The 57,671-nt window shown below is 39.3% G+C and carries 64 protein-coding genes and 4 pseudogenes (1 of these 68 only partly in view); 61 read left to right on the forward strand and 7 right to left on the reverse strand.

The genetic code is table 11. The annotated features are described in order from the left end of the window. The 16 genes and pseudogenes from JCM10519_RS27360 to JCM10519_RS27385 all read left to right on the forward strand — a co-directional run. Window positions 1-15 carry the final stretch of a hypothetical protein gene (locus tag JCM10519_RS27360; protein WP_347843416.1) on the forward strand. It extends 468 nt beyond the left edge of the window, so the window shows 15 of its 483 coding nt (coding positions 469-483); its start codon lies beyond the left edge, outside the window; its stop codon occupies window positions 13-15. Beyond that, window positions 12-1,202: a glycosyltransferase family 2 protein gene (locus JCM10519_RS27365; RefSeq protein WP_347843417.1), complete on the forward strand. Its 1,191-nt coding sequence runs from the start codon at window positions 12-14 to the stop codon at window positions 1,200-1,202. Before JCM10519_RS27360 ends, JCM10519_RS27365 begins: the two co-directional genes overlap by 4 nt. A gap of 779 nt (window positions 1,203-1,981) precedes the next feature. Then, window positions 1,982-2,644 carry a glycosyltransferase family 4 protein gene (locus JCM10519_RS27370; protein ID WP_347843487.1) on the forward strand — a complete coding sequence of 221 codons (663 nt, stop codon included), beginning with the start codon at window positions 1,982-1,984 and terminating at the stop codon, window positions 2,642-2,644. A gap of 112 nt (window positions 2,645-2,756) precedes the next feature. Next, window positions 2,757-3,845 carry an acyltransferase family protein gene (locus JCM10519_RS07145; protein WP_054738395.1) on the forward strand — a complete coding sequence of 363 codons (1,089 nt, stop codon included), beginning with the start codon at window positions 2,757-2,759 and terminating at the stop codon, window positions 3,843-3,845. Window positions 3,846-4,074: 229 nt separating this feature from the next. Next, the gene (locus JCM10519_RS07150; RefSeq protein WP_054738396.1) at window positions 4,075-4,785 is read left to right on the forward strand and encodes a sugar phosphate nucleotidyltransferase; all 711 of its coding nucleotides are present in this window, start codon (window positions 4,075-4,077) and stop codon (window positions 4,783-4,785) included. Further along, window positions 4,779-5,850, forward strand: a pseudogene (locus tag JCM10519_RS07155) (GHMP kinase). Before JCM10519_RS07150 ends, JCM10519_RS07155 begins: the two are co-directional and overlap by 7 nt. Before the next feature lie 157 nt (window positions 5,851-6,007). Further along, window positions 6,008-6,586 (forward strand): D-glycero-beta-D-manno-heptose 1,7-bisphosphate 7-phosphatase, encoded by a 579-nt coding sequence (locus tag JCM10519_RS07160; protein ID WP_054738397.1) that lies wholly within the window; start codon window positions 6,008-6,010, stop codon window positions 6,584-6,586. Window positions 6,587-6,591: 5 nt separating this feature from the next. Next, window positions 6,592-7,260 (forward strand): SIS domain-containing protein, encoded by a 669-nt coding sequence (locus JCM10519_RS07165; protein ID WP_054738398.1) that lies wholly within the window; start codon window positions 6,592-6,594, stop codon window positions 7,258-7,260. A gap of 14 nt (window positions 7,261-7,274) precedes the next feature. Continuing rightward, entirely contained in the window at window positions 7,275-8,591 is a 1,317-nt protein-coding gene (locus tag JCM10519_RS07170; protein WP_347843418.1) for a hypothetical protein, read from the forward strand. Further along, the gene (locus JCM10519_RS27375; protein ID WP_347843419.1) at window positions 8,588-8,845 is read left to right on the forward strand and encodes a hypothetical protein; all 258 of its coding nucleotides are present in this window, start codon (window positions 8,588-8,590) and stop codon (window positions 8,843-8,845) included. The genes JCM10519_RS07170 and JCM10519_RS27375 overlap by 4 nt, the downstream gene beginning before the upstream one ends. After that, entirely contained in the window at window positions 8,839-9,099 is a 261-nt protein-coding gene (locus JCM10519_RS27380; protein WP_347843420.1) for a hypothetical protein, read from the forward strand. The genes JCM10519_RS27375 and JCM10519_RS27380 overlap by 7 nt, the downstream gene beginning before the upstream one ends. A 17-nt stretch (window positions 9,100-9,116) precedes the next feature. Beyond that, a complete protein-coding gene (locus JCM10519_RS07175; protein WP_347843421.1) occupies window positions 9,117-10,322 on the forward strand; it encodes a hypothetical protein in 1,206 nt (401 codons plus the stop codon). 394 nt (window positions 10,323-10,716) lie between these two features. Beyond that, complete coding sequence (locus JCM10519_RS07180) at window positions 10,717-12,111, forward strand: hypothetical protein (RefSeq protein ID WP_347843422.1); 1,395 nt, start codon at window positions 10,717-10,719, stop codon at window positions 12,109-12,111. Continuing rightward, on the forward strand, window positions 12,104-12,865 hold the full coding sequence (locus tag JCM10519_RS07185; protein WP_054738400.1) for a hypothetical protein: 762 nt from the start codon (window positions 12,104-12,106) through the stop codon (window positions 12,863-12,865). The genes JCM10519_RS07180 and JCM10519_RS07185 overlap by 8 nt, the downstream gene beginning before the upstream one ends. Before the next feature lie 100 nt (window positions 12,866-12,965). Then, window positions 12,966-13,736 carry a glycosyltransferase family 2 protein gene (locus tag JCM10519_RS07190; protein WP_347843423.1) on the forward strand — a complete coding sequence of 257 codons (771 nt, stop codon included), beginning with the start codon at window positions 12,966-12,968 and terminating at the stop codon, window positions 13,734-13,736. Continuing rightward, window positions 13,718-13,900 (forward strand): hypothetical protein, encoded by a 183-nt coding sequence (locus JCM10519_RS27385; protein WP_347843424.1) that lies wholly within the window; start codon window positions 13,718-13,720, stop codon window positions 13,898-13,900. Before JCM10519_RS07190 ends, JCM10519_RS27385 begins: the two co-directional genes overlap by 19 nt. A gap of 158 nt (window positions 13,901-14,058) precedes the next feature. Here JCM10519_RS27385 and JCM10519_RS07195 read toward each other — a convergent pair whose 3' ends face one another. The 4 genes from JCM10519_RS07195 to JCM10519_RS27390 all read right to left on the reverse strand — a co-directional run bounded on the left by JCM10519_RS07195 (window position 14,059) and on the right by JCM10519_RS27390 (window position 19,292). Next, the gene (locus tag JCM10519_RS07195; protein ID WP_054738401.1) at window positions 14,059-15,849 is read right to left on the reverse strand and encodes a GH25 family lysozyme; all 1,791 of its coding nucleotides are present in this window, start codon (window positions 15,847-15,849) and stop codon (window positions 14,059-14,061) included. Between the two features lie 229 nt (window positions 15,850-16,078). After that, window positions 16,079-17,176 carry a cell wall-binding protein gene (locus JCM10519_RS07200; RefSeq protein ID WP_054738402.1) on the reverse strand — a complete coding sequence of 366 codons (1,098 nt, stop codon included), beginning with the start codon at window positions 17,174-17,176 and terminating at the stop codon, window positions 16,079-16,081. 290 nt (window positions 17,177-17,466) lie between these two features. Further along, the gene (locus JCM10519_RS07205; protein WP_347843488.1) at window positions 17,467-19,071 is read right to left on the reverse strand and encodes a phosphotransferase; all 1,605 of its coding nucleotides are present in this window, start codon (window positions 19,069-19,071) and stop codon (window positions 17,467-17,469) included. Continuing rightward, window positions 19,032-19,292 (reverse strand): winged helix-turn-helix transcriptional regulator, encoded by a 261-nt coding sequence (locus JCM10519_RS27390; protein WP_347843425.1) that lies wholly within the window; start codon window positions 19,290-19,292, stop codon window positions 19,032-19,034. The genes JCM10519_RS07205 and JCM10519_RS27390 overlap by 40 nt, the downstream gene beginning before the upstream one ends. Window positions 19,293-19,984: 692 nt before the next feature. On the opposite strand from JCM10519_RS27390, the gene JCM10519_RS27395 reads away from it, so the two are divergent. From JCM10519_RS27395 to JCM10519_RS27480, 45 genes and pseudogenes are all read left to right on the forward strand, one after another. Continuing rightward, entirely contained in the window at window positions 19,985-20,317 is a 333-nt protein-coding gene (locus tag JCM10519_RS27395) for a hypothetical protein (RefSeq protein ID WP_347843426.1), read from the forward strand. A gap of 116 nt (window positions 20,318-20,433) precedes the next feature. After that, window positions 20,434-20,691: a hypothetical protein gene (locus JCM10519_RS27400; RefSeq protein WP_347843427.1), complete on the forward strand. Its 258-nt coding sequence runs from the start codon at window positions 20,434-20,436 to the stop codon at window positions 20,689-20,691. A gap of 43 nt (window positions 20,692-20,734) precedes the next feature. After that, window positions 20,735-21,724, forward strand: coding sequence for a hypothetical protein (locus JCM10519_RS27405; protein WP_347843428.1), 990 nt, complete (start codon window positions 20,735-20,737; stop codon window positions 21,722-21,724). 811 nt (window positions 21,725-22,535) lie between these two features. After that, window positions 22,536-23,219 (forward strand): hypothetical protein, encoded by a 684-nt coding sequence (locus JCM10519_RS27410; RefSeq protein ID WP_347843429.1) that lies wholly within the window; start codon window positions 22,536-22,538, stop codon window positions 23,217-23,219. Further along, window positions 23,209-24,057 (forward strand): hypothetical protein, encoded by an 849-nt coding sequence (locus JCM10519_RS27415; protein ID WP_347843430.1) that lies wholly within the window; start codon window positions 23,209-23,211, stop codon window positions 24,055-24,057. The genes JCM10519_RS27410 and JCM10519_RS27415 overlap by 11 nt, the downstream gene beginning before the upstream one ends. 297 nt (window positions 24,058-24,354) lie before the next feature. After that, window positions 24,355-25,131 (forward strand): hypothetical protein, encoded by a 777-nt coding sequence (locus tag JCM10519_RS27420; protein WP_347843431.1) that lies wholly within the window; start codon window positions 24,355-24,357, stop codon window positions 25,129-25,131. Continuing rightward, window positions 25,128-25,625, forward strand: coding sequence for a sugar transferase (locus JCM10519_RS27425; RefSeq protein WP_347843489.1), 498 nt, complete (start codon window positions 25,128-25,130; stop codon window positions 25,623-25,625). Before JCM10519_RS27420 ends, JCM10519_RS27425 begins: the two co-directional genes overlap by 4 nt. 81 nt (window positions 25,626-25,706) lie before the next feature. Next, window positions 25,707-26,198 (forward strand): glycosyltransferase, encoded by a 492-nt coding sequence (locus JCM10519_RS07225; RefSeq protein ID WP_054738403.1) that lies wholly within the window; start codon window positions 25,707-25,709, stop codon window positions 26,196-26,198. Between the two features lie 138 nt (window positions 26,199-26,336). Beyond that, window positions 26,337-26,669 (forward strand): glycosyltransferase, encoded by a 333-nt coding sequence (locus tag JCM10519_RS07230; RefSeq protein ID WP_347843490.1) that lies wholly within the window; start codon window positions 26,337-26,339, stop codon window positions 26,667-26,669. 98 nt (window positions 26,670-26,767) lie between these two features. Beyond that, window positions 26,768-27,700, forward strand: a pseudogene (locus JCM10519_RS27430) (glycosyltransferase). Between the two features lie 71 nt (window positions 27,701-27,771). Next, complete coding sequence (locus JCM10519_RS07245; RefSeq protein ID WP_054738407.1) at window positions 27,772-29,001, forward strand: glycosyltransferase; 1,230 nt, start codon at window positions 27,772-27,774, stop codon at window positions 28,999-29,001. 44 nt (window positions 29,002-29,045) lie between these two features. After that, the gene (locus JCM10519_RS07250; RefSeq protein WP_054738408.1) at window positions 29,046-29,681 is read left to right on the forward strand and encodes a hypothetical protein; all 636 of its coding nucleotides are present in this window, start codon (window positions 29,046-29,048) and stop codon (window positions 29,679-29,681) included. 847 nt (window positions 29,682-30,528) lie between these two features. After that, entirely contained in the window at window positions 30,529-31,182 is a 654-nt protein-coding gene (locus JCM10519_RS07260; RefSeq protein WP_347843432.1) for an ABC transporter ATP-binding protein, read from the forward strand. A 98-nt stretch (window positions 31,183-31,280) separates the two neighbouring features. Continuing rightward, a complete protein-coding gene (locus JCM10519_RS27435; protein ID WP_347843433.1) occupies window positions 31,281-31,442 on the forward strand; it encodes an NAD-dependent epimerase/dehydratase family protein in 162 nt (53 codons plus the stop codon). Then, on the forward strand, window positions 31,396-31,872 hold the full coding sequence (locus JCM10519_RS27440) for an NAD-dependent epimerase/dehydratase family protein (RefSeq protein WP_347843434.1): 477 nt from the start codon (window positions 31,396-31,398) through the stop codon (window positions 31,870-31,872). The genes JCM10519_RS27435 and JCM10519_RS27440 overlap by 47 nt, the downstream gene beginning before the upstream one ends. 10 nt (window positions 31,873-31,882) lie before the next feature. Further along, complete coding sequence (locus JCM10519_RS27445) at window positions 31,883-32,125, forward strand: hypothetical protein (protein WP_347843435.1); 243 nt, start codon at window positions 31,883-31,885, stop codon at window positions 32,123-32,125. Between the two features lie 71 nt (window positions 32,126-32,196). After that, window positions 32,197-33,102, forward strand: a complete 906-nt coding sequence (locus JCM10519_RS07270) for a rhamnan synthesis F family protein (protein WP_054738410.1) — start codon at window positions 32,197-32,199, stop codon at window positions 33,100-33,102. After that, window positions 33,086-33,994 (forward strand): rhamnan synthesis F family protein, encoded by a 909-nt coding sequence (locus JCM10519_RS07275; RefSeq protein WP_054738411.1) that lies wholly within the window; start codon window positions 33,086-33,088, stop codon window positions 33,992-33,994. Before JCM10519_RS07270 ends, JCM10519_RS07275 begins: the two co-directional genes overlap by 17 nt. Window positions 33,995-34,122: 128 nt before the next feature. After that, entirely contained in the window at window positions 34,123-34,722 is a 600-nt protein-coding gene (locus JCM10519_RS07280; RefSeq protein ID WP_347843436.1) for a rhamnan synthesis F family protein, read from the forward strand. Next, complete coding sequence (locus tag JCM10519_RS07285; protein ID WP_054738413.1) at window positions 34,712-35,539, forward strand: rhamnan synthesis F family protein; 828 nt, start codon at window positions 34,712-34,714, stop codon at window positions 35,537-35,539. The genes JCM10519_RS07280 and JCM10519_RS07285 overlap by 11 nt, the downstream gene beginning before the upstream one ends. Window positions 35,540-35,579: 40 nt before the next feature. Beyond that, a complete protein-coding gene (locus JCM10519_RS07290) occupies window positions 35,580-36,227 on the forward strand; it encodes a hypothetical protein (protein ID WP_054738414.1) in 648 nt (215 codons plus the stop codon). 1,360 nt (window positions 36,228-37,587) lie between these two features. After that, entirely contained in the window at window positions 37,588-37,941 is a 354-nt protein-coding gene (locus JCM10519_RS07300; protein ID WP_347843437.1) for a hypothetical protein, read from the forward strand. Between the two features lie 88 nt (window positions 37,942-38,029). After that, window positions 38,030-38,359: a hypothetical protein gene (locus tag JCM10519_RS07305; protein WP_054738417.1), complete on the forward strand. Its 330-nt coding sequence runs from the start codon at window positions 38,030-38,032 to the stop codon at window positions 38,357-38,359. After that, window positions 38,319-38,681, forward strand: coding sequence for a hypothetical protein (locus JCM10519_RS07310; protein ID WP_054738418.1), 363 nt, complete (start codon window positions 38,319-38,321; stop codon window positions 38,679-38,681). Before JCM10519_RS07305 ends, JCM10519_RS07310 begins: the two co-directional genes overlap by 41 nt. Window positions 38,682-39,106: 425 nt before the next feature. Then, window positions 39,107-39,751 carry a hypothetical protein gene (locus tag JCM10519_RS07315; RefSeq protein ID WP_054738419.1) on the forward strand — a complete coding sequence of 215 codons (645 nt, stop codon included), beginning with the start codon at window positions 39,107-39,109 and terminating at the stop codon, window positions 39,749-39,751. Window positions 39,752-40,025: 274 nt separating this feature from the next. Continuing rightward, complete coding sequence (locus tag JCM10519_RS07320) at window positions 40,026-40,877, forward strand: glycosyltransferase 87 family protein (RefSeq protein ID WP_054738420.1); 852 nt, start codon at window positions 40,026-40,028, stop codon at window positions 40,875-40,877. 415 nt (window positions 40,878-41,292) lie between these two features. Further along, window positions 41,293-41,790, forward strand: coding sequence for an acyltransferase family protein (locus JCM10519_RS07330; protein WP_054738422.1), 498 nt, complete (start codon window positions 41,293-41,295; stop codon window positions 41,788-41,790). Between the two features lie 780 nt (window positions 41,791-42,570). Beyond that, entirely contained in the window at window positions 42,571-42,855 is a 285-nt protein-coding gene (locus tag JCM10519_RS27450; RefSeq protein ID WP_347843438.1) for a hypothetical protein, read from the forward strand. After that, entirely contained in the window at window positions 42,824-43,276 is a 453-nt protein-coding gene (locus JCM10519_RS27455) for a hypothetical protein (RefSeq protein WP_347843439.1), read from the forward strand. Before JCM10519_RS27450 ends, JCM10519_RS27455 begins: the two co-directional genes overlap by 32 nt. A 471-nt stretch (window positions 43,277-43,747) precedes the next feature. Continuing rightward, a pseudogene (locus tag JCM10519_RS27460) lies at window positions 43,748-43,909 on the forward strand (glycosyltransferase); the annotation flags it as partial. A gap of 6 nt (window positions 43,910-43,915) precedes the next feature. After that, window positions 43,916-44,092 (forward strand): hypothetical protein, encoded by a 177-nt coding sequence (locus JCM10519_RS27465; RefSeq protein ID WP_347843440.1) that lies wholly within the window; start codon window positions 43,916-43,918, stop codon window positions 44,090-44,092. Between the two features lie 536 nt (window positions 44,093-44,628). After that, on the forward strand, window positions 44,629-44,967 hold the full coding sequence (locus JCM10519_RS07350) for a glycosyltransferase (protein ID WP_054738425.1): 339 nt from the start codon (window positions 44,629-44,631) through the stop codon (window positions 44,965-44,967). Window positions 44,968-45,197: 230 nt separating this feature from the next. After that, window positions 45,198-45,575, forward strand: a complete 378-nt coding sequence (locus JCM10519_RS07355) for a hypothetical protein (RefSeq protein WP_054738426.1) — start codon at window positions 45,198-45,200, stop codon at window positions 45,573-45,575. After that, on the forward strand, window positions 45,575-46,525 hold the full coding sequence (locus tag JCM10519_RS07360) for an aldo/keto reductase (RefSeq protein ID WP_054738427.1): 951 nt from the start codon (window positions 45,575-45,577) through the stop codon (window positions 46,523-46,525). Before JCM10519_RS07355 ends, JCM10519_RS07360 begins: the two co-directional genes overlap by 1 nt. A 63-nt stretch (window positions 46,526-46,588) precedes the next feature. Beyond that, a complete protein-coding gene (locus JCM10519_RS07365; RefSeq protein ID WP_054738428.1) occupies window positions 46,589-46,918 on the forward strand; it encodes a hypothetical protein in 330 nt (109 codons plus the stop codon). 80 nt (window positions 46,919-46,998) lie between these two features. Then, on the forward strand, window positions 46,999-47,316 hold the full coding sequence (locus tag JCM10519_RS07370; protein WP_054738429.1) for a hypothetical protein: 318 nt from the start codon (window positions 46,999-47,001) through the stop codon (window positions 47,314-47,316). A gap of 953 nt (window positions 47,317-48,269) precedes the next feature. Further along, complete coding sequence (locus tag JCM10519_RS07375; protein WP_054738430.1) at window positions 48,270-49,436, forward strand: glycosyltransferase; 1,167 nt, start codon at window positions 48,270-48,272, stop codon at window positions 49,434-49,436. A gap of 270 nt (window positions 49,437-49,706) precedes the next feature. Continuing rightward, window positions 49,707-50,081 (forward strand): hypothetical protein, encoded by a 375-nt coding sequence (locus JCM10519_RS07380; protein WP_054738431.1) that lies wholly within the window; start codon window positions 49,707-49,709, stop codon window positions 50,079-50,081. After that, window positions 50,075-50,284, forward strand: a complete 210-nt coding sequence (gene tnpB, locus JCM10519_RS07385) for an IS66 family insertion sequence element accessory protein TnpB (RefSeq protein ID WP_347843441.1) — start codon at window positions 50,075-50,077, stop codon at window positions 50,282-50,284. Before JCM10519_RS07380 ends, tnpB begins: the two co-directional genes overlap by 7 nt. Window positions 50,285-50,486: 202 nt before the next feature. Continuing rightward, window positions 50,487-52,057, forward strand: a pseudogene (locus JCM10519_RS07390) (IS66 family transposase). A gap of 198 nt (window positions 52,058-52,255) precedes the next feature. Beyond that, window positions 52,256-52,516 (forward strand): MarR family transcriptional regulator, encoded by a 261-nt coding sequence (locus JCM10519_RS27470; RefSeq protein ID WP_347843442.1) that lies wholly within the window; start codon window positions 52,256-52,258, stop codon window positions 52,514-52,516. Window positions 52,517-52,556: 40 nt separating this feature from the next. Then, on the forward strand, window positions 52,557-52,691 hold the full coding sequence (locus tag JCM10519_RS27475; protein WP_347843443.1) for a hypothetical protein: 135 nt from the start codon (window positions 52,557-52,559) through the stop codon (window positions 52,689-52,691). Beyond that, on the forward strand, window positions 52,675-53,523 hold the full coding sequence (locus tag JCM10519_RS07400) for a pirin family protein (RefSeq protein ID WP_054738432.1): 849 nt from the start codon (window positions 52,675-52,677) through the stop codon (window positions 53,521-53,523). The genes JCM10519_RS27475 and JCM10519_RS07400 overlap by 17 nt, the downstream gene beginning before the upstream one ends. A gap of 30 nt (window positions 53,524-53,553) precedes the next feature. After that, window positions 53,554-54,126, forward strand: coding sequence for a nitroreductase family protein (locus JCM10519_RS07405; RefSeq protein ID WP_054738433.1), 573 nt, complete (start codon window positions 53,554-53,556; stop codon window positions 54,124-54,126). An 897-nt stretch (window positions 54,127-55,023) separates the two neighbouring features. After that, window positions 55,024-55,173: a hypothetical protein gene (locus JCM10519_RS27480; protein ID WP_347843444.1), complete on the forward strand. Its 150-nt coding sequence runs from the start codon at window positions 55,024-55,026 to the stop codon at window positions 55,171-55,173. A 46-nt stretch (window positions 55,174-55,219) separates the two neighbouring features. Here JCM10519_RS27480 and JCM10519_RS07410 read toward each other — a convergent pair whose 3' ends face one another. The 3 genes from JCM10519_RS07410 to JCM10519_RS27485 form a co-directional block, all read right to left on the reverse strand. Next, window positions 55,220-55,627 (reverse strand): hypothetical protein, encoded by a 408-nt coding sequence (locus JCM10519_RS07410; RefSeq protein WP_054738434.1) that lies wholly within the window; start codon window positions 55,625-55,627, stop codon window positions 55,220-55,222. Between the two features lie 234 nt (window positions 55,628-55,861). Continuing rightward, a complete protein-coding gene (locus JCM10519_RS07415) occupies window positions 55,862-56,800 on the reverse strand; it encodes a hypothetical protein (protein ID WP_347843491.1) in 939 nt (312 codons plus the stop codon). Then, on the reverse strand, window positions 56,716-57,201 hold the full coding sequence (locus JCM10519_RS27485; RefSeq protein ID WP_347843445.1) for a hypothetical protein: 486 nt from the start codon (window positions 57,199-57,201) through the stop codon (window positions 56,716-56,718). Before JCM10519_RS27485 ends, JCM10519_RS07415 begins: the two co-directional genes overlap by 85 nt. Between the last annotated feature and the right edge of the window lie 470 nt (window positions 57,202-57,671).

A 57,671-nucleotide genomic window follows, 5' to 3' on the forward strand; every position in this document is an offset into this window, starting at 1 on the left:
TTGAGAACATTATGATGACACAGGACGGTCCTTATCTCCTGGATTATGAATGGGTATTTTCCTTCCCGGTTCCGGTCACTTTTATAAAATTCAGGGTTCTTTATTACTTTTACGAGCAATATAAAAGCCTTTTATCCTATGATTCTATGGAAACCTTTATGGAAGAATTCGGTGTTGAGGCAGACCGCATCCCAACATATGCGGAAATGGAACGCTGCTTCCAGGAATATGTCCATGGAGAGAACCAGCAGATCTATCTGGTCAATTACATGCAGGAAACCCATGCCTTGCCTGAGGATATGTATGATTTATCCCAGGTGATCGATGAGACAAAGGAACGCCTTTCCCAGATGGAAATGGAGATACGGGAAAAGGATGTGCTCATCACCAGGCAGCAGGAGGAGAAGCGCCTGACCGACAATCATGTGACCAACCAGGAGATGATCATTCAGACTCTCCGGACGGATTGTGACGATATGAGGGAAATGATCTCCTGGCTTCAGGGGCACGAGGCATTGACCTTCCGCGCCAGAAGAAAGCTGGGAAGAATCTTTAACGAAAGGTTTCCAAAGGGAACCAGAAAGCGGAAGCTGCTATTCTACGCCAAGGATACGGTATTTCATCCGCTTAAATCTTTCCGCCTCTATACAACAGAGGAAGGGAGGAACCTGATCGAAGGGGATATGAAGATTGGAGATGCCTACCGGACCCACGGAAAGCTCCGTTTTATAAAAGAGGGTCACCCAATGGTATCCATTATCATCCCGGTCTACAATCAGATCCATTATACCTATGCCTGCCTTGCGTCTATTCTGGAGCATACCAGGGACGTGGTGTATGAGGTCATTATAGCGGACGATGTTTCCACGGATGCAACGGCCGAGCTTTCAAAATTCACGGAAAACGTGGTCATATGCCGCAATGAGACCAACCAGGGGTTTTTGCGGAACTGCAACCAGGCAGCAAAAGCTGCCAGAGGAAAATATGTCATGTTCTTAAATAATGACACCCAGGTGACAGAAGGGTGGCTGAGCAGCCTGGTGAACTTAATCGAATCAGACCCAACCATCGGCATGGTGGCTCCAAGCTGGTCTATCCTGACGGACGCCTGCAGGAAGCAGGAGGGATCATATTCCGTGACGGCTCCGGCTGGAATTACGGACGCCTTGACGATCCGGATAAGCCGGAATACAACTATGTAAAAGATGTGGACTATATATCCGGGGCCGCCATCCTTCTTTCCAATGACTTATGGAAACGGATCGGCGGATTTGACGACCGTTTTGCCCCGGCCTACTGTGAGGATTCTGACCTTGCCTTTGAGGTACGTAAGGCGGGCCTTCGGGTGGTTTACCAGCCTCTGTCCAAGGTCATTCATTTTGAGGGCATTTCCAACGGAACGGATGTCAATGGCTCAGGTCTTAAGCGGTATCAGGTAGAAAATGGCCTTAAGTTAAGGGAAAAGTGGGCGGCAGAATTTAAACTACAGAGTGAAAACGACGGAAATCCCGACGTATTCCGGGCAAGGGAGAGAAGCCAGGGCAAGGATATTATCCTGGTAGTGGACCATTATGTTCCCACTTATGACCGGGATGCAGGCTCCAAGACCACCTTCCAGTATTTGAAGATGTTCCTGGAAAAGGGTTATGTGGTAAAATTCCTGGGGGATAATTTCCTTCATGAAGAACCTTATTCCACCGCGTTACAGGAGATGGGAATTGAGATCCTTTACGGCAGGGAATACCAGGTAAAGATATGGGACTGGTTAAAGGAGCATGGAAATGATATTAAGGTAGCTTATTTGAACCGTCCTCATATAGCCACCAAGTATGTGGATTTTATCAAGGATAAAACAAATATTAAGATGATTTATTATGGGCATGATCTGCATTTCTTAAGGGAAGGCAGAGAGTATGAGCTGACCGGAGATCCTAAGAAGAGGGAGTCCTCCGAGTACTGGAAATCCTTGGAGCTTCGCCTTATGAGAAAGGCTGCGGTATCCTATTATCCCTCCTATGTGGAACGGGAGGCCATTCATGAGATAGAGCCTTCTATCCATGTGAAAGCCATTGTAGCCTATGTTTACGAAAAGTTCTTAAACCACATCCCTGATGATTTTGAGAAGAGGGAAGGACTCTTGTTTGTTGGAGGATTTGCCCATCCGCCTAACGCAGATGCAGTTTTGTGGTTTGCACAGGAAATATTCCCTTTAATCCGGAAACAGCTTCCCATCAATTTCTACATCGTGGGTTCTAAGGTGACAGATGAGATTAAGGCTCTGGAGCAGCCGGGCAGCGGAATCATTGTCAAGGGATTTGTATCAGAAGAAGAACTGGCAATGCTTTATTTAAGCTGCCGGGTTGTGGTGGTGCCTCTGCGTTACGGCGCAGGTGTTAAGGGAAAAGTCATCGAAGCCTTATATAACGGTGCTCCGGTGGTCACCACATCCATTGGTGCAGAAGGAATCCCTGAGGCAGAGAAGGTCATGGTGGTGAGAGATGAGCCGGCGGCCTTTGCAGGAGAGGTGGTTTCCCTGTATCAGGATGCTGGGCGGTGTAAGCAGATGTGTCTGGAAACCCAGAATTATATCCGCAAATACCACAGCATAGAAGCAGCCTGGAATGTAATAGGAGAAGATTTTTAAACAGCAAAGCTTTAAGCATCCTCGTCCCGGCCTGACCGGGCGAGGTGCCGTGCCGCACTTGAATCGATAGAAAGGAACTAAGGGGAAGGCAGGAAGAAAGGAAGAGAATCACATGGAAGAGAAAAAAAGAGACCGGCTTCTGTTCTGGGATATTTTAAAAGGGATCGGAATCGTCTCCATAGTGTTCGGACATTCCCAAAATCTGGGGATTGCCATTCGGACGGTGTATTATTACCATCTGGCCATATTCTTTTTCATTTCGGGATACCTGTATAATGAAGAGCGTTACGGGGATGCCCCCTTTGGCTTTTTTGCACGGAGGTTAAAGAATATGTGGGTGCCCTATTTCTGCTATGGGGGCCTGTTCGTTTTACTACATAACCTGTTTTCAAAGTATCTTCTTTTTCTGTCCGATTCTTACGGCAAAAAGGAGATGATCCTTGCCATGACAAATACCCTGCTCCTGCGCTGTCCGGAAGTCCCGTCAGGAGCCATGTGGTTCGTGCCTCTCATGCTGGCGGCTGGAACAGGCTTTTCGGTCATCCTCTGGTTCTGCCGGAACTATCTTCCGCCAGCTTTCCGGCCATGGGCTGCAGCGTTTCTCTGTATCGGAGCCGGGCTTTTTGGCGCAGTTCTTACCCAGAGGGAGATATTCTTAAATTACCACCTTCAGACAGCCTTACTTGTGATCCCGGTCTACTACGGCGGATATGCTGTGCGGACATGGAAGATCTCCATAGAAAAATATGTGACATGGTATGGTGCAGCCCTGTGTGCAGGACTTTTCTATTATTTCCTGTTGTTTACAGAGGAAAGTGTGGAGTTGTCCGCCAATCAGATACCGGGAGGAATCAATTTTTATATCATTTCCGCAGCAGGTATTTATCTTTGCTGCTACGCAGCTAAATGTTTGCAGAAGGTTCCAATGGCAGGGAAGGCTGCGGCCCTGCTTGGAAAATATTCCTTTGATATCATGGCTCTCCATTTCCTGGCGTTTAAGATTTGTGACCGGATTTACGCCCAGATAATATTGGAGCCTGCAGAAAATCAGGGGGCATTTCCTCATTCCTATCCGGAACTTCATGTCCTGTACCTTGTTCTGGGGATTGTCCTTCCGGTCCTTTTTGCAATAGGAGGAAGGAAGGCCATTCATGGCCTGGGAGGCATGCTGCGGGCCAGGGCAGGGAATTTGCAGAAATGATCTTTATGGATTGTTGAAGAAGATGTATGCTATACTATCCACGAAAGCAATGAGCAGTGCGAAATAAGGCAGGGAAAGATTTTCGTTGTGCTTGCACATAAGAAAGTCTTTTCATGACTTATTTCATAGGGCGAATGCCCGTGAGCTCATAAAACCGCAGGTTTTATGAGCCTGCACTGCGGACTTGTGCTATAATAACCATTAGAAAAGATGTCAGGAGGATACAGTTATGCAGGCAGTTTTACTGGCAGGCGGCCTTGGCACACGGCTCCGTTCCGTGGTAAGCGACAGGCCAAAGCCCATGGCGCTGATCGGAGACAAGCCGTTTATGGAATATGTGGTATTAGAGCTGGTCCGCCACGGAGTAAACTCGATCATTTTTGCCGTAGGCTATAAAGGTTCTATGGTGGAAGAATACTTCAAAGACGGGTCCAGATGGGGAATCCAGGTTTCTTATGCATATGAAGAAGAGCTGCTAGGAACTGCAGGAGCCATTAAAAATGCAGGATCCCAAATACAGTCAGACAGATTCCTTGTATTGAATGCGGATACCTTTTACCGGATTGACTACAGCAGCCTTATGGAGCTTGGCAGAGAACGGGACCTGGACATGGCTCTGGTACTCCGGGAGGTACCTGATGTATCCCGTTACGGACAGGCTGTTTTAAAAGACGGCTGGCTTACGTCCTTTAATGAAAAAACTGAGGAAAAGCGCAGGGGAACCATTAACGGCGGCATTTACTTACTCAGACGTGATCTGCTTGACGAGATTCCTGAAGGAAAGGTATCTCTGGAACAGGAAATGATTCCAAAGTGGCTTTCAGAGAGAAAAAAGCTGGGCGGTCTTGTAAGCGATGGGTATTTCATTGATATCGGAATTCCGGAAGATTATTACCGGTTTGCAGAAGATGTGAGGAAAGGAGAAGTGAACTTATGGTAATCAGAGGACGTGCTCCCCTGCGGGTGAGCTTTGGCGGAGGAGGAACCGATGTAGCTCCCTTCTGTGTGGAGCAGGGAGGAGCCATCATCGGCAGCACCATCAATAAGTACGCATATTGCTCCATCGTACCAAGAGAGGATGACCAGATCATCGTACATTCCCTGGACTTTGATATGACGGTCAAGTACAATACAAAAGAAAACTATGTATATGACGGACGTCTGGATCTGGTAACAGCAGCATTAAAGGCAATGAATATCAAGCAGGGCTGTGAGGTGTACTTACAGTGCGATGCCCCTCCGGGATCAGGCCTTGGAACCTCATCCACCGTTATGGTGGCCTTATTAACGGCCATGGCCAAATGGAAAGGCGTGGAAATGGACAGCTATGCCATGGCAGACTTAGCCTATCAGGTGGAGAGAGAGGACTTGAAGATCGACGGCGGATATCAGGACCAGTATGCCGCTGCCTTCGGAGGCTTTAACTTCATTGAATTCCATGGCCGCAATAATGTGGTGGTCAACCCTCTCCGCATAAAAAAAGAAATCATACATGAGCTTCAATACAATCTGCTCCTATGCTATACAGGAAACATCCATGTATCCGCCAACATCATAAAGGACCAGGTAAAGAATTATGAAAAAAAAGGATCCCTTTGATGCTATGTGCGAGGTAAAAGCTCTTGCTTACGCCATGAAGGATGAGCTGTTAAAAGGAAATCTCTACAGCTTTGGAAAACTTCTGGATTACGGCTGGAAGAGTAAGAAGCGAATGAGCAGCAAGATATCCACTCCCCATATTGACGAGCTTTATGAGGAAGCGTTAAAGGCAGGGGCTTTGGGAGGAAAGCTTTTAGGAGCCGGCGGAGGCGGGTTCCTTCTGGTGTACTGTCCTTATAATGTCCGCCATAAGGTGGCTGCACGGATGGAAGCAGCCGGAGGACAGCTTACGGACTGGAACTTTGAACTGCGTGGCGCCCAGGCGTGGATCACTGATGAAAAACGCTGGGATTACCAGGAGGTCCGGGTAGCCATCCCAGGAGGCGAATATCATTTTAACGTGTAGGCTTAAAGAGTCTGCTTTGCAGACTCTTGCACCGGAGCTCAGCCGTTTCGGCAGCCATATTATATTTGTGCGGCATGCGCATCCATATCAGAGCGTTTTTAATCTTCAGGATGTAATTCCTGTGAAATAAAAAGTGCAGTAAAAGGAGATAACAACCATGGACAGAATCATATTTTTAGACCGGGACGGAACCATCAACGAAGAAGTGGAATACTTACACCGGCCTGAGGATCTGGTGATTCTTCCAGGGGTTCCGGAAGCCCTAAGACGGCTTAAGGAGCAGGGATTTAAGCTTGTGGTGGTAACCAACCAGGCCGGAATGGCAAGGGGATATTATGAGGAAGAGGATGTAAAAGCTCTCCATGAATATTTAAACCGCCTTCTTTCAAAAGAAGGAGCCCAAATAGACCGCTTTTATTACTGCCCCCACCATCCGGTTCATGGGATCGGAAAATACCGGATGGAATGTCACTGCCGGAAGCCGGAAACAGGAATGTTTGAAATGGCGGAGACAAGCTTTCAGGTGGACAAGTCCCATTCTTATATGATCGGCGATAAGCTTCTGGATACGGAAGCCGGAAGAAGATACGGAGTGGGCACAGTTTTGGTAGGAACCGGATATGGAAAAGAATTATACGGCAATCTGACCCAGTCAGAGAAAAAGAATTCTTTTGACTTCTATGCCCCTGCCATGAAAGAAGCTGCGGACTGGATACTGAACAGAGAAGGAGTGTGAGAAACATGGAACCCATGAACTATTTAGAACAGCTGATAGAACGTTACCCTGTGCTGGCCTGTGTAAAGCCTCAAATCAGGGAAGCTTACGAGATTCTTGTAACCTGCTATGAAAACGGCGGAAAGCTGCTGATCGCCGGAAACGGCGGAAGCTGTGCGGATGCAGAGCATATCGTGGGAGAATTGATGAAGGGCTTTGTAAAACGCCGTGCTGTTTCAGAAGATTTTGCCAGAAAGCTTTTAGAGGCAGACCCAAAGCTTGGAAAAGAATTGGGAGAAAAGCTTCAGGGAGGTCTTCCTGCCATTGCCTTAACCGGTCATCCCGGCCTTTCTACAGCATATTTAAATGATGTGGACGGGGAACTGACCTATGCCCAGCAGACTTATGGATATGGAAAGAAGGGGGATGTGTTTTTGGGGATATCCACCTCCGGCAATGCGAAAAATGTCATGTATGCCGTAACAGCAGCAAAAGCCATTGGCATGAAAACCATTGGCCTTTCAGGAAAAGACGGAGGCCTTTTAAAGATGGCAGCGGATGTGACTGTGGTGGTTCCGGAAACTGAGACCTTTAAAATACAGGAACTCCACCTTCCGGTATACCATGCCCTCTGCCTGATGCTGGAGGAACGGTTCTTTAGCAGCTCTGATGCAGAGGTGCGAAGATTAAGATAAGAAAGGGGCTAGAGATGAAAGATAAACAATGGATATCTGGGTGGAAGGATGAGGTCATCGCAGCCGCACTTTTGCTGGGATTTGCTTTTTTCATAAACAGGGGAATTGAGATAAAAGGGCTTTATATGGATGATTTATATCTTTGGTCCTGTTACGGAGAACAGTCTTTCCGCGAATTTGTATTCCCTCTGGGAAGCACCCGGTTCCGTTTTGTTTATTATCTGGCTGCCTGGCTGGAGCTGATGGTTTTCGGGAACCACATCGGTTGGTTTGTTCCCTTTAATATCCTTTTAAACACCTGCATTGCCTATACGGTTTACCGGTTTGGAAAGCGTTTGTCAGGCAGGAGGCTGATTGGTTTTATTTGCGGGATTTTATACCTGCTATCACGGATGTCCTATTACCAGATCAGCCAGGTATACGGCCTGATGGAAAGCATGGCGCTGTGGGCCGCAATCGGCATTTTCTACTGTCTCTACCGCTATCTGACTGATGAAGCGGAGAGAAAGTGGTTTGTACCGGCTGCAACCGTAATGTATTTTTCCGTCTGCTTCATCCATGAACGTTACATGGTACTATTGCCCTTGTTTTATGTTACGTTTCTCATGAAAAAGGAAAAAGGTCCAAAGCCATGGCTCAGCATAACCGGGGCGTTCCTGGCGGTTCAGGCGATCCGTTTTCTTACCATCGGAAGCATTTCTCCGGCAGGGACAGGGGGAACGGATGTGGCGGATACCTTCCGCCTTTCGGATACCTTCCGGTATGCTTTAAGCCAGGTGCTTTATGTATTCGGGATCAATGCAGGCCCTGATCATTTAAATGGACTTAGCTGGGGAAGATCGCCTTACTGGGTTCATGTTTTTGTCGTGTTTGCAGACTTTCTTCTCCTTATTATGACCGTGATTTTTCTTATAACCGTTATACGGGAGCGGGAACAGCTGAAAAAAACGTCTCCCTGTGATCTGCCTGTTTCTTTTATTCATCGCCCTGTGTATCGGCTCTTCCAGCGTCACAATCCGGGTGGAGACCCGGTGGATTTATGTTTCCATGACGGCAGCATGGCTGTTTGCCGCTTACATGTGTGGTGTGGCGGTACCGAAGGGGGAGGTAAAAACAAAGCTTGCCAAGCCTCTTTTATACTGTGGCCTGTTCCTTTTTTTACGGTGTTCTCATGCTTCCGGTTGAAAGCTTTTACCGGGGGAAATACGAGAATCTTTATTACTGGCCTTCCCAGCTGCGGTACAACTCCCTGGCAGAAGAGACTTTCGGGAAATATGAGAATGAGATATTCGGAAAGAAAATTTACATCATCGGCAATTCCTATGAGATGAGCGATTTTACTGCCAGGACCTTTTTCAAAACCTTTGATAAAGAACGGCTGGCAGAGGGGACCGAGGTTACTTTTATTCAGTCCATCCACGATATCGGACTGGTGACTCCAAACATGCTCATATTGAGGGAAGACCCGGCCCATAATGCATTTCAGGATGTGACGGATTTTGTCCGGAACTTAAAATTTGAACTGGTCTATGGCTGCTATGAGACGGCTGGCTGGATGAAAGCGCCAAAGTCAGGATCATGGTAGGGAAAGAAGGAAAGATCGGTTTTAAATTCTATTATCCCGGCGTTATTACCGGCCTTGAGCAGATCACTGTGACTGTAAATGGGGGGGCAAGCCAGGTCATTCCTATCACTTCCAATACGGTTACAGCTGAAATTGACGCGCCGGCCCTTCAGGTCACGGAGCTGGCCTTTGAATGTAACTTTTTCTATGAGGATGCAGCGGAGCAAAGAGGAGAAAAGCATCTCTCCGTTGTTGCTTCCATAACAGCAAATTAAGGGCAGAGGTGAAATGCATGAAGCGAAAGTATCTGTATGGCCTGCTTCCTCTTTTGGGGACTGTTTTTGGCCTCTGGTATATTTTTACGGCCACCTGTGACGGAATTTATTCCGATTACGTCCGCCTTGTGAACAGTTATCTGCCTGACGTATGGAATCCGGCCAAGTTCTTTGTGCCGGATATCCTGACCAGAATTCCGGTCAATTATCTGGGAAGGATCCTTAATGTCTCGTTTTTTGGATACAACATTATGTTTGACCGGGTATTAGGCGTTCTGGCCCTGGGGCTTTCCGGGCTGGCTCTGGGAAGCTACTGCAGCCGCAGAAAGATTTCTCCTGGCTGGTATGGGGCTTTAATGATAGTACTTTTCAGCCTTAACAAGTGGGAAATGCTGGTCAATGGAAGCGGCTGGGCCCATTTCCTGTCCTTTGCCTGCTTTTATTACCATTTTGAGGTGATGGACCGGGTATGGAGCGGACAGGAAAAGAAATATGACAGGACAAAACTCCTGCTCCTTCCGTTTTTAACAACATTGCTGGTGGCAGGTCCTTACTGCGCAATCTATTCGGTGACAGTAATTTTGGCCTGCGGCCTGATGTTCCTGTTAAAAAAGGGTGATTCAAGAAATAGATGGGGGTTAAACGGCCTTTGCGCCCTGATCCCCCTCCTGCTTTATTTATGGAGCAATGCCTATGCAGTGGAAGACCACGCGGCTTCGGCAACCGTTCCTCTGGCTGTCCAGTTACGGGATACTCCCGGTTTTTTCCTCCGCTTTTTCGTGAAATCTTTTTCTTCCATGGTGGTAGGAGGAGAACAGGCTGAGGAAATGTTTCGGACCAATGCGCCCTATCTGATCCTTGGTTTTCTGGTTATCCTTTTGTATCTGCTTGCACTGTGGGTAAATTTAAGGTACCGTCTGTATGAGAAAACAGTCCTTCCTGTCATTCTCATCCTATCGGGAGGACTGAACCACGTGCTCATCCTTTTGTCCAGGTGGATATTTCTTAATGAAAATTACGGCTTAAGCTCCAGATATGCCCTTCAGTTCCAGTCCGGTATCCTTGGAATCTTACTGACCTTTGCCTTATTATCCAGGCAGTGGAAGAAGAAGGGGAAGCCTTTCCTTCAGATCGCCGCCTGGGGGGCCTGTGTGCTGTTTCTGGCAGGGAACTGCTATACCACTTACACAGAGATAAAAAAAGGCCCCTTACCGCAGGAATAACTATGAAATAAGGGCAGAGCTGGCCCTGAACTTTGAAACAGCCAGTGATGACCAGCTGCGGAAGGAATTTGAGTACAGGCGAGGCCTGGCAGACAGCGGGGCCAAGGTACGAAGTGCGCTGACGATTTTACAGGAAAACGGGTACAGCGTATTTCGAAATGACTTTAAACGGTAAGGTTGAGAGAAAGACATCTTTCAACTCCTTGTTTATGAATTAATTGGATATGCAGGTATATCCGATTGGTTCATTCGTATACAAAATGACAGTCGGGGGTTTTTATGGGCCGATCACAGAAACGTGGAATTGGGGTCCTGCTGTTTATGGTTTTTTTCAGCGGCAGGAATCCTGTATTCCTTGAATCAGATCTTAAACCAGGAAGTTTTTCAGTGGATCATGAACCAGAGTGAATATAAGACCATGATGGCAGAGACGGCGGAGCTGTTTGCTGCCTTCTGTTTGTGTGGATTTTTATTCCCTAAGAACAGGCAGAAGCTTATAGCGGCGGTCCTTATTACGGCCTTCTTTTTGTGGGCGCACGTAGCCTTTCTTCCGGTGCTGGCCTCCGGCCTTTATCTGGCATATATCCTGTTCTTCGGACGTTTCCTCCGGGTAGACCTATGGAGGCTTCCAAAGGCTGACGGGCTGGCTTCCGACTTTCTCACAGGCGCGGCCTTTCTCATTGTCACGTTTTGCCTTATGTCGGCTGTTGGCATTGGCTCCATCACTCACCTGACCGTGTTTGTTATTGTCAGCGGCGGGATCCTGCTTCTTTTCGGAAGGTCCTGTCTGGGCGATGAAGGGGAAGAGAATGGTATAGTTTTCAGCGGAAAAGAGATTTTTTTACTGGCATTTATCCTGTCAATGGTGTGCCTTCAGGCGGGGCGGTTAAATATTGCCGTGGATTATGACAGCCTGTGGTATGGAGTCAGATCCCGGTATATCCTGGACAATGGCCATGGAATTTATGAAAATCTGGGCACCATAGGGATCGTCTACACCTATTCCAAAGGCTTTGAGGTCTTGACCCTGCCCCTGTCCCAGCTCCCTTCCTATAGCTTCGTAACTTCGGTCAACCTGTGGCTGTCTTTGGGAGTCCTTTTTATGGGCTATAAAATCGGCCGTTTTTATATGAAACGGGAGCAGGCGGTCTTTTTGGCGGCCCTGCTGTCAGGAGTTCCAGGCATCATGAATATGGCGGTCACAGCCAAAAGCGATATTATCACACTGCTTGTCCAGGAGATCATGGTGTATTACCTGCTGTGTTATATAAAAGCAGGGCGAAAGTCCTGGCGTTACCTGGGATATGGGACGTCAGCTTTTTTTCTCAGCCTGACCTTAAAACCAACGGCCCTGGTCTTCTCCACCGCTGTTTTTGGAATGGGATTTTTATATCTGTTAGGCAAGTTCATGTTTCCCAAATTTGGGGCGGAGGCAGGAAATGGCGGTGGCCTGGCAGTTGTGGCAGGCTCGCTTCTGGCCTTAGGGGGAATCTGGGCAAGGACTTTGGTATTAACAGGCATTCCCCTTACCTCGGTATTCTCCTCCTTGCTTACAAAGATAGGATTTCACCTGAAATACCCATTCATGGTCAACAGCATACCTAATTACGGCGCAGGAATGAGCGTAAAAGAAAGAGCAGTGCACTTAGTAAACCGGCTTCATGGATTTTTCTTTTGTCCTGTGGGAGAGGATATGGATCATGTGATTCTTGCCTGGGGTGGATTTCTGCTGTTTTTTTCTTCTCTTATTGTGGATTGTAAGCCGTTTTTACGGCAAGAATGTGGATAGAGGAAGGAATTATCAGCTTTCTGTTTTTCTAAAGGTCATCTATGTGCCGTTTTTGGTGGTCAATCTTATCAGCTTAGGTCTGCTGACCCAGGTTGACGGGAACTATTTCATGCTTTTTTATGTACTTACAACGGTCTATGTCCTGAAGGCGGCGGCGGAAGCCAGGGAAAAGGCTGTGTGGCGGGGAGGCATAGGAGCCGGAGTCTGGGTGCTTATGTTTTCCGTATTTTTTACGGCCATGACCAGCTGGAATTGGTGCCTTGGCTTTACACCTGTGTCATTCCATCATAAAGGTTATTATGACCATCAGGAGGCCGCCAGACAGGATATGATATCAAAGGGGAACGGTGAGATATGGGATATTCTTGCCTCCGACCCGGAAACCCGGCTCATAGCCATTGGAGATCACCCGGATGTGCTGGCATTCCCATGCAACGTCCAATCTTATGACGACATTACAGGGGTATGGGGAAATGTGACCCTGGTAAAGAAAATGGATTATTTCGTGGAATTTATGGATTATGCAGAATCAGATTATGTCTATGTTCAGGCCGGCTATACGGGAGAAGAGAACCGTTCCTACACCCTGGTCAGGGATTTGATCGAGGAGGGAAAGCTGATACCCATATGCTATGACAACGGAAACCTTTTGGCTGCGGTGGATGTGAACGGGGATTACAGCGAAAAATCGGCCCAGGCATTGACAGAATTTGAACAATGTTATATAAAAAAGGAAACAAATGAAGAGCAATAGTATGAGGAGCATAAGGCTGAAAGAAAAACGCCTTTCAGCTTTGAGATTATGAATTAACGGGAAATGAAAGCATATCCCCTTGATTCATTAGGAGGCAAATATGGGAAAAACATTATCGGTCGTGGTATCATGCTACAATGAAGAGTTGGCTCTAAACCAGTTCTATCAGGAAACGGCCAGAATTTTAAATAAACTGATCTGGGATTACGAACTGATTTTCGTCAATGACGGAAGCCAGGATGGCACCATGAAGATTCTTGACGACTTGTCCAGGCTGGATAAAAAGGTAAAGGTCATCAGCTTTTCCAGAAACTTCGGCCATGAGGCTGCCATGATTGCCGGTTTGGATTACAGCAGTGGGGACGGGGTCGTCTGCATGGATGCGGATTTACAGCATCCTCCCCAATATTTGCCGGAAATCGTCGGGAAGTTTGAGGACGGCTATGATGTTATCAATATGGTGCGTACAAAAAATGAGTCCGCAGGGTGGTTTAAGAATTTTGCCTCTTCTGCCTTTTACCATTTGATTAACGTACTTTCTGATGTGAAATTTGAGCCAAATGCTTCTGACTTTTTTGCAATATCCGGACGGGCCGGCAAGGTGCTAAAGGATAATTACAGGGAAAAGGTCCGCTTCCTCCGCGGGTATGTGCAAAACATCGGTTTTAACCGGACAACCATTGAATATGAGGCAGGAGTCAGGGTAGCAGGAGAAAGCAAATACAGCATTAAAAAGCTGATGGTCTTTTCCTTAAATACCATCATGTGCTTTTCCAATCTGCCTCTGAAGCTTGGTATCTATGCCGGGTGCGGCGCAGGCGTTCTGGGGATTATCATGATGATTTACACCATATGGAGCTGGGCAAGGTAGGAACGCCAAACGGGTATGCCACCACCATTGTGCTGATCTGCTTTATGTTTGCGGTGCTGTTCCTGATCGTTGGGATTATTGGCAATTATATTGCTATCCTGTTTGCGGAGTTAAAGGACAGGCCTATTTATATTGTTGGGGAGACGAAGAACTTTTCGGAGTAGATGATATTTGTGGATGGAAAAGGCTTTGAATTAAGAAATGCGCTTTGAATCGGGCTTAAAAAAACCGTTTTCAAAGCGCATTTCCCTGTTTATAGAGCTATTTCTTTGAATGAGTTATCATTGCAAATCTGTTTTGCAGCAGATCTTCCTGCCACTCATTAATGTATTCCAGGGCCGATTTCTTTTGTCTGATTGGCGGCGGAATCAGTAGGAGCAGCGTCCGTCTGGCCAGCCTGGTTTTCTGCCGTTGTTTCTCCTTCTGTCTGCCCTGAGGCTGTCTGCGGAGTCACAGTGCATGCACCGTTTGCATCAGCGGTATAGGAGACGCCATCCAGTACAAAGGTAGTAGAGGCAGCCATTTTTCCGTCAGCCGGATTTAAGTAATACTGCAGGCCGCCTACCTGTGTCATACCGGTTGCCATGGCGCCGTTTCCGCCAAAGTAATACCAATTTCCATCGACCTGTCTCCAGCCTACGGTCATCTTACCGGAAGAAGTGCTTAAATAATACCTGGTTCCCCGTTCCTCAAGCCATCCGGACTGCATCTTTCCATCGTTAGCAAGATAGTACCAGCTTCCGTCAGGATTGATCCAGCCTGTAGCCATGGCTCCGCTCTGGTTAAAGAAATACCAGCTGTTATCGATGAACTGCCATCCTGTAGAAACTGCGCCGTTTCCTGCCAGATAATACTTTGAAGAGCCTTCCGTATACCAGCCCGTAGCCATGGAACCGTCATTATTTAAGTAATACCGGGCACCATTGTTATCAAGCCAGCCTGTGGCCATCACACCGCTTTCCTGTAAGAAATACCACTTGCCGTTTAAGTTCTTCCATCCGGCAGCCATTTGGCCGGAAGATGGATCCAGATAGTAATACTGGCCGTTTAATTCCTGCCAGCCGGTAGCCATGACACCATCTGAACCAAGATAATAGCGTGACCCGTTGTCAGTCAGCCATCCGGTATTCATGGAGCCGCTTGGATTAAAGAAATACCATTTGTTAGAAAGCTGTTTCCAGCCGGTGTTCATCCGTCCGGAGGTTTCGTCAAGATAATAACGCAGCCCATCCTTATCAAACCATCCGGTGGCAGCCAGTCCCTCTTCGTTCATAAAGAACCAACCGGAGCCGTCGTTGATCCAGGCATTTTTCTGGATAGAATAATTCTGGTAGTAATAGGTCTTTCCACCAATGGTCCTCCACATATTTCCCGGAAGCTTTGGAGTTAAGTCCTTATAGAGGAAGTCAATGTCAACGTTTCCGTTGATGCCGTTAATTGAACCGGTGCTGGTGACCTGCCACATGATCGGATTGGAATAAACATGTTTTGCCTCATAACGGGCAACCCATACGTCATAATGCATATTGGATAAATCGATTTTATTTGATAACCAGTAATCATTGGCATAAACGATAGGGTAATATCCGGCATCTGCAATGCGCTGGCAGAATGCATTGATTACTTCACTTACCTGTGCAGGAGGGAGAGTACCAAGGGTGGCGCTGTCTTCCGCGTCAAACGCGATGGGAAAGGAGATGGGATAATCCTTTACCAGATTGAGGACAAAATCCGCTTCCTCCCTGGCCATATCCGGAGTGGTAGCCAGAGAATATATGTAAGCGCCCACTTTCAGCCCTGCTGCGGATGCACCCTGTACATTGGTATGGAAATATGGATCCACAACACCCTTGGATCTGGTGCCCAGCATGACAAAGCTGACATCATCTGACGCCACAGAGGTCCAGTTTACATTCCCCTGCCATCTGGAGACATCGATTCCTCTGGCAATTACCTCTTCAATTACCGTACCGTTTGCAAGCTGATAATGTCCATTGACCTTTTCATAGCCTGCTGCCCAGGAATTCATGGCCGGGCCAAACCCCGCAGATATTCCTATAAAGGCGCATAATGCTGCTGCGGCAAACTGCATGCCTATTTTCTTGTGTCTCAATGTGATACCTCCTTATCATTCGAGTACTATGAAATGCTGTGTGCTTTCATGCTGACGGAATAAAAACACAGGCGCACAAAATCAGAAGAAACCTGCTTTACAAGTTCCCCCGGTTATCGCGGCAGCACCAAGCAAACTGATTCTTATCTGTCCGGTCCGTTATCCGCGTAAATAAAAGGGTATCCGCGCCGAGGTGCAGATACCCACACAGATACTAATTCATATGAGATCAGCCGGGGCCATTGGTAAGCCCTGGTGACAACTGATATCCGTTATTGCCTGATGGATTTGAGGACCCGCCAGGAGTATCGTTTGAAGAGCTTCCCGGGGCTCCGCTTAAAGTATTACCGTCAGAAGAGGAGCCTCCTGGCCCATTAAAGCCTGAGGGAGTCGAATTGGACCCGCCCGGTGCATTGGAGGAGTTGTTTGATGAACCTCCGGGGCTGTTTCCATTGGTTGAACCGGATGGAGAACCAGAAGCATTGTTCTGGTAAGCTCCGTTGGAGCCAAAGGTATAGCTTTTTCCGTCAATGGTAAGGGTAGTATTTACTGCCATCTTACCGGTAGATGGATCAAGATAATAATAAACGCCGGAGAGTTGTACCCAACCGGTCATCATATGTCCGGAATCATTAAAATAATACCAGGAGCCGTCAATCTGTTTCCAGCCATGGGCCATCTTTCCGTTGCTGTCCATGTAATACTTGTTGGTTCCGTCACTGAGCCAGCCGGTCATCATCCGGCCTAACACGGACTTGGAATCCACATTTAAGTAATAGTAAGCGTTATCGATCTGCTTCCATCCGGTGACCATCTTGCCGTCAGAGCCGAAATAAAACCAGTCACTTCCAATCTGTCCCCATCCAATGGTGCATTTACCATTTTCTTTAAAATAATACCAGCCGCCGTCCATTTCCCGCCATCCGGTGGACATGGAACCGTCGCCTTTCATGTAATAATAGTCATTGCCTATTTTTAGCCAGCCTTTTACAAGGACACCTGTGTCATCCATGAGGTAATAATATTTTCCGCCGTCTTGTATCCACTTGGTAGCCATGGCGCCGTTGGAATGAAAATAGTACCAGTTTCCGTTGATCTGTTTCCAGCCGGTAGCCATAAAGCCTGTGGAGAGATCAAGAAAATAAAAGGTTCCGTCGGATGTCTTTACCCAGCCTTTATGAGCGGAACCATCCTGGTCTATATACTTCCACTGGGAACCTTCCGCAACCCAGCCGGTGGCCCCCCAGGCTGTACCTGCCGGTATCAGGGCAGCGGTTCCTACAAGCCCTGCTATGAGCAGCGCCGTCATCTTCTTTCGGTATTGCATACCGTCCTTCCTCCTGTTCTAGCTATTTTATTCACATAGTATAGTCCGCAGTGCAGCAAGTAAAGCCTGCGGTTTTACTTGCTCACGGGCATTCGCCTTATTTCGCACTGCTCATCACTTTCGTGTACATTATAACACAGTACCAACAGGAATACCTAAACATTTTATTACGATTTGCGGACATTTTCCAAAATTCTCATATTATGGGAGGTAAAAAGCACTTCCAATAGTTGGATGGACGGGCTGAAAACAGCCCTTTTGTCGAAACTTGCGCTGCAAGTTCCGATAAGCTATATTTTGGAGATTTCGGAGCACTTTTTGTAATAGTGTTTCGCATAACGATACATGATTATGGTATATTCACCAAATTCCTCCCCTAAGGCTGCCTTGTATACTGCCCAAAGGCTCCACAGGAAGCCGCCAAGAGCCATATAAGCGTAAATGGTGAACCGCTCTTCCTCAGAAGGCTCCCGTTCCAGGTAGATCCTTATGAGGTCATCTGTTTCTTCCTCATTTAAATAGGAGTAAATTGCGCTCATGCCGATGTCTATAAGGGGATCGCACATTCCGGAATATTCCCAGTCAATTAAACGCACGCCACCGTCAGGCATCATTAAAAAGTTGTCGACCACTGTATCAATATGGGAAAGGACTTTCTTATGTCCCAGGCTGTCCAGCCGGTTCATAAGCTCAGTCATCTGTGTGCGGACCAGGTTGTAATCGTCAAACAGGATATCCCCGTGGGCTTTACATAGCTTTTCGTAGAAATCGATCCGTTCACGAATGTCAAAGGAATGGTCAACCTTAAGCCCGGATTTGTGGAGCTTTCGTACGACTGCCATGCAGCGTTCCATTTCTTCCCGGCAGTAAGGATTGGCATTGTGGGTGTCTTCATAAAATTCTGCAATCTTATATCCGGTTTCTCCATTAAAATAAATAACCTTTTCTGTGATATCCAGTCCGCTCAGGACGTCATAAACCGCTTTTTCCTGCTGCCGGTTGATCAGGAGATCCGTACCGGGTCCCGGGATGCGGCAGATATAATGGCGGTCCTTGATCTTAAACAGGAAGGATTTGTTGGTCATGCCCGATTTTAAGCACCGTATTTCTGTGATTTCTGATTCCGGCACATGGAATACTGTAGATACTAATTCCATGGCTTCATTATCGGAATGGCGCTGGTATTTTAGGTCAAAGCGGCGAAGCTCTTCCAGGTTTTCGAATTCATATACCTCGTCAGCCGGTCTTCGGTTGATGAATAAATCAATGTCCTGTTTTGTTTCGGGGATATGAGGCAGCCTTTTTGCTGCTTCCCCGGATAACATTTCCATGTAGACATTTTCCCAGTAGAATTGCTCTGTCCCGGGAAGCTGGTAATAATTCTCTAATACGGTCAGGAACTGCTCTGAGAATGATTTTGAGAAGAAAACAGGCCCGTACATCACCCATTTGTCCTGGCCGCCTACGGATACATTTAAAATGCGTCCCTTCTTATTATAATCAAGGCACCATTCGGAGGTTTCCCCTTCCATGAATGACGCAGAGTACCATGCACCGCTTTCGTAGGCATGATACATGTTGTGGCGCATCCAGTTGTCAGAAGAGAGGACATACATATTTCTTCCGCGGAGAAGTTCACGGGCGTGATAAATGGTGGTCAGGGTGTTTTTCTGGGAATATTCGGGATTATATAAAAGCTTAACCTGATATTTGTCTATAAGGTACTCAAATTTTTCTTTTAAGTATCCGACCACAATGGTAATGTCCCTGATTCCTGCTTCGTGAAGCTGGCGGATCTGCCGCTCGATCATGCGCTCTCCGAATACTTCCAGCAGACCTTTGGGGGTTTCGAAGGTTAAGGGGACGAAACGGGAGCCAAAGCCTGCAGCGATGATGACGCGCCGTCTACTTCATTATTATTTAGAAGGGCCTGCCCTGCTGGGAGAAGCTCGTATAAATCATTGCCGTTTCCAAGATTAATATATTTTTTTTCTATGCATTCCTTTATTAGGTTATTAACGGTTCCCAGGGAAACGCTAAGCTCTTTCGATAAATCTCTCTGTGTGACTGCCGGGTTTTCCAGAATGGAACGGCAGATGATGACATTACGATCCATAGTCGTTTGACCTCCATGTAGTTTATAATTGGTAAATTAGCGTAGGGTGTTCAGAATTTGTTATTATTATAGATATATGAACATTATACCATTGAAATGGTAAATTGCAATAGGAGATTATGATGGGATTGTATATAGAAGATTGTGATAGAAGGTTGAAGTGAAGGACTGTAATAAAATTGTCGGTGAGGCTTGGTTATAGAGACTTGAAGATTGATTATAATAGGCTGTTTAATCTCTTATATTATTTAGTTCTATTATTAACAAGGATTATTATATATAGAAGTGAAAGTGGCGGGAATCGATTGAAAGGGATCATTGTTTTCTGCTGCTAGGACTCCTCTTTTAATAGTGTTTATGAAGGAAAAACTGATGAATAAGTCTTAAAATGCAGGATTGTACTTATATAAATACAATTTTCTTGAGAAAAATCATTTTCGTAATGATTATGTAAGAAAATGCACAGAGAAATGTTATAGCATTTTTCCACAATTTGTATTATACTATACCATGTGATGGAGGAATTGATAGCTTCTGGCGGAAATGTAAATATTTTTTTTGTTTTGCAAATAATGCAAAAAAAGTAAAAAAAGGTATTGATAATTTCCATTATAGGAAGTATAATTACCTCGTAATGCAATTAGGAATTTCGAAGAGTATTTCAAAAAGAAAAAAAGGAGAGTGCATTAATTATGAGAAAGCAGACAAAGTTAGTTGCTGTATTATCTACAGCAGCACTGCTGGCATTAGGCGCTTCCATGTCCTCTTTCGCAGCAACTGGCTGGCAGGAAGAAAATGGTACATGGGTGTACTATGACAAGAACGGCGACACAGTAACAGAGAAATGGGCAAAATCCGGTGATAACTGGTTTTGGCTGAATGATGATGGCGAGATGGGTACCGATGCTCTTGTTGAATACAACGACAACTACTACTATGTAGATGAGAACGGTGCTATGGTAACCAATAAGTGGGTTTCCATTGAAAATGATAACTATGATGCGACGGCGAGGATGAGCCAGTAAATCATTGGTATTATTTCGGTTCTAATGGTAAGGCTTTCAAGACCTCTAACACCAGCAATACAGCTTCTTTCAAGACTGTTAATGGCAAGAAGTACATCTTTGATAGCGAAGGCAAGATGTTATATGGCTGGATTGATGAGAATGGTGAAAGAAAAACTGATGATAATGCTTGGCGTGATGGCCTGTACTACTGTGGCGATGAGAATGACGGAGCACAGAGCAATGGTTGGGCATTCCTTCATATTAAAGATGATCAGTGGGATAATGATGATAAGATAGGTTATTCTGATGCCAATACTTTTGATGATGAAGAACAGGATCGTTGGTTCTACTTCAAAGACAACGGCAAGAAGCTGGTTAAGAAAAAAAGGTGAGACCATCAATGGCAAAAAGTACAGCTTTGACGAAGAAGGCCGTATGAATGCTGAATGGGTTAACTGGGATTCCACACCTGCAACAGCTTCTCAGGGATCAACAGATAGAGCAGACTACAGCAAGGGATTCAGATATTTTGGAAATCCTGAAGATGGTGCCAGAGTAACAAAAGGCTGGTTCCAGGTAGTTCCAGGTTCCTATTTAGATGAAGGTGATTATAATGATGACTCTGAGAACTGGTATTATGCCGATAAAGATGGCAAACTGGTTGCTGGAGAAATGAAAACCATCAATGGCAAAAAGTATGCTTTCAAAGAGAGCGGCGCTATGGTTGATGGATACAAATTCATCAAATTAGCTTCTGACAAGAAGACAATTGTTGATATCGTAGATAACGATGTAGATGACAAAACTCCTACTATCACTGGCGTTCCAGAAGCTTGGGAAAACACCATTATCGGAGAACAGGATAGCTGGAAGTTTGATACAACTGATGGTTTCAAGAAGCATGCTTTTGCTTGGGAACTTTCCGGTTATGAACTTTACTATTTCGGTTCCGGCGATGATGGCGCTATGAAGACTAATAAGGCGAATATGACAATTGATGGTGATTCTCATTCCTTCTTATTTAACAAATCCGGAAGCTATAAGGGCGCTGGTAAGACTGGTATTGATAACAAGAAGTACTATCAGTCAGGTATGTTGCTGACAGCAGAAAAAGAAGATAAATATGCTGTAGTTGCAACTCTGTCCAAGAGCGGAAAGATCGTTGCAGCCGTGACCTTGACAACAGATGAATTCTTAAACGATGTAATGAAGGTAGGAAATACTGCATCTGCAGATGGTAAATTCACAGAACTCTATGATGTAGCAAGCAAAGTTGATGAATTTAAAGCCGATGGTATAGAATTCAACTTAGTTAATACTTCTGGTACAGTACAGAAGAATAAAGAAAAAGCCAAAGATGGCAATGATCGTTGCTACAAAGTAAATGCTAGTGGTAAAATTACAAGCGTTTTCGTTGAAAAATAAAAAATGGCTTTGTGCTGATATTTGGAGCGGGATTATTATAAATCCCGCTCCATTATTGTATCGAAAACTAAAAGTCTATTACCTGAAGTTTAATATTTACCATTATATTACACCTCTTGAATATTATAAATAATACGGTTATAATAGTACAATATTGTGGATTGATATTGTTTAAAGAATATGAGTCATGTTATTACATATATAATCTTCTGGAAGTACAAAGGTAGATATTGATGGAAAGACTTATATATTTTACTATCCCCAACACAAGGTGGCAGAGAGTGTATTATTTTTACACCTGGAGATAGAAAATCATATCAGGTATAACAATGGTCATTGTGAGGTTTTTACAATTACATTTGTATGATTTTTAAATGATGTTGATATGGCCTATGCCGAACTGATATAAGTGTTTACATGTGATTCTAATTAAGGACCAATAAAAGCTGCCTAGAGATACCTCATTAGATTGTAGAAATTGTATCTTCTTCAATTAAGCATCTGGATTAATATACGAGCTATCCTTATATTGAACTGCTGGAGTTTGAGAATATTGGATTGTGGATTCGTCATAGTAAGCTATTTTGCTATATGGCATGAAACATGATGATAGGCTTGTTCTCTATTTGTTTGATAGTTTCATCAAAGTTAACATGGCAATTTGCAAATTGGCTTTTCCAATTTGCATTTGTCATATTGCTTTGACAGAAAATCAGGGGTGCTAAAAAGAAGATTTTTGAGCCAGATGCATTGATGCTTGTGATGGTCTCGTTTACGAAGAAAGGAATGCATATGTTGGGAAATACCCATTATGATTCAGAAAAAAAGAGTTTTTTTATCTATAATTCTCGGAATATATGTGGTTTTAGTAGGAGTTGGACTTCCTCTTATTGTTAGAAATCGTTATTTTGATATTCTTATAGTTAAATATTACTATTATTGTACTTGTACAATTTTGATGGTTATATTAATTACAGGATATTTTATTGTAACAGGGGTAAAGCAACTATCTCTAAAGAATTTTCTGAAAAGCTGTACTGTGGCAGATTATGCTGTATTGATATATTTACTGGTTGCTATTATATCTACTATCACATCAGATTACCTATTTGAATCGTTTTGGGGTAACGAGGGGAGATTTACAGGCCTTTTTTTAATCATCTGGTATGTGGCCAGTTATTTTTGTGTAAGTAGACTTTGGAAGTTTAAGAATTGGTATATTGATATTATTCTAGCTGCAGGAATGCTTGTCTGTCTTTTTGGGATTACTGATTATTTTAAATTAGATATTTTTCATTTTAAAGTTGCCATGGTTCCAGAGCAAAGGGCAATGTTTACATCAACAATAGGAAATATAAATACCTATACTGCATATGTAGGTATTTTGACAGCCATTGCGACAGTTTTATTTGCGACAGATAGAAAATTCAAGAATATGTTATGGCACTATTTCTGCATGGTGATCAGCTTTTTTTGCCATTGTTATGGGGGTTAGTGACAACGCATATCTTTCTTTAGGAGCATTATTTGGCTTTTTGCCATTGTATTTGTTTAAAAACGAAAACGGAATTCAAAGATATGTCATTGTATTGGCGACATTTTTTTCTGTTATTCAATGTATTGACTGGATTAATGGTTACTTTGGTAATGGCGTTCTGGGAATAGAAAGCGCTTTCGATGTAATAATAAAATTTCAAGGATTGCCTTTTTTGGTAATAGGTTTGTGGGGAATTGTAATACTCTGGTATTTTACCACCTATAAAAGACAACATGAAGTTAAGGAATTTGGAAATTTGTTAAGATATCTATGGATGGCATTTCTTTTCCTAATTATTTTAACTGTATTGTATGCTCTTTATGACTGTAACGTAGCTGGCAATGTAAGTAGATATGGTAGTTTGAACTCGTATCTTCTCTTTAATGATGATTGGGGAACGCATAGGGGATATATCTGGAGAAAGGCTATGGAATGCTATCAGAATTTATCTATATGGAAAAAAATCGTGGGATTTGGACCTGAAACCTTTGGCATTTTAGTAGTACGGAAGACTATAAATAATCCTTATAATCAATTATTTGATAGTGCACACAATGAATATCTGCATATGTTAACTACGGTTGGACTTGCGGGATTGGCAGCTTATTTGTTTTTTTTATTTGAATATGTAAGGAAATGCATTTATGATAAAGATAAGGCACCATATATAATGGCAATAATGTTTGGTGTTATATGCTATTGTATACAGGCCTTTGTAAACCTTAACCTTCCTATTGTTACACCTGTGTTCTGGCTTTTGTTGGGAATGGGGGCTGCAAAGTCAATAAAAAAGTAATTATAAGGCGTCAATTATACACTTCAAATGTTGGTGAATCTTATTTCTTTTCACAGCATTTGAAGTTTTTTAATGGAAAGGTAAAATATTCATAAAATATTAAAAAAATAACAGCTCTTTTTGTCTTGCAGAAGATTGTACTTAGTATGAGAAATATGTTATACTAAAAAGGCTTTAAGAATTGGAATAGAATAATGACGAATAAAGGTGTATTTTAGATGAAGGTAAATCAGAAATATAAAAGACTCATAAGGGTGTTCTTCACTTTTGGGATTACATCAATGTTGATTGGATTGTATGGTTGGACTTGGATTGGCCATTATAACAGAATTATTGAATTTCCTTTTTTTTCGCCGAGGAAATTGGATGATGATTTTCCTTTATGGAGTTCTACTTATTCTTTTTATGAGCATATATGGAGGATTTAAAGTTGGATATTTAAAAAAGGGGAATTTGATATATTCGCAAATTTTGGCTGTCATTTTTACAAACGTTTTTACATACTTGCAGATTGCGGTTTTGGATAAGCATTTTCTAAGTCCGTTACAATTAATAAACATGACTGGGCTAGATTTTTTGGCTATTATAAGTTGGACTCTGGCATATCAATGGTTTTACGGAAAGATATTTCCGCCTAGGAAAATGCTTTTGATTTCTGGGAGGAGATCAGACTATCATCTTGCAGAAAAGATTAATTCAAGAGAAGATAAATATGAGATATGTCGAACGATTAATATTCAACAGGGAATTTTTTTTCTGCAGCAGGAAATACTGAAGTATGATGGAGTTATCATTGGTGACATTCCATCACACGAACGAAATTTGATTTTAAAATATTGCTTCGCAAATTCCATTCGCACTTATAATGTTCCAAAGATATCAGATATTTTGTTGAAGAGTTCGGTGGAATTGAATTTATTTGATTCACCACTCTTTCTATCAAGAAATGAAGGGATGACCATTGAACAGCTATTTATCAAGCGGTTAGTGGATATCGCAGGGTCTTTGATAGGAATAGTGGTAGCCACTCCTCTTTTTTTTAATTATAAGCTTTTTGATCAGGCTTACAGATAAAGGACCAGCTTTTTTTCAAACAGGCAAGACTGACAATAAACGGCAAAATATTTTATATTTATAAATTCCGAACCATGATCCAAGAGGCAGAAGAAGATGGGGTAGCTCGTTTGGCAGAAGAAGGAGATTCTAGGATATTGCCTATTGGGCATTTCCTGAGGAGGACGAGGCTGGACGAGTTGCCCCAGCTTTTTAATATATTAAGGGGAGATATGTCCTTAGTAGGTCCTAGGCCAGAGCGGCCGGAATTGGTTGAAGAAATACTTAAGGATATACCGGAATTTACATATAGGACGAAGGTGAAGGCTGGACTCACGGGGTATGCACAGATTTATGGGAAGTATAATACGACAGCATATGATAAACTAAAACTCGATCTGACCTATATTCGGAATTATTCATTACTTTTGGATTTAAAATTGATATTTATGACTCCTAAGATTATGTTTATGAAAGAGGCCACAGAGGGGGTGCACTCAAATATTGAAAAGTAAATTCATGAAGCATAGTGTTTTTTTGACCTGGATTGCTTAGGAGGAGTTAGTGAATGAAAGGTATAATGAAAAGGGTACAAAATGAGTAGAAGAATTAGAGTGTTACATGTCTTGAAATCTTCTTCGTATTCGGGGGCAGAAAATGTTGCTATTACTATCATTAAGCACCTTAATGATGATTTTGAAACGGCGTATTTGGCTACGAGAGGAGAAATAGAAGTTGTTTTAAGAAAAGAAGGCATCTGTTATTTTTTATTAGATAGATTTACTAGGGAAAATATTAAAAAAATAATTGAAGAATATCAGCCGGATATAGTACATGCTCATGATTTTACTGCAACGGTCCTCTGCGCAATGGTTTTGCAACGTTTTCGCTTGATTTCTCATCTTCATTATGATCCACCATGGGTTTGCAATTGGAATTTGCGCACTATAGCTTATTTGTGTTGTGAAAAGAGGATAAGTAAAGTGCTAACCGTATCAACAGATATGTTTCAAAATATGGTGTTTGCTAGTAAGTTTAATGAAAAGGTCAGAGTTGTAAAAAAATCCTTTGGATGCAGAATGTATTAAGCAAAAGGCAAACGATGTACTGTATGATAATCTTTTGCCTAACGATATTATATTTGTTGGTCGCTTTGTAGAGCAAAAAAAATCCGCAGCGTTTTATTCACTTAGTAGAAATGCTGAAAAAAAGCAGGTTTGATTAAATTGCGCTGCATGATGTTGGGTGATGGTGAACTATTAGAGGAATGCCGAAAGATGGTAAAAGACATTGGGCTAGAAGAGAATGTTCAGCTATTAGGATTTCAAAGCAATTCATACGCTTATATGAATAAATCTTCGTTACTGTGCGTTACCTCAAGGTGGGAGGGGTTTGGACTGGTGATTGCTGAAGCTAATATTTTAGGCGTACCGGTATTATCGACTAAAACATCAGGAGCCTGTGAAGTTTTGGGGGAAGAGGCATGGGGAATTTGTGAAACTGATGAGGAATTTGTAGAAAAGGCCAAAAAAACTCTTGACAGATCCCATTCAATATAAAAGCAAAAGTTTAGAGGCAGTAAAAAGGGTGAAGCGTTTTAGTGATATGAAAGCCTATATGTCTCATATAGTTTCTATTTATAAAGACGAGGTGTAGAGTGGTTGTAGTATATTCTTGTAATGATAGGTATGTTTACCAAACGATTATATCAATGGTATCATTAATAAAGCATAATTTAGATGTGAAAATTTATCTTATTTCTGACAATATAAATTTAGATAATATAAAAGTTATAGAATGTGTATTAGAGAGGTATAATCAAATAGTAAATGTCATTTACGCAGATGATATTTTAAATGATATATTTTTAAATCAAAAGGACAGACACCCTAGGACTATTTACACCAAACTGTTTTTAAATAACATTGTTGAAGAACCAAAGCTGCTGTATTTGGATAGTGATATCATTGTTACTGGTTCTCTGGAAGAGTTGTTTCAGAGAAATATGAACAATGAGATTATAGCAGGAGTTTTAATGCCTTACTCAAAAAAAGATAAAGAATAATACAAATTAAATTTTGATAACAAATATATTTGCGATGGTGTAGTTCTGTTTAATATGAGAAGGTGGAAGGAAGAAAATATAAGTGAAGCATGTAGAAATTATATAAATAAATATAATGGAAATCCTCCAATGCAAAGTGAGGGGACGCTTAATTATGTGTGTCGCCATGGCATAGGAATATTAAAACCGGAATTTAATGTCATGCCTTCTATGCTCATGTATTCTGGAAATCAAATAAGACGTTTATTTAGAGCAACGGTTTATTATGGGAATGATGAGATAGAAGCGGCCAAAGCTAAGTATAAGATTATTCATTTTATGAATGAACTCTATGAACGTCCTTGGTTTAAACCGAGCAGACATCCCTTGAAGGAGGAGTATTTAAAAATAGAAAAAGAAATTTTTGGAGGAAAGACCATAAAGCCATCTGTTATTTCTAAGCATACTTTAATGACTGCATGGTTGGCAGAACATTTGCCTTTTTGGATATTTTTGCGGTTGTATCATTTGAAAAATAGAATGTAATTATAGTATGAAAAATAAAGCATAATCGAGTAAAATCCATCCTAATAAACATAAAATAAGGAAAATCAACTATGAAACTATGGAGATTAATTGAGAAATTTAGACGAGTATGGCGTGAAGGCGGATTATTGATAGCGATAAAGCGTGTCTTTCATTTTATAGGTAATTTAAAGGGAAGAAAAATTAGAAGGGAAGATATTCGAAATGTCAAAAAGAATAAAGGTACTATATTATTTATTAATGGTTGTTGTGTAGAAAATCCAATTAGGTATCGAGTTCTCCACCAAATGGAGCAGTTAAAAGAGGCAGGGATTTCCTGCGCAAAGATTTATTCAGAGGACATCGAACTAGAGATGGAGAAGAATTACCAACTATTTATTTTTTATCGTTGTGAATATACAGAGAATATAGCTGAATTTATAGGACGGGCAAAGAGTCATCAAAAACGAGTGTGCTTTGATATTGACGATTTAATTACTGATACAAAATATACGAATCAGTTACCTTTTGTCCAAGAATTTTCTTTAGCTTATAAAAAGGTTTTTGACACTAGCGTTATGCTCATTGGAAAAACTCTAAGTCTTTGCGATATCGCTATTGTGACAACAGAAGCTTTAGCGGAAGAACTGGGGAAGGTGGTGCAAGAGACTTATATTAATCGAAATACTGCATCGAAAGAAATGGTTATATATGCAGAAGAGGCATTAAAATCTCCAAAATATGATTCAAAATATATATGGCTAGGATATTTTAGTGGGAGCTTGACACATAATAAGGACTTTGAGATAATTAGGCCAGTATTAATGCGAATTCTAGAGGAGTATACACAAATTGGCTTGATTTTAGTAGGAGAATTAGAAACTTCAGATGAGATAAATAGATTTGGTGAGAGAATTATGAAAATGGGAATGACAAGTTGGCAGGAATTACCCAAGTTGATTGTTCGTGCAGATGTTAACCTCGCTCCTTTGGAGGATACGATATTTAACCGTTCAAAATCAGAAATTAAATGGATAGAAGCCGCACTCGTCAAGGTGCCAACAGTTGCGAGTAACATAGGTGCATTCAAGACTATGATTGAAGATGGAATGACAGGAATCTTATGTGAAAATATAGAAGATTCTTGGTATAAAGGCATATGCAGAATTATTGATGACAAAACGGAAAGATTGAGAATAGCAGAGAATGCGTATAAGTATGTAATGAGTAATTGTACGACTATTGGAAAGTGTCAGGAATATGCTGACTTTATTCAGAGTCAAATGCTGAGAAGTAATAATCGAATTGATGAGATGTTATGAAATATTTAAGCTACAAATAGAAACTTTGGATATAGGAGTAACAAATGGACACAAGTACTATATTTAGATATATAAGAATAATAGTTTTAGTGGGAATTTTTGCAGTTGTTTTTAAATTTGTTGGAGGGGAACAGTTGCAATATTCTGTAGTAACGGGAAAAATGCCTGAACAAGAAAATTTACTTTCAGAGCCGAAGAATGGTACGGTTGTGGAACAGCGATTCCGAGCGAATGTGGACTATATTCAAACAATTAGTTTCCGGCCTTTTACTTATGGAAGAGAGAATCAGGGTATGATTGATTTCCAATTATTAGATAGTAAGGGTAGAACCGTTGTGTCTACAGTTGCGGAAGCAGCAGCTTGTATGAACGATGTTCAATATATTATGAGTTTTGGGAAAAATATTCCAGTTAACAGAAACCAAATGTATACTTTACGCATGATTTTTCATGGTGTAGAAGGGTCAAACCCAACGTTATATTATTCTACCATGGAAAGCAATTTGTTAAAGACAGAGGATACACTGACGGTTGATGGAAATAAGATTGAAGGATTTTTATGTATCAGTGTGGACGGACTTAAAAAAAGAAATATTTGGCACATATTATTGGGGGTTTGTTCTTGGTTTTATTGTCTTGCTAGTTGCATATGCGGCGTGGTCCGGATATCAAGGGCGTAGAGGGAAATTTACGATTGCGACTTTGTTCATTGCGATATGGATAAAATATAAATTCTTGATTCAGCAGTTGGTTTCTAGGGATTTTAAGGTAAAATATAAACGTTCAGTTTTAGGATACTGCTGGAGTTTTTTTGAATCCTTTACTAACAATGCTGGTGCAATACATCGTGTTTTCTACATTATTTAAGACGGGTATTGAGAATTATCCGGTTTACTTGTTATCCGGAAACATTATTTTTAGTTTTTTTACAGAAGCAGTAGGACAAGGGCTAATGTCGATTATAGGAAATGCATCATTGATCACCAAGGTCTATGTTCCAAAGTATATTTATCCAGCTACGAAAGTAATATCCTGTTCTATTAATTTATTTATTTCAATTATCCCGTTGTTAATTGTCACATTACTGACGGGAGGTAAGATTAATTTAACATTGTTGTTGTTGCCGTATGCACTGGCCTGTTTGTTAGTATTCTGCATGGGAATGGTTTTGTTACTTTCCGCAGCAAATGTTTTTTTTCAGAGATGTCCAATATTTATGGGGGATTGCCAGCCTGGTTTGGATGTATGCTACACCGTTATTTTATCCGGCAGAAATCATTCCGGAAAACTTGCGTTTTATTCAGACAATAAATCCCATGTTTCATATTATAAGTTTTGTTCGCTCTATATTAATCTATGGAGTGTCGCCAAGTCCGGAGCTTTACCTTTCCTGTTTCATGGGAGCGATAGTTACATTTGCAATAGGCGCGATTGTATTTAAAAAGACTCAAGGTAAATTCGTATTATATATATAATAACAGGTTAGTATAAAATGAAATGTTATTTTAGAAAGGATATCAAGAAACGATGATTGAAGTCGACAACGTATCAATGCGCTTTCGTATGACAAATGACAGGATAAATAGTTTAAAAGAGTACTTTGTTTCATTAATGGAACGACGTTTGAAATACGAAGAGTTTCAGGTACTTGATAGTATCAGCTTCCGAGTAAAAAAAGGAGAAGTTGTAGGGATTATAGGGAAGAATGGAGCCGGAAAGAGTACCTTGTTAAAAATCATTGCAGGAGTATTAAAGCCTACTGAAGGGAAAGTCACCGTACATGGAAATGTTGTGCCGATGCTAGAACTTGGAGCGGGATTTGACGGAGAGTTATCCGGAAGAGAGAATGTCTTTCTAAATGGTGCGATATTAGGGTATGGGAAAGAATTTCTGGAAAACAAATATAAAGAAATACTTGATTTTTCTGAATTGGGTGAATTTATAAATATGCCCATTCGCAATTATTCTTCAGGAATGATGATGAGATTGGCGTTTTCAGTGGCGACGGTGGTGGAACCGGAAATATTAATAGCAGATGAAATTTTGGCAGTGGGTGATGAAGGGTTTCAGAATAAAAGCAAGGCTAGGATGTTGGAATTAATGGGGGAGGAACCACAGTGCTGTTTGTTTCACACAGTATTAAGCAAATTGAGGAAATGTGTGATAGAGTTATTTGGCTAGAAAATCACAAGATAAAAATGGATGATACAGCGCAAATAGTATGCTCCGAGTATAGAAAATACTGGGGCGAATAAAGACGATAAAGGAGTAATGGAAAGATGAAAAAAGTGCTAGTGACAGGTGCAAATGGATATATTGGACAGCATATAGTGGACAAACTTTTGAAAAGAAACTATCAGGTAATTGCTTGCGATGTAAGGAATACGGGTATTAATGAAAAAGCAATTTTTTTCAGATGTTTCTATATTTTCAGGAGATAAAAGTATTTATGATCAATTAGGAAAACCAGATATATGTATTCATATGGCATGGCAAGATGGTTTTGCTCATAATGCTCCAAGCCATATGCTTAATCTTTCGAAACATTATGAATTTATAACGAATTTAGTGGAAGGTGGTTGCAGACAAATCGCTGTTATGGGTAGTATGCATGAAGTGGGGTATTGGGAAGGTAAAATTGATGAAGGTACTCCATGCAATCCTCTATCTATGTATGGAATTGCAAAAAATGCATTACGACAGTCCCTGATGCTACAGGCTAAAACAAAGGATTGGCAGCTAAATTGGCTGCGAGCTTATTACATATTGGGGGATGATGATAGGAACCACTCTATTTTTACCAAACTTCTAGCAGCAGCAAGAGAAGGAAAAAAAGGAGTTTCCATTCACTTCAGGGAAAAATCAATATGATTTTATTGATGTGGCAGAATTGGCGGAAATGATTGTTGAAGCCTCAACCCAGAAAGAACATACTGGAATTATCAATGTATGCAGTGGACAGCCTATTTCATTAGGAGAAAAAGTCGAGCAATTCATTAAAGAACACAATTTGGATATTTCCTTGCAGTATGGGGTCTTTCCAGATCGTGCCTATGACAGCCCGATAATCTATGGTGATAACACAATTATACGAAAGATTTGTAAAAAAATAGGAAGAGAATAAGATCATGAAATTAATGAAAGACAAAGTGACACGTTTGGGCATATATTTCTTTTTTTGATAAAGACGGTATTGTGGATGATTTTATTACATACTTTATTGGCGATTTGATGAATTCTTTGGATCGCCTGGTTATTGTATGCAATGGGAAGCTTACATCAGAAGGAAAGAATAAATTAAAAGAGTATACCTCTGATATCATTGTTCGTGATAATGAGGGGCTTGATGTATGGGCGTATAAGACCGGTCTAGAATATGTTGGTTGGGAAGAATGTGGAACCTATGACGAGGTCATTTTATGCAATAGTACTTCTATGGGACCAGTTTATCCTTTTGCGGAGATGTTTCAAGAAATGAGAAATCATGACGTGGATTTCTGGGGAATCACCAAAACCCACAAGGTAGAGGACTATGATTTTGGATACAATCCATATGGATACTTGCCTGAGCATGTACAGTCTTATTTTATTGTATACAGAAAAAGTCTCGTACAATCGGTTGAGTTACAGGACTATTGGAATGATATGCCGAAAATCACTTCTTATGAACAATCAGTGGGTCTATATGAATCTGTATTTACAAAGTTATTTGCGGATAAGGGATTTAAGTGGGAAGTATATGTAAATACAGATGATTTTGAAGGAGTAACAGATCAGCCGCTTATGTTTTATCCGGAGAAATTGATTCGAGAACGAAAATGTCCGGTATTTAAGCGTCGTTCGTTTTTTCATATGTATCATGATATGCTGTATCATACAGCGGGGCAATCCACATTGCTTTTATATAATCACTTGGTTTCAGAAAAACTCTATGATGTGAATCTGATATGGGACAATATCTTACGGTGCTATAATTTGGTGGATATAGTTAGACAATTACACTTGAATTATACGCTATCAACGAAACATTCTGATTCTAAAAAAAATAAGAGAAATTTTAAAAAAGCAAAAGATAGCACTTATTATGCATCTATATTTTGAAGATTTATTTATGGAATCATTTACTCTTGCTTCATCAATGCCTGTGGAAGCTGATGTTTACATTACGACAAATACAGAAGAAAAGAAACGGAAGATTGAAGAAATATTTGGAAGTTTAAATTGCAATAAGGTTAGTGTTAAAGTGGTCTCTAACCGTGGACGTGATGTTAGTGCTTTACTAGTTGGAATGAGCGAAATGGTTACTCAATATGACCTCATATGCTTTTCCCATGATAAAAAATCCATACAGAATAGTCGTGGATCTGTGGGAGAAAGTTTTGCTTATAAATGTTATGCTAATATTTTATATAACAATATTTATGTAGAAAACGTGATCGAGTTATTTGCAGAGAACCCTCGAATGGGAATGGCAGTGCCACCAGCTCCTTTACATGGGGAATACAGAGATTTATATGGAAAGAATTGGGGTATTAATTTTAATAACACTCAAAATCTATGTAAGGAACTTGATATACATGTACCTATGAGAGAGACGGAAAGCCCTATTGCACCCTATGGAAGTGTGTTTTGGTTTCGACCGACAGCTATGAAAAAGTTATTTCATAAGCAATGGAAATATGGTGATTTTCCAGAAGAACCATTACCGGTTGATGGAACTGTCTCACATGCTATTGAACGGTGCTATAGTTTTGTGGCTCAATCAGAAGGCTATTACTCCACAATTATTATGAGTGATATCTTTGAGAGGATAGAATATACAAATCTTGATTATTTTGTTGGTAATAATTATGTAAGTGAAGAATTAAGAAAACGCTTAGACGATATGTATAATTCTACTTCATGGAAGGTATCAAAACCTGTTAGGATTTTAGGTGAGTCCTTAAAGTTAATCGTACGTAAGAATGTTAATGATAGGAATGGGGAGCAGTGATATGGTGCTAAAAAAATGACACTAATCGTTTGGGCATTTTCTTTTTTTATGATCAAGATGGAATTGTAGATGATTATATTATATTTTATCTGCAAAATATGCTACCGCATTTCTCGGAAATTCTAGTTGTGTGTAATGGAAAGCTAACATCTGAAGGAAGAGAACGATTTGACAGATTAAAAAAAATAAAAGTTTTGGTACGTTCTAATATAGGATTCGATGTGTGGGCATATAAAACTGGTTTGGAATTTTATGGTTGGGATAAACTCATAAATAAATTTGATGAATTAATTATGTTCAACTTTACTATAATGGGACCGGTGACTTCCGTTAAGCAGATGTTTGATGAAATGAATCAAGAGGACATAGATTTTTGGGGATTAACGGTTCATAATGGCGCAAATTTTGACCCTTGGGGACTTATGGAAGATGGTAAAATTCCTGTGCATATACAATCGCATTTTATCGCTGTGAGGAAAAAGATGTTATCATCTTATGAATTCCAGCGATATTGGGAAGATATGCCTATGATTAATAGGTATGAAGAAGCGGTAGGACTTCACGAAGCTATTTTCACTAAACGATTTGAAGAATATGGATTTAGATGGAAAGTATATACAAATACGGAAGACTTACTTGATGAAACTTTTTATCCAATGTTCAATATGCCTGTAGAATTGATACGAGATAGAAAGTGTCCTTTTTTTCAAGCGAAAATTGTTTATTAATGACTGGGAATCTAGTATTAATGAAAATGCATTTCATGCAGCAGCAGAACTTTATGACTTTTTAGAAAATGAAACAGATTATGACATTAACTTAGTGATAAAGCACATTTTACGAACGGGGAATTTGACTGATTTCATCAATTCTATTAATTCTAGATATATTGCAAAAGACGTGCCCATGGGAAGATATGCGGATAAGAAGATTGCGGTAATTGTTGACGCGACAATTGCGAGTAAACAATATTATTTTTCTAAGTACTTATGCAATATACCAAATGGAGTTGTGTGTATGGTTTTGGCTGAAGATGGAGAATTCGAAAGGATTGTGAAATTCCTGCCTAAGCATATTGAAACTTATCACATAAAAGTAAGTGGGGATGAAAATTGGCTGAGTTTGCTTAAAGAAATATCTAGAAATTATGACTATGTATGCAAAATCAGTAATATTACGGGCGACTATATGGGGATACGCACAAATATAAGATCGTATGCCAATTTATCTTATGATTGTATGTTATCTAATCAGAATTATGTTTATGGAATCATAGATATATTTGAAAATGATGATAATCTAGGGATGCTAATACCAATGAATCCAATCCATGCCGATTATTTTGGAGCCATTGGTCGCGAGTGGGGAGATAGGGAAAATTATGAGGCAGTAAAAACAATGCTTGATGAAATTAAATGTAAGGTTCCAATTTCCTTTTCTAAAAGACCGGTGGTTAGTTTGTCTGATTGTATGTGGATTAGAACTTCTGCTTTGACTGATTTTTTTGATGAAAATACTATTAAAAAAAATTTCGTCTTGGGATAAAAGACTGAGAAGTGATTTACAAAAAGGAACGCTCCGTAATATGGAAGAGGTTAGGGTTATAAGAGAAAACTTTAATGGGTTAAAGTACTTGTATAGCTATATTTTGCAGCACAAAGGATATTACACGACGTATGTTATGTCAGAGAAAGTTATGTCTAATCATCTTACAAATTTTGAGAATTCAGTAGCAAGATTAAATTGTGGTATACATAACTATTATTCTTTAGGTGAATTTCTATTCTCTGCGGAAGCATATTATATGAAAGCAGAAATGAATTTTAATGATGGTAACGGATATCATCGAAAAAATATGGTGACTGAGACAGTTGTGTGTAGAAAATACAGCCCCGAAGAAGTGGTAATCAGATTTCCGATGATGAAAGACACCAAGGAGATCGTCCTTAACCTAGCAACAGGGCATATGAGTATTTGTAAAAATATTAAGTTTATTTTTATCGACAACAATAATTGTGAAGTACAGGTGAATTTAGAAGTAAAGGATAATAGTACAAAAAAAATAGTAAAAGGCATAGATATTTTCTTTGGCATGGGGGCAGAATATCGTTTGAGTGGGAACTTTTTAAACGTAGCAAAAGTTATCGTTGTGATCCAACAATATATTGTTATGCCCTATATGCATGGTATTGAGGAAGGATTTAATAGCAAAAAACGTTTATTTTTAAAATAAAACAAGAATTAAGATGATGAAAGTATGTTTATACCTGTGTTTTTGACATTTCTCCAGATGTTGAAGCTAGATATTTATTTGAGCTTTGTATGATTTAATTTTTTTTATTCCATATGAATTATTAGGTAATGAAGAGTATTTAAGGTGGCATTTAGAACAGCATCTGAGTTTGAGATTTACAGAAGGAACTTGGAGTACTATTTTAATAAGGTAGGCTTAACTTTGTCTCAAAAAAAATAAGAATGAAATATCATCTATGATTATTGAGGCAAAGGGAATAAATGCAGATCAACTAGAGAAAAAAATCTGTTGAGTTATCATATAATGATATTTATTCTGAAGATATAAAAAGTATTTTATCTGAAAGAAAAAAATCAAATATTACGAAAAGCATTTGAAGGCATTGGAAGAAAATATCCGGATTACAGGTAATTACGTTAAGTCATTGAAAAAAAGCAGTGGATTCGCAAAAAAAATACATTAGTAATTTAGAAGTTGTTCAAAACGAGAATATATAATTTGGTATGTTCGCCAGAAAAGGTTTTCTGCAAGACAAAGTCATAAGAGGGAGATTTATAAATGTCTAAGGTAATAAAGATACTTAAGACCAGGTTTTCGTTAATAAAAAAATATTAATTTTTGGCTATTATTAAGCGTTTGGGGAATTTCAACATTTTTCTTTTTTTATGAAGATCAATTAAATACAGTATCTCATTCGGTGTTTTTTTGGAAGTCTATTCTGCATGGTAATATAGCAGGAGGATATCAGGATTATTTAAAGGTAGTTTATAGTGAAATTCCCCATAGGGCAGATTTTCCTATGGTATATGAACCTATGGCTTATATCATTGTTGGCATATTAAGTTTTCCATTAGTGTTACTGAATCAAATTGGCAGATTGGATTTCTGGAGCCCGTGGTTTAATTTGTATGTTAAGTTAGAGCAAGTACTGATGGTATTAGGGTCTGCATACGTTTTATATAAAATTTGTTTAAAGATTGAAGTAGGATTGAAACGAGCCCAATATGCTGTTTTCCTATTTTTGTCTAGTGTTGGCATTGTTTATTTTGCTATTGTTATAGGGCAGATAGAGATATACGTGGTTTTTTTTCTCTTTATGGGGAATATATTATTGGCTTAAACAGGATAATTTGAAGTTTATTTTGTTTTTTGCGATTGCAATACCATTAAAATTTTTTTAGTTTGCTTATATTTTTTTCCTTTGATTTTAATAAGACAGAAGAATGTATTAAAAGTTATAGTAGATTTATTTGCTGGTTGCAGCCTCCATATATTATGCAAAATTATATGGTCAGGGAGCGAAGCTTATAAAATATTAACATTTGAACCAAGTATGCGAATGATTGATGCTATAAAGGTAAAGCAGCTTGCCGGTGGTTTGTCGGGAGGGGAAGGAATTCCTATTTTCATATGTCTTTACCTTTTGCTGTGTTTTTATGTATTTATTAGTAAAAAAAATGATGGGAAATGGGGAATTTATTGCTCCTTTGTAGTTTTTGCACTTTTATTTATATTTGTTGGTCACTATCCATATTGGATTATTATTTTAACTCCTTTTTTGCCAATATTAATCGCTGCTGATCCAGAAGTAGAACTTCTTAATTTATTGGCAGATGTTATAATGTGGAGTTTCTATATGCTTTCAGCAATTTTTTTATCATCAATGGGTAACAAAATGCACAATTTTCAATAACATATTTGCTAATAACAATCTCTTTAATGGGTATTATAAAAATGCAACAGAGTTTTTAACTAGTTTTCAGTTAGATAAGTATGCAGCTATGTTTGTAGCGGGTTATGTGGCTGCCTTAGTCGTTCTTATAGTAATTAATTATCCTAGAAAGATACAATGGGTGATTCCTACTGGACTAAATAAAACAGTTTTGAATAGTTTTCGAATTTTAATTCCAATCCCTTTTCTTTTGTTAATAGTTTATGGTTATTATAAACCCAAGGATCAAGTATTAATCGATACCACTACATCGGAAAGCATGCTTATGGGATACAATTTATTTTCGAAAGAGTTTAATGATTATGGAAATGATGCTCTTACGCAGGAAGTATATTTTGATGCAGATGCAAAAGTTAATACCATTAAGTTATTTTTTTGAAAGACCAAGTAATTCTTTTATAGCAATAGGATCTTTATATATTGAATTGAAGGATATTACAGCACAGAATATTATATATCGGCACCGCATCGGTTACAATGAATTAGTTTGGGGTGACTTTACAGTTTTTGATATAAATAAAAGTGTTTATAAGAATCATACTTACATAATTACTATCAGTAATGACTTTTTCAATGACCCAACGCTACCAGCATATATAAAAATAACTCAAGATAATGCACTAGAAACATCATTGAATTATCTTGGAAGTGAATTAGGAAATGATATTTATATGAAAATTGAAGGGATAGTAAAGGAATAAGATTGTGGGAAAAATATTGGAATAAGGGTTTTTCTTTTTAATCATGCAGAAATCAATTGTTTAAAATGTGATAAAAAAAATATTATAACCTTTTGTTTGAAATTATATTTAAAATATTATCAATTTTTATATGATTGATTTCTTTGAGAGAAAAGAAAGTTTACTTTTACTATTAAATTTGTGACTATATAATGTTGTCAGATATTTTTCTAAAGCTTCCTTAGTGGGATTTGATAGTGGGGATATGATCTTATCAGATATTTATGTGGTATTAAATTTATAATATTAATTGCATGTTATAAAACTATTGAAAGGCAATTATATTCTGGTGATAAACTATTAAATCAGAAGTTGCATTTGGAAAACATAATTATTGGGCAATAATTGTCATATTCAGACTTTAACTATATATTGAGGAGACTTGGTTGGAAATTATGGAGATAATAAAAAAAAGAGCATGGGTGAAAATGACAATTCTCCTTGCAGGTGTTTTTTTGTTGAGCATTATATCAACAAGAATGGTCTTACAGCTAATGAATAAAAGCTTGGCAATTGGGAAAGAAATTTCATATGGAATCAGTGGGGAGAATGTTGTAGGAGAGCTACTTCCTGGTGACGAATTAAGGCAACAATTTGTGATGCCAGTAGACCAGGTAAAGTTGATGAAAATTAAGGTTGGTACTTATCAAAGAAATAATTATGGCATTTTAGCTTTTGTACTTATTGATGATGAATCAGGTAAAGTTGTTTATGAAAAAGATATTAATACGCAAGAATTTAAGGATAATAATTATTATGATGTAGTACCTGATGGAAAGTTGGAAGTCATAAGAGGAAAGCTATATAGTGTTGTTATTACAATTAACCAGTCAACATCTGGCAGTGCCGTAACAGTTTATTATGACGGAAACTCCAATAGTACATTTTATCGGAACCATGTTATACAGAAGGGTGAATTATCTTTAAGCATAAGAGGGAATTATATTAAAAAAAGATGCAGCAATCTATATTTTTACTGCTTTCTTGATGCTGACATTTTCAGTAATATTGATGTATATTGTTTTAAATAGCAATAAAAAGCTTATGAATAATATTTTGTGGTTTGATAAGTTGATTGTAGTGGTTTTAATTTTTGTGCTGGCAGTGTTAATTTCTCAAGGTGGTGATCTTAATATATCTATTTTACATGCATATGAATTTTTGGATTGTATAAAAAAATGGTAAAATATTAGATTTTTATAAAATAGCCACAGAAAATGCACTTTCCGGGAATTATTCTAATTGGGGAGCTGGGATATTATACAGTGCAAATTATAATATACTAATGTATTTTACCTTGGCAGTATGCTTCTGCCTATAAAAATATTAGAAGTAATAGTGCAAAAATCAATAAGCATACACTATGTAATTATTTACATTAATATAATAATAGGTTTTTTGTTAATATATTCTGGAACATTGATTCATAAACTATCTGTATGTTTTGGAGCTGATACTGAAGAAGCAAAAATTGTAAAATATATTTATTTATTGTCACCGATAACATTATTTTCGACAGTCGGATTTGGCCAAATGGATATTTTTGGAGTTATTGTTATGCTTTGGGCCTTGATTTTTTATATGAATGAGAGGATGAATACTTTTTCTTTATTGATATCAGTTGCAATTGCTTTAAAAGCTTTTCCTTTGTTTATATTTATACCGTTAGTTTTACTGATTGAAAAAAGGCTTATATATATAATTAAGTACTTTGTTTTTGGTTTAAGCTGTCCATTGGTCTTTAAAGTAGTTTATGGTCGAGATCCTGTGTATGTTGAGATGAAAAAAGCCTTTGAAAATTTTTATGGTTTTACAGGCAGGCTTTTTCAAAGTCAAATAGAGGGAGCCCACGGAGCAATATCTTTATTCATGTTATTGGTTTTCATAGTATGTTTTGCGTGCTATTATCATAATGTTGAGAAAGAATGCCTTTGGAAATATGTTATCATAGTACCTCTTGTAATATATTCGGGTTTTTCTATTCTTATTCAATGGCATCCGCAATATCTTATTATCTATTCTGTGTTCTTAGCACAGGCCTTTCTGATAAGTAAGGAGAAAAATCGATTCTTAGTATTGGAGTTTTTTTATTGGATTAGGATATTTGGTAATTACATTGTTAGTGTGCGTAAAAAAATGTTGATAATTATATGTTAAACAACGGAATACTCGGAGTGGCTTTCCATAGATATTATGACGGTGTAACGATCAAGGAACTACTAGATGGCCTCGATTTTCAGTATTTGCAAGAAGCAATGATGACGATGTTTGCAGCCTCGATTTTGACAATTTTAATTGTTACATTAAAAGAACAAAAGGGATTGAAAAAGTACGTATGCCAAGATGAAAGTCAGTTTTTAAGAGGCTATGTATATTTAAGAGTGTTACCGCTGATATTGTTCCTTGTGATATCTATTTATTTGTTTTATTATGTATGCTGATTTTTATTAAGAGAGCCAAAGTGATCAGATTGGGACTAAGATGAGGAAAGAGTATTGAAAAAGGAAAGAATTTTTTTATTTGGATTTCATTAGAGCTATTGCAACATTTACAATAGTATTAACGCATTATAATGCGCTATTTTTATATTTACCACAACCACGGCCAGATAAATGTCTTTTATTATATCGAATATTTAATATTTACATTGGAAACTGGGGCGTTTCACTATTTTTTTATTATAAGTGGTGCAGCATTAATGTATACTTATGACAAAAAGTTTGGACTTTGGGATTATTATAAGCGCAGAATGAAAAGTATTTATCCAATGTGGTGGATTGCATATATTATGGCAGCTTCTTATTGGTTTTTAAAATATAAAACTTATAATCCTTGGGGAGTTCCTAGTAATGAAAAGTGGAAAATTATTTTAAGCATTTTAGGATTTGATGCCTATTTTGAAGGAATTACTCCGGTTTTTAAGTTCATTGGTGAATGGTTTTTAGGATGCATTATACTTATGTATATTATTTTTCCTTTGCTGAGAAGAGCTGTGCAAAATATCAAGACAAGTATGATTTTAGTACCTGTTGTCATTTTGTTATATTTTTTTGGGCATATACAAAAATAATACATTATTAGCAACTGATATTCTAGTCTATGTAAGAATCCCAGAATTTCTATTTGGAATGATATATATGAAGTATTGGAAAAATAATTGTTCCAAAGTCTGTGTGTGCGTCTCTGTACTTGTGCTTGCAATGAATCAAATTGTTCATCCATCAATCAATGCAACTGTGCAGACTACATATGTGGGAATTGCAAGCTTCTTATGTTTGGTTTTTATAGCGGAGTTTTTGCAGAGGATAAAGCTAGTCAAGCTATTGAGTACTATAATTTCTAAATATAGTTATCCTGTGTTTTTATTGCACCATTTAATCATATACGAAATAGCAGCGAACTTTGACTTGAATAATATTTCGGAGGGGATGAATGCAATATTGTTCTTAATAATATGTGAAATTGTTGCAATAGGTGCATATTTACTTTATAAGTTAAATTCAGAGTTTGCAAAGTGTTGGGGTGAGAACTAATTTTAATGTTAAATCTATTGTAACTTTGACATTTATGGTCAATTTGACATTAAGATGAAGCGTAATTGAATAAGGAATATTTGAATTTTAATTATGTGCTGGAATATGTTGTAATTTGAAGATGTTGTATATTTATCCTATGAGGCGTGAATGGAGGGTAAAATAGTGATGGGAAGATTAACGGCAGTACTTCCGGTTAGGACCGGAAGCAGTAGGATAAAAAAATAGATATGGGGCTGATAATTATTGACAAAAGGCAGCTATCACAAAGGAGATAAAGATGTATTTTGAACGAGTTATTATAGGTGGTGGGTTATATGGGTTATATTCAGCTTTACTGTGGCAAGATGGGAAAAAGAGTTTTGGTTTTAGAATATGATTCAGCTCCGTTTATGCGTGCTACATACATCAATCAGGCAAGAGTACACATGGGCTATCATTATCCCCGATCATATTCTACTGCGATTAAATCAGCAAATTACTTTTCACGGTTCAATGAAGAATATGACTTTTGTGTACATTCAGAATTTGATCAAGTTTATGCAACTTCTGCTGCCTTTTCATGGACGGATGCAAATCAATTTAAAAAAGTTTTGCCATGATGCAGATATAAAATGTGAGGAATTATCTGTTCAAAAGTATTTTAAACCAGGTATGTGCGATGGTGCTTTCTTAACAAAAGAGTATACTTATGATGCACAAATTTTAAAAGAATGGCTAATGACTGAGATTGCAAAGTATCCTAATATAGAACTTCGATATAATGTACGCATCCAAAATATCAAAAGAACTGAGAATTACTATGAGATGCATTTGAAATCAGGAGAAGTTATAAGTAGTGATTTTGTTTTAAATGCAACGTATGCCTCGGTAAATCAAATCCTTAGACAGTTGGATTTCGAACTATTTAAAATCAAATACGAATTATGTGAGATTATTTTATGTGAAGTGGATGACAAGTTAAATGATATCGGCTTCACTGTTATGGACGGTCCTTTTTTTCTCAATTATGCCCTTTGGTAAGACTGGACTACATTCACTGACATCGGTAACATTCACACCTCATATAACTAGTTATGATGAAGTTCCAATGTTTGAATGTCAGAAAAGGTGTAATGGGTATTGCAGTCCAGAACAATTAGGTAATTGTAACGACTGCATAGCTAAACCAGCTTCTGCTTGGAACTATATGTCTAATTTGGCTCGGAAGTATATAAAAGAGGAATATGGATTTAAATACCATTCCTCTTTGTTTTCTATGAAGCCCATCTTAAAAGCTTCTGAAATAGACGATTCAAGGCCAACGGTAATTAAATATTTTTCACAAAATCCAACATTTGTAAGTGTATTGAGTGGTAAAATCAATACCGTATACGACTTAGACGATGTACTGAGAGGAGAATAACATGGTAAACAATAAAGAAAAAAAATTTTATATCTGTAGTTGCCTATGTTCATAATAATGAGAATGAACTGGAAAATTGGCTAGAGTATATTCTTGATCTGCTGAAAATACACTTCGATAAATATGAAATTGTCTTTGTTAACGACAATTCGTATGACAATAGCATTGCTATAATAAAAAAATTCGTGAAAGAACATCATATCGGTCATATAATTAATATTATACATATGAGCTACTATCATGGTTTAGAGGCCTCAATGAATGCTGGTGTAGATTTAGCTATTGGGGATTTTATTTACGAATTTGATAATTTATTAGTCGAGTATGATCAAGATTTAATATGGAAAGTATATCAGCGATCCTTACAAGGATATGATATTGTCTCAGCAGCTTCAGGTGAAAAGATGGACGTTTTTTTCTACGATTTTTTATAAAATTTATAACTGGGGCAAGAGGCAAGAAGGAAGTGCCTACTCTTTGCAAAGGGAATCCTTTCGGATTTTATCTAGGCGTGCTATCAATCGGGTAAAAGCAATGGGCAATTCTATTCCTTATAGAAAAGCAATGTATATTAATTGTGGACTGCCATGTGACAGCATTTTTTATAGGACGAATGAAAATATAAAGAAGAGTTATGATAAAACGCAAATGAAAAATAGGAAGGAATTGGCCATTGATTCCTTGATTTTATTTACGGATACTGTTACAAAAGTAACCCTTTTGATTAGTTGCTTGTTTTTTTGCTTTTGCATTTTTGGTTGGTGGATATACAGTTTTTGTGTATTTGGGTAATCATCAGCCCGTAGAAGGCTGGGCACCTATTATGGGATTTTTGTCGGCTGGTTTTGGGGGTATTTTTATTATACTAACTATTATCGTAAAATATCTGTCCTTAGCATTAAATATGTTGTTTAAAAAGCAGAATTATCTTATTAAAAGCATTGAAAAGATTACTGATTAGGGAGACGTTATGAAACAATTAATAACAGTTATTGCACCAATGTACAATGAAGAAGAACTTGTTGAGGAGTATTGCCTAACTACGATGGCTGCATTAGACAAAAGCAATTATGCATATGAGATTCTTTTGGTAAATGACGGTTCTAAGGATAGAACCTTCTTAAAAATGCAGAAGATGCAAGAAGCACATCCAAATCATATTGGAATTATTGATTTGACAAGAAACTTTGGATTGGAAGGAGCAATTAATGCCGGAATACGCATGGCTGCAGGGAACATTGTTGTGGTTATGGATGCTGATTTACAAGATCCACCAGAATTGATTCTGGAAATGCTGAAAAAAATATGAATCTGGAGCAGATATTGTTATTGCTAATCGAGAGAAACGGAGAAATGATAATTTTTTTAAGCGGACGACTGCCTCTATATATTATAAAATTTTAGATGATTTATCTGGAAAAATACATCTAGAGAGAGGGGCGGCTAATTATCGTTTGCTTTCTGAACGAGCTCTAGAACAACTACGTGCCCTGCCTGAAGTTAATGGGGTCTTTCGTGTAACAGTTCCTTTTTTTGGGCATGAAAACTGAAACAGTAATATATGATCGCAACCAACGTTTTGCGGGAAAGACAAAATACAACTTAAAATCTATGATACGATATGCTTTAGATAGTTTAACAGGTATTTCTATTGAACCATTAAGAAAGTTGAGTCTAATGCCCCTAGCTGCAGGTATTCTTTTTCTGATTAACATTGTAGGAATAGTTGTTTCTAACGGCTATTGGAGAGGATTTTTTTACATTGGAATGCTTTTATCAGTATTTTCCGGATTGGGATTTGTAGCATTGGCATTAATTGGTGAATATATCGGACAAATTATGATCGAAAACAAACATCGTCCTACCTCTCTAATTTATAATTATAGTCCATCTTTAAATGGAAAGGAGTTTTTATAGTGGAATATGTGAGATTAGGTAATTCAGGCCTGAAAATTACAGAAATAACATTTGGAACAGCTTTGACCATAGGTACTGAAAGTACTGCCCAAGGATATGCAGAAGCCATGATTGATACAGCCTGGGAATTGGGAATTCGTTCGTTTGATACGTCTAATAATTATGGCCAAGCGGAGCGTTTAATTGGGCAAGCTCTAAAAAAGTACCCTAGAGAGCAATATGTTCTGTCTACTAAGGGGTCATGGCCTATTGGAGATTCTCCATATCATAAGGGGTTGTCCAGGAAACATATTTTATGGGCATTTGAAGAATCTATGGATAAACTTGGAATGGGCTATGTGGATTTGTATTATGCACATCGATATGATCCGGAGGTTCCAATGGAAGAAATAGTCCGTACTTTCAATTATTTGATTGAAAGTGGGAAGGTAAGATACTGGGCAACATCAGAATGGCCTCAAAGTGCATTAGAGGAATGCTGGACAGTATGTGAAAAATTAAACTTAGAAAAACCTATAACAGAACAGTTTATTTATTCCTACGCATTAAGAAAGGCTGAGCAAAATGGGGTAAAAAGGTTCTGCGTCACAAATGGTTTAGGCAGCCTAGGTTTTTCTCCTTTATGCCAAGGGTATTTAACAGGTAAATATCGTAATAATATACCAAAAGATTCGCGTATTGCCAAAAGTGATATACTTCATTATGATAAGACTAAAAATTTTTATGTTCAAAACAAAGAGAGTATAGACTTCTTTTTAGATACTTGTGATAAATATCATGTGTCCTATACTGCTGCTGCATTGCAATGGTGTCTGAGACAAAAGATTTATCCGGTTTTAGGTGCAAGCAAACCAGAACAATTGAAAGAAAGCATTCAAGCCTTATCACATAAAGTCCCAGAAGCATTGTGGAAGGACTTAGAGACATTCAAATCAAGAGGAGTAAATTGATGAAATTGGCAATATCAAATATAGCATGGAATCCTCAAAATAATACGGAAGTTTTTTTCTATAATGGAAAAATATCATTATCTTGGGTTAGAGATCGCTCCCTCTATTATCGTTGGAGAGAATCCTTATTCAAAATGCAAAGAAGCAAAGCTCTTTGCTCAGAAGCTTAAAGAACAATACGGATTTTCAATTTGCTCCATGCAATCTATTTGGTATGGAAAGCAGGAAGAAATATTTGCAGACGCACAGCAGCGGGAGGAATTAAAGAATTATACATATCAGGCTATAAATTTCGCACGGGAAATTGGTTGCCCCAATATTGTCTTTGGATGTCCTAAAAATCGTAATTTATATCATGAAGATGACTATCAGGTTGCTGTTGAATTTTTTTAGAGAACTAGGCGATGTGGCTTATCGTTCAGATACCACGCTGGCACTTGAGGCAAACCCAATAATATACGGAACGAATTTTTTTGAATAAGACGGAAGAGGCACTGGAAATTATAAAAGAGATTAACTCGCCAGGTCTTAAATTAAATTTAGATTTAGGGACTATGATTTTCAACAACGAAGATATCTCTATGTTTGCTGGACAAGGAAAATGGATTAATCATGTTCATATCAGTGAACCTGGGCTTAAAATGATTGAACAGCGAAAACTCCATGAAGAAGTAAAATACATTCTAATGGCTGAGGATTATGAGCATTACATTTCAGTTGAAATGGGAAAACAAGATAATTTGGACGAACTGAAAAATGTATTAAGATACATTACAACAATTTATGGATAAAGAATATGATAAAAATTAATATTAAGGAAACATTTTTATATCTTTTTTTTGGAGTATGCACCACCATTATCAATACTGCTGTTTATGCACTTTTATATGAGACAAACTTGATGCGGAATGTCCCGAGTAATATTATTGCGTGGGTTTTAGCTGTTTTATTTGCTTTTATCACAAATAAACTCTGGGTTTTTAAAAGTAGGAATATGTCTCGAAAGGAATTATTGAATGAAGTTGTAAGTTTTTTTCTCTTGTCGAATTGCCACTGGTGTTCTAGATATTATCATCATGTACATTGGAGTAAATAAATTGGGATTTATTGGAGTTGGCGTCAAAGTTTTTTCTAATGTTATAGTCATTGTGTTGAATTATGTGGCAAGTAAGGCTTATATCTTCAAGAGTAAACGGTAAAGCGGGACAAATTAACAATGTTAACTATTTTATCGGAAAAACGAAGATTGCCCCAATTAAGAATATTGGAAGAAACAAAATAATTGACAATCCTTTTTTTTAGAGGATAATTGGCGAGACGAACTTGTGGAGATGGGCATATAACATATCCCGTTAAGAAATACTTTGAAAATACAGACATTCCCTATAACGATGGAATCCATGTGCTGTATATAAAGTCTTTCGTGGACTATGGTTCGGAAATGTGAATCTAATGCAGTATTTTAAGGTAGCAGACCATGGTGGCATGAGATAGGACAAAACATCAAAGCGTGTGTGATTTTGAAATACGAGGAAAGATGGAATGATATTATGTGCGATGTTAGCGGAAAGATTTATAAAGAAGTCAAGAAGGAAGCGGCTATTAATATAGCATGAAAAGGCCTTGCAGTGAATGTGGTCGCAGATTTTATTGGGAAAAGCGTTCAGCAAAACACTATTACAAGACGTTGATTTGCTCATAAATTTACTTTTGGAGTTTTTTTCTTTTTAGTAGGTAAAGTCAAATGAAAAATATAAAAAAAGCACTTTTAGTTACTACCGTTAGTGGCTTCGTTCCCCAATTTGAGATGTCAAATGTCCGGATACTTCAAGAGATGGGGTACGAAGTTCATTATGCTGCCAATTATAATACTCCTTCCTATGGTAATGACAATCATCGGTTGGAAGGAACTGGCATTATACAACATCAGATTGATTTTGTTCGAAATCCTTTTAATCTCAAAGGCCTTACAATTTATAAGCAGCTTAAGAAACTGATGCAGATAGAACGTTTTGACCTTGTTCATTGCCATACACCTATGGGAGGTGTTATGGCCAGGCTCGCTGCGCATTCAACCCAAACATCGCCGGTTATTTATACAGCACACGGATTTCATTTTTACACAGGTGCCTCTATGATCAACTGGTTATGTTATTATCCCGTAGAAAAATTTCTATCATATTTTACAGATGAATTAATTTGTATAAATAAAGAAGATTATGAAAGAGCGAAAAAAAAATTTCATGCAAAATATATTGATTATATTCCGGGTGTAGGTATAAGTATAGATAAAATTCGAAGAGATATTGATATTAGGCTTAAAAAGGAGGAACTGGGACTTCCGAAAGATAAAATAATTCTCCTTTCTTCTGGAGAATTGATAAAAAGAAAGAACCATGAAGTCACAATTCGAGCGATTGCACATTTAAAACAGTATTCTAACAATTTTCACTATATTATTTGTGGACAAGGTGCATTAAATGAGTATCTTCGTGAATTAGTAGAGACACTTAATGTATCAGATTCCATTTCCTTCCTAGGATATCGAAAGGATATGATGGAAGTTTTTCAAGTAGCAGATATATTTCTTTTTCCCTCTTTCCAAGAGGGGCTCCCAATGGCCTTATTAGAGGCTATGGCATACGGCCTTCCGGTTGTCTGTTCAGATATTCGCGGAAACCGTGATTTGATGGGGAGAGGCTCCGAAGGATCATTAAAGTATTGCGAGGGAGGAATTATGATAAGAGAGGTCGATAATGCCTCTGCTTATAGTCAGGCAATTTATTTCTTATTACAGAATAAAAATCTAATGTATGAAATGGGGGATAAGAATAGTGTACGTGCTAAAGAATTTAGCGATAAGAGTGTAAAAGCTGCTATGTCAAAAATATATCATAAATTACTGACTTAATTTTTTATAATAGTAGATTTTTATATCGAGACTGTTTCAAAGTCTGCGTAAACTCAAAAACTGATATAAGATAGCCATTTGTTTCCATGAGGAGAGATCATTTTTTTCGGTCTTTCCTCTTTGTTTGTATTATAATGCAGATTCCTGGTATGTCAAGAGTAAGCGTCAAATATGTTGGTGTGTATATTTTTACTTTTAATTGTGAGATAATGTTTCTAATTCTAAAAGTCTTAAGGAACTTAAGTACCTTAAGGGATTGGAGATTTATCTATGGATCGCCTAACCGTAGCAACTGATTTCCAGAAACTCAGCCTTTGGATTGAACGGATTAAGGAATGCAGGGCAAGCAATCAGAAAGTGTCTGATTGGTGTACCGCTCATGATGTCAGTATAAAATCCTATTATTATTGGCTTCGCAAAATTAAGCGCGAAGCGTTTGATGCAATTCCTGCTGAAAGAAAACCTAAAGTTCCAACAGTTACCTCCCAGCCCTCTATGTTTGCTGAAGTTCCGCATACAACTGCCAATTTCAGCTCATCAACCGCTGTCATCATCAGACTTGGAAATACAACTCTGGAAATCCAGAATGGTGCGGATCAGGAAACAATCGAAAATACCCTACGTACCATCAAGCATCTATGTTAGGCGACATTTCAAAGGCAGAACATATCTATCTTGCCTGCGGTTATATGGATATGCGCAAATCCATTGATGGCCTGTCCGCCATTGTGCAGCAAAACTTTAGACTTGATCCTTTTTCCAACAGCCTGTTTTTGTTCTGTGGACGTAAATGTAACCGCATCAAAGCTCTATTCTGGGAAGGCGATGGTTTTGTCTTACTTTACTAAAAGGCTTGAGAATGGAACATTCCAGTGGCCAAGGACACAGGCTGAAGTACGGCTGATTTCAGGGCAGGAGTTCCGGTGGCTTATGGAAGGTCTGTCCATTAACTAACCCAAAGCAGTGAAGAAATCTCAGCCGGAAAGGATTATTTAAAAGTCCTCCAAATGTCGTATTTTCTGGATTTTACGGCATCTTTATGGTATAATTATGACAGTTAAAAAGCAAAGGGACTGTCATCGAACGGAGCATAACAATCAGATTGAAAATCTCGAAAGCTGCATCGCTGAGTTGGAAAAAGAGAACCTTCTTCTTCATGAAAAGGTTGCTTTTTTGACCAGAAAACTTTATGGCAGGACTACGGAGCAGACATCATCTCTCGGACTCGAGGGACAGATGTCTCTTTTTGATGAAGCGGAGGTCTCTGCAGATCCGAAGGCTGCAGAACCGGACTTAAAAGACGTTGCCTCCTACCGCCGCCGGAAACATAAAGGGCAAAAGGAAGAACTGTTAAAGGATCTCCCTCATGACAAGAAACTCTGTACTCTTGCGGAAGAGGACCGTTTCTGCGAGACCTGTGGAACTCCCCTTGTATCTGTTGGAGAAGAATTCGTCCGCACAGAGATTGAATTTATTCCTGCTAAAGTACGTGTCATTGATTATTACCGTGAGACCTTTGAATGCAGAAAGTGTCGTAAGGAAGGAAAAGAATATATGGAGAAATCTCCAATGCCTTATCCGGTCATCCAGCACTCTTATGTTTCCCCTAGAGCGGTTGCGTGGGTCATTCATCAAAAGTATGAACTGGCTGTTCCTTTATACCGTCAGGAAAAGGAATGGAAAAACCTGGGAGTATCCTTAAGCCGTGCAACCATGTCAAACTGGATCCTTACCAGTTACCGGGACTGGCTTTCCCCGGTGGTTGGGCTCCTTCATAAAAACTGTTAGAGCAGCAATACCTTCACATCGATGAAACACCCGGACAGGTCATGAATGAACCGGACCGAAAGAATACAACGGATTCTTATATGTGGGTATACTGCTCCATCAAAGACTCTGAGCAGCCAGTCCGCCAGTTCGTATATCAACCATGGCGGAGTGGAAAATATCCTCAGGAATATCTGAAGGGATACCATGGATTCATTCATACCGATGCCTATAAAGGTTATGAAAAAGTATCTGGTATTACCCGGTGCATCTGCTGGACCCATCTACGGAGATACTTTGTTGAAGCACTTCCCAAAGATGTCGACAGCCCGGAAGCAACCATTCCAGCCCAGGCAGTCAGATATATCAATCAGTTTTTTGAGATTGAGAAGAAACTGGAGGTTCTATCCCCTGCAGGGCGGAAGAAGCAGCGTCTGGTACAGGAAAAACCTATACTGGATGCCTTTTGGTCGTGGGTAAAAGAGACCTCACAGAAAGTCCTTGCGAGTTCCAGACTGGGCAAAGCCTTTCAGTATGCGAATAACCAAAAAGAAGGACTGATGAATTATCTTCTTGATGGCAACTGCAGCATATCAAACAATCTGGCAGAGAACAGCATCCGGCCATTTACAATTGGCCGGAAGAACTGGCTGTTCTCAGGAAGTCCCAAAGGAGCAGAAGCAAGTGCGGGTATCTATACTTTAATTGAAACGGCCAAAGCCAATGGATTAAATCCATGGAAGTACATAAAGTTCATTCTCAGTGATATTCCCGGAACTTCATTTCTTGAATATCCAGAATATCTGGAAGAATATATGCCATGGGATCCGATGATTCAAAAACTTTGCCGTTAAAAGACAGCCTTTAATTATAAACAGAGGCTGTCTGTTTTTCTATACACCAACTTATTTGACACTTACCGTCATCGCTTATCCTTGTTGTGAGTTTACGATTTTTATCCAAATAAAAATCAAAAACCCTCTTGCAATTTACCTCTACATAGAGTAATATATAACTACATAGAGATAATATAGATGAATATAGGAGAAGCAATGGCAAAAACAGAGTTAAAAATCCTAATCGGCCTCCATCGGGCCGTAAACTACATTGACCGCCAATCAACCAAGATTTTCTCAGAGTATAACCTGACCATGGGCCAATTTGCCGTATTAGAGGCATTGTACCACAAAGGCGACATGACCGTAGGCCAGGTTCAGGAAAAGATACTAAGTTCCACTGGAACCATTCCTCTTATTATAAATAACCTTGAAAAAAAGAGGGTATCTTATAAGGAAAGCAGACAGCAAGGATAAGAGGCGGTGCATTCTCCATATCACAGCTCAGGGCCAGGAGTTGATTGGTCAGGTTTACCCAAGAAATGAAGCCAGGATCATTGAGTTAATGGCTCATTGGACTGATGAAGAAAAAGAACAATTGGCAGTTTTATTAAAAAGGTTTGGAGATGAGATTAATGGAGAGAAAGATTAAAAGACAGGTTAGAGGTTTTAGGACCCAGGACGGTGCCGGCGTAAACCTGGTCAGGGTATTAGGACATGAAACAATGGAGGAATACGACCCCATTTTGATGCTGGATTCCTTTGACAGCACAAATCCCGATGATTACACAGCCGGATTCCCCATGCACCCTCATAGGGGCATTGAAACCATCAGTTATGTATACCGCGGGCAGATGGTTCACAGGGACAGCTTAGGAAATGAAGATTCTATTTCCGATGGAGAAGTCCAGTGGATGACAGCAGGTTCCGGCATTCTGCATGAAGAGAAATTACCCGCATCAGAACGAATGCTTGGAGTGCAGCTGTGGCTGAATTTACCATCAAAGGATAAAATGACCGCTCCTTCCTATCACAGCATCAAGAATGCTGAAATTGAAGAGATTGCTCTTGAAAATGGAAAGCTGAGGCTCCTTGCCGGGCAATACAAGGACAGAAAGGGATACATGGGCAGATATCTTCCCCTTGATTACTACGATATCCACCTTGATCCCAACGCGTCCATTGTCATAGATACAGAGCCAGACCACTCGGTCATGCTTTTTACCCTGTCAGGAGAGGTTTCTGTCGGAGGCGAACTGGTAAGGGAGAAGACAGCAGCAAAGCTTTCCTCAGGAGACAAGGTAGAGATAAAAAGCACAGAGAAGAATGCCCAGGTATTATTTATAAGTTCAACGTCTCTTGGAGAGCCTATAGCCTGGGGCGGACCTATTGTAATGAATACAAAGGCTGAATTGCAAAAAGCTTTTGCGGACCTGGATCATGGTACTTTCTTACAAAAGAAAATGTCATATGATAACGAATAAAATATTCTAATTAAATCAGGAGGAATTAAAATGAGCATTATTGAATCATTAGAAAAGCGAAGAAGCTATTATAACATTAATAAAGAACTTCCCGTTGATACCGCTGAAGTCATTGAGCGGATTGAAAAATTAACAGAACTGGTACCTGATGCTTTTAATATGAAAAGCTCCCGCATTGTTGTAGCTTTAGGAGAAAAGCAGGACTTATTATGGGACTCTATTTACGACGTTTTTGAGGGGAAAGTTCCAAGAGAAAAGATTGACGGCTTTAAAGCCGGTGCAGGAACGATTCTTTATTTCTACGATCAGGAGGTCGTAAAAGGCCTGCAGGGACAGTTCCCACTGTATGCGGACAATTTTCCGGCCTGGGCTATGCAATCCAGTGCAATGCTTCAAATCAGCATCTGGAGCGGGCTGAGGGAATTGGGAATCGGTGCTTCCTTACAGCATTATAACCCGGTTATAGACCAGAAGATCCATGAACTGTTTGATGTACCGGAAAGCTATCTGCTGATTGCCCAAATGCCTTTCGGAGGGATTGTAAAAGAGCCTGACTCAAAAGAGAAGGAAGACATTTCCAAGCGGGTCCGGATTGAAAGATAAACCGAAAAGGCCCATTTGTAATTTGGAGAAAAGCAAGCGTATTGTTTAATCATGCGCTTGCTTTTAATTTTAGATAAGTAATTAATTGACTAATTATATCATGTAAGATTTTATTCTCAAATTAAACTGTAGTTTCCATACCTCCGCGCATAGCCTTTAAAAGCAGCTGGAGCCTTAGATTCGTGGGTTAACCTGGTATCTCCAGCAACTATCCCATAAAAAGGCTTGAAACGGCTCTGGGAGCGTTTTCAATGGTGGGAGCGATATGGGTAGTAAGAGCAGCTTTTCACTTCCCGTCTACGTGAGATATGAGGATACTCATTCCTTTTCCAGATATCGGCGATTCCAGCCTTTACCTTCTTTCGTTCTATTGCAGGGCAATGAGACGGAATTCAGTTCTTTGATTAATTATGGCTATAGGCAGCAATTCTATTGCCTTAAAGTTAACATCTTATAGTCCACTGTAAATGTTCCATTGTTTTTTATCATCTCTTCGCGAGCCTCACTGTTAAGGTACAGTTAAAATTTCCTTCCAATACATTACAGCCGTCAGAAACCCAACAAAGAATCAATTTCTTCATCCCGCAAGCCTCCATAGAAGCCAACCATCTTGAATATCAGAAAAATAGAATGAAATGTTACATTTAGTCGTTAAAATCTCATCAAAAGTGATCAATTTTTCACGAATTTTATCGACAATTCCATACAGCACATATAGTACCTTGTTTAATTACAATAAATAGATGTAGTATTTTCATTTCTTTTTATAAAAAAATATGGCCAAATTATTAAGGAATGACAAATAAATGTCGAATATTGCGATTAGTTTCGCTTTTCAAACAAATGAAAACGGCTTATAGTGATTACAAGAAAAGCGAAAAAAGGAGGGTTTTCTATATGACAGATGCTGAGAAGCTAAGGATTATAGAGATTGAGAATGAGAGGCTTATGGAAGAGAATGAAAAACTTCATAAAGTGATTAAAAGGTTAAATCAGACGCTTAATAGATTGATAGGTCGTTACATAAGCGCAAACGAAGTTGCCTGATCAGGGATAGCCGGGGAGTGCGGGGGCACTCCCGGGAATATCCCAGTCAAGGATCGATTCCGGTTTTGAAATTTTCTTCACTATCGGGATCAAACCCTTTGGTCTTGCGCATCAGTTCCCAGATAGTCTGGTGCATCCATTCAATAGTTTTATTCAGCTTTTCATTTTCTATTTCTAATTCGGTAATGCGTTCCCCCATACGGGCGATAATCTCCCTGTTGTTATTGACCTTGTGTGGCGCCAACAGGCGCCGGACATAGGGAGAAGATACTGCAACAATATGGGCGGAAAGCAATTCGTCCCTTGCTTCGCAGGAGAGATCCATAAAATCCTGATAACTGATGGATAATGTTACCATATCCTCCCTGCACTTGGGGCAAACTGCGTTCCGCTGAAGCTGATAATATCCATAGTAACCGCATTTAGGACAATAGTACACGGACAGTTCTCTCATCGGTCTCCTCCTTTTTTTTACCATAAAGACAATCTACCTCTATAATATATAACGTAAAATAATTCAAATTATAACGCAGAAAAGTGCAAATTATATAAAAAAATGTAAATTTATAGAAGCTACACAAAAACAACCGGATTATTGGTGCAAAATGCATAAAAGAGATCCACACGCTGAAAACGTGGGGACCTCTTTATAATTGAACGGATGAATCTTTTGTAATTTGTTTTTACTTTACTGGATAATGCCGTTTACATCGACAATCCATACTTTGTCATTGGAATCCTTATAATCCTTATATCCTGCTCCAAGCTCTGGCTTTGTAGCTGACTTGGAAGAGGAAGCTGCTTTCTGGAGGGAACCGCTGGCATTTACAAGATACTGTTTGCCTTCAAAGGAAATAGGAGCAACCTTTAAGTCGGCATCAGCTTCTTTTCTTAAACCATATTCATACAGGACGTTATCACGGACACCGTGAACTCCCTGTCCTTTGTTAGTACCTTCTGTCTGGAAGAACCAAACCTGGTCCTCATCAAGATCCTCGTTGTAGATTGTCTGCTTTCCGGTAGCCATAGCACCGTCTGTTCCGAAGTAGAAATTGGCAATTCCGCCGTCTTCTAAGTTCACAACTTTCAGTCCGGTCTGCATTTCTCCCTTTGTATTGAACGCATATTTTTTGGAATCAATGGTGAATAACTCAAGACCATTTGCTGCGCAGTAAGGAGCGCCATTCTTGAAGTAGAATGTATAGGTCTCTCCCTCTTCGCTGAGTCCTGCAATACCTTCGATATCCTTCCAACCGTTAACCCGTGCACCGTTATCTGGATCATAGTACTGGTATCCAGCTGCTGTAGCTGCATTGGCAGTTGCTTCGGATTCGGTTGCAGTGACAGGAAGCTTGTACCAACCGGTCTGCATGATTCCGTTAACAAAGGTATAATAGTTTCCATCGATCTTTCTGTCGACCTGGTTTTCTACCATACGGCCGCTCTTATCAAAATAGTACCAGGAGTGGGTTTCGTCAAGATCATCAGAGTCATTCTCAAGCTTAATCCAGCCTGTCTTCATAACGCCGTCGTTCTCTTCGCCTAAATAATAAATACTTCCTTCAATTTCGATTTTACCGGTCTGCATTTCACCCTGGTCATTGAAGTAGTATAAATTCTCATTGATTTTCTGCCACTTGGAAACAACTTCCTTACCGTTTTTTCCATAGTAGTGCCATAAAACTCAGGAGCATCAGCTGCGTCCCAGAAGTTTTCATTGGTCATGGAAATCCATTTGTCAGAAACCCTTATCCCATTTTCGTCTACGTAATATTCATCGATTTGTGCATTAGTGGCTACATTGCCGTCTTCGTTTAAGTAGTACCAGTCTTCGCCGCGCTTTTTCCAGGCATCGGTTACGTAACTGTCATTATCTTCATAAAATTTCCAGCTTCCGTTTTCCTCAACCCAGCCGACTACCTTTGCATAGGCGGTGGCTGCTGTGTTGATTAAGCCCAGTTCTGGAGCTGCTACGGTTAAAACACCGGCAGCGGATAATACAGCCATCAATTTTAAGTGCTTTTTCATAAATATGTTCTCTCCTTTTTTGCAATAAGTTTTATCGTGGCCGAAAATCCATAGTTGCATTACTCTGCGATTATAACGTACCTGGAAGGCACTTTGATAGTGTGGTTTGCTGGCAGATATGGAAGGAGATAACATAACAAGAAAAAAAGAAGAGAAAACCCAGGGGTTCCCCCATAAACACAAAGGGGAATCTCCATAATAAGGTATTTAGGGAGAAAAAAAGGAAGCTTTTAGAAAGTAAGAAAACTTTAATAGGAAAATGAGGGGGAGGTGTGGTATAATCTTCACGAAAGCAATGAGCAGTGCGAATTAGAACACGGAAAAATTTTCGTCGTGCTCGCACGTAAGAAAACTTTTCCGTGTTCTAATTCATAGGGCGAATGCCCGTAAGCCTGCGAATCCTGCGGCTTCGCAGGCTTACGGGCTGCACTGCGGACCAGCGGGGTGCACCCCGGACTAGCAGGCTGCAC

The sequence above is a fragment of the Clostridium sp. NkU-1 genome (assembly GCA_001312405.1).

What these genes read in the sequence shown, in the direction of transcription:
- JCM10519_RS27365 (WP_347843417.1), top strand. Translation starts at nt 12, where the DNA reads ATGATGACACAGGACGGTCCTTATCTCCTGGATTATGAATGGGTATTT.
- JCM10519_RS27370 (WP_347843487.1), top strand. Translation starts at nt 1,982, where the DNA reads ATGAGAAAGGCTGCGGTATCCTATTATCCCTCCTATGTGGAACGGGAG.
- JCM10519_RS07145 (WP_054738395.1), top strand. Translation starts at nt 2,757, where the DNA reads ATGGAAGAGAAAAAAAGAGACCGGCTTCTGTTCTGGGATATTTTAAAA.
- JCM10519_RS07150 (WP_054738396.1), top strand. Translation starts at nt 4,075, where the DNA reads ATGCAGGCAGTTTTACTGGCAGGCGGCCTTGGCACACGGCTCCGTTCC.
- JCM10519_RS07160 (WP_054738397.1), top strand. Translation starts at nt 6,008, where the DNA reads ATGGACAGAATCATATTTTTAGACCGGGACGGAACCATCAACGAAGAA.
- JCM10519_RS07165 (WP_054738398.1), top strand. Translation starts at nt 6,592, where the DNA reads ATGGAACCCATGAACTATTTAGAACAGCTGATAGAACGTTACCCTGTG.
- JCM10519_RS07170 (WP_347843418.1), top strand. Translation starts at nt 7,275, where the DNA reads ATGAAAGATAAACAATGGATATCTGGGTGGAAGGATGAGGTCATCGCA.
- JCM10519_RS27375 (WP_347843419.1), top strand. Translation starts at nt 8,588, where the DNA reads ATGAGCGATTTTACTGCCAGGACCTTTTTCAAAACCTTTGATAAAGAA.
- JCM10519_RS27380 (WP_347843420.1), top strand. Translation starts at nt 8,839, where the DNA reads ATGGTAGGGAAAGAAGGAAAGATCGGTTTTAAATTCTATTATCCCGGC.
- JCM10519_RS07175 (WP_347843421.1), top strand. Translation starts at nt 9,117, where the DNA reads ATGAAGCGAAAGTATCTGTATGGCCTGCTTCCTCTTTTGGGGACTGTT.
- JCM10519_RS07180 (WP_347843422.1), top strand. Translation starts at nt 10,717, where the DNA reads ATGAACCAGAGTGAATATAAGACCATGATGGCAGAGACGGCGGAGCTG.
- JCM10519_RS07190 (WP_347843423.1), top strand. Translation starts at nt 12,966, where the DNA reads ATGGGAAAAACATTATCGGTCGTGGTATCATGCTACAATGAAGAGTTG.
- JCM10519_RS27385 (WP_347843424.1), top strand. Translation starts at nt 13,718, where the DNA reads ATGGAGCTGGGCAAGGTAGGAACGCCAAACGGGTATGCCACCACCATT.
- JCM10519_RS07200 (WP_054738402.1), bottom strand. Translation starts at nt 17,176, where the DNA reads ATGCAATACCGAAAGAAGATGACGGCGCTGCTCATAGCAGGGCTTGTA.
- JCM10519_RS27390 (WP_347843425.1), bottom strand. Translation starts at nt 19,292, where the DNA reads ATGGATCGTAATGTCATCATCTGCCGTTCCATTCTGGAAAACCCGGCA.
- JCM10519_RS27395 (WP_347843426.1), top strand. Translation starts at nt 19,985, where the DNA reads ATGAGAAAGCAGACAAAGTTAGTTGCTGTATTATCTACAGCAGCACTG.
- JCM10519_RS27400 (WP_347843427.1), top strand. Translation starts at nt 20,434, where the DNA reads ATGTTATATGGCTGGATTGATGAGAATGGTGAAAGAAAAACTGATGAT.
- JCM10519_RS27405 (WP_347843428.1), top strand. Translation starts at nt 20,735, where the DNA reads ATGAATGCTGAATGGGTTAACTGGGATTCCACACCTGCAACAGCTTCT.
- JCM10519_RS27410 (WP_347843429.1), top strand. Translation starts at nt 22,536, where the DNA reads ATGATTCAGAAAAAAAGAGTTTTTTTATCTATAATTCTCGGAATATAT.
- JCM10519_RS27415 (WP_347843430.1), top strand. Translation starts at nt 23,209, where the DNA reads ATGGGGGTTAGTGACAACGCATATCTTTCTTTAGGAGCATTATTTGGC.
- JCM10519_RS27420 (WP_347843431.1), top strand. Translation starts at nt 24,355, where the DNA reads ATGGTTGGACTTGGATTGGCCATTATAACAGAATTATTGAATTTCCTT.
- JCM10519_RS07225 (WP_054738403.1), top strand. Translation starts at nt 25,707, where the DNA reads ATGAGTAGAAGAATTAGAGTGTTACATGTCTTGAAATCTTCTTCGTAT.
- JCM10519_RS07245 (WP_054738407.1), top strand. Translation starts at nt 27,772, where the DNA reads ATGAAACTATGGAGATTAATTGAGAAATTTAGACGAGTATGGCGTGAA.
- JCM10519_RS07250 (WP_054738408.1), top strand. Translation starts at nt 29,046, where the DNA reads ATGGACACAAGTACTATATTTAGATATATAAGAATAATAGTTTTAGTG.
- JCM10519_RS07260 (WP_347843432.1), top strand. Translation starts at nt 30,529, where the DNA reads ATGATTGAAGTCGACAACGTATCAATGCGCTTTCGTATGACAAATGAC.
- JCM10519_RS27435 (WP_347843433.1), top strand. Translation starts at nt 31,281, where the DNA reads ATGAAAAAAGTGCTAGTGACAGGTGCAAATGGATATATTGGACAGCAT.
- JCM10519_RS27440 (WP_347843434.1), top strand. Translation starts at nt 31,396, where the DNA reads ATGAAAAAGCAATTTTTTTCAGATGTTTCTATATTTTCAGGAGATAAA.
- JCM10519_RS07275 (WP_054738411.1), top strand. Translation starts at nt 33,086, where the DNA reads ATGCATCTATATTTTGAAGATTTATTTATGGAATCATTTACTCTTGCT.
- JCM10519_RS07290 (WP_054738414.1), top strand. Translation starts at nt 35,580, where the DNA reads ATGGAAGAGGTTAGGGTTATAAGAGAAAACTTTAATGGGTTAAAGTAC.
- JCM10519_RS07300 (WP_347843437.1), top strand. Translation starts at nt 37,588, where the DNA reads ATGATTGATGCTATAAAGGTAAAGCAGCTTGCCGGTGGTTTGTCGGGA.
- JCM10519_RS07305 (WP_054738417.1), top strand. Translation starts at nt 38,030, where the DNA reads ATGTTTGTAGCGGGTTATGTGGCTGCCTTAGTCGTTCTTATAGTAATT.
- JCM10519_RS07310 (WP_054738418.1), top strand. Translation starts at nt 38,319, where the DNA reads ATGCAGATGCAAAAGTTAATACCATTAAGTTATTTTTTTGAAAGACCA.
- JCM10519_RS07320 (WP_054738420.1), top strand. Translation starts at nt 40,026, where the DNA reads ATGCTTCTGCCTATAAAAATATTAGAAGTAATAGTGCAAAAATCAATA.
- JCM10519_RS07330 (WP_054738422.1), top strand. Translation starts at nt 41,293, where the DNA reads ATGCGCTATTTTTATATTTACCACAACCACGGCCAGATAAATGTCTTT.
- JCM10519_RS27450 (WP_347843438.1), top strand. Translation starts at nt 42,571, where the DNA reads ATGGGTTATATTCAGCTTTACTGTGGCAAGATGGGAAAAAGAGTTTTG.
- JCM10519_RS27455 (WP_347843439.1), top strand. Translation starts at nt 42,824, where the DNA reads ATGCAAATCAATTTAAAAAAGTTTTGCCATGATGCAGATATAAAATGT.
- JCM10519_RS27465 (WP_347843440.1), top strand. Translation starts at nt 43,916, where the DNA reads ATGAATGCTGGTGTAGATTTAGCTATTGGGGATTTTATTTACGAATTT.
- JCM10519_RS07350 (WP_054738425.1), top strand. Translation starts at nt 44,629, where the DNA reads ATGAAACAATTAATAACAGTTATTGCACCAATGTACAATGAAGAAGAA.
- JCM10519_RS07355 (WP_054738426.1), top strand. Translation starts at nt 45,198, where the DNA reads ATGAAAACTGAAACAGTAATATATGATCGCAACCAACGTTTTGCGGGA.
- JCM10519_RS07365 (WP_054738428.1), top strand. Translation starts at nt 46,589, where the DNA reads ATGGAAAAATATCATTATCTTGGGTTAGAGATCGCTCCCTCTATTATC.
- JCM10519_RS07375 (WP_054738430.1), top strand. Translation starts at nt 48,270, where the DNA reads ATGAAAAATATAAAAAAAGCACTTTTAGTTACTACCGTTAGTGGCTTC.
- JCM10519_RS07380 (WP_054738431.1), top strand. Translation starts at nt 49,707, where the DNA reads ATGGATCGCCTAACCGTAGCAACTGATTTCCAGAAACTCAGCCTTTGG.
- tnpB (WP_347843441.1), top strand. Translation starts at nt 50,075, where the DNA reads ATGTTAGGCGACATTTCAAAGGCAGAACATATCTATCTTGCCTGCGGT.
- JCM10519_RS27470 (WP_347843442.1), top strand. Translation starts at nt 52,256, where the DNA reads ATGGCAAAAACAGAGTTAAAAATCCTAATCGGCCTCCATCGGGCCGTA.
- JCM10519_RS07400 (WP_054738432.1), top strand. Translation starts at nt 52,675, where the DNA reads ATGGAGAGAAAGATTAAAAGACAGGTTAGAGGTTTTAGGACCCAGGAC.
- JCM10519_RS07405 (WP_054738433.1), top strand. Translation starts at nt 53,554, where the DNA reads ATGAGCATTATTGAATCATTAGAAAAGCGAAGAAGCTATTATAACATT.
- JCM10519_RS27480 (WP_347843444.1), top strand. Translation starts at nt 55,024, where the DNA reads ATGACAGATGCTGAGAAGCTAAGGATTATAGAGATTGAGAATGAGAGG.
- JCM10519_RS07410 (WP_054738434.1), bottom strand. Translation starts at nt 55,627, where the DNA reads ATGAGAGAACTGTCCGTGTACTATTGTCCTAAATGCGGTTACTATGGA.
- JCM10519_RS27485 (WP_347843445.1), bottom strand. Translation starts at nt 57,201, where the DNA reads ATGAAAAAGCACTTAAAATTGATGGCTGTATTATCCGCTGCCGGTGTT.